Source organism: Streptomyces sp. NPDC025618 (assembly GCF_055558795.1).
This window is the reverse complement of the sequence record NZ_JBVHLW010000035.1, coordinates 1-53,555: the sequence shown is the minus strand read 5'-3', so window position 1 is coordinate 53,555 and position 53,555 is coordinate 1. Positions and strand designations below refer to the sequence as shown.

General features: G+C 71.9%; 58 protein-coding genes (1 of these 58 running past the window's edge). 17 read left to right on the top strand and 41 right to left on the bottom strand.

All coding sequences use genetic code 11. From position 1 onward, the window contains the following. The 9 genes from ACZ4A5_RS25040 to ACZ4A5_RS25000 form a co-directional block, all read right to left on the bottom strand. Nucleotides 1-391, bottom strand: partial view of a BlaI/MecI/CopY family transcriptional regulator gene (locus ACZ4A5_RS25040; protein WP_467588418.1) — the 5' portion only. 5 nt of this gene lie to the left of the window's left edge; only the first 391 of its 396 coding nucleotides appear in the window; the start codon lies at nt 389-391; its stop codon lies beyond the left edge, outside the window. Nucleotides 392-557: 166 nt separating this feature from the next. After that, nucleotides 558-722, bottom strand: coding sequence for a hypothetical protein (locus ACZ4A5_RS25035; RefSeq protein ID WP_467588415.1), 165 nt, complete (start codon nt 720-722; stop codon nt 558-560). Between the two features lie 67 nt (nt 723-789). After that, nucleotides 790-1,536, bottom strand: a complete 747-nt coding sequence (locus ACZ4A5_RS25030) for a hypothetical protein (RefSeq protein WP_467588412.1) — start codon at nt 1,534-1,536, stop codon at nt 790-792. 144 nt (nt 1,537-1,680) lie between these two features. After that, nucleotides 1,681-2,349 (bottom strand): hypothetical protein, encoded by a 669-nt coding sequence (locus ACZ4A5_RS25025; RefSeq protein ID WP_467588409.1) that lies wholly within the window; start codon nt 2,347-2,349, stop codon nt 1,681-1,683. 114 nt (nt 2,350-2,463) lie between these two features. Next, nucleotides 2,464-3,261, bottom strand: a complete 798-nt coding sequence (locus ACZ4A5_RS25020) for a type III pantothenate kinase (RefSeq protein ID WP_467588404.1) — start codon at nt 3,259-3,261, stop codon at nt 2,464-2,466. Next, complete coding sequence (nadC, locus tag ACZ4A5_RS25015; RefSeq protein ID WP_467588401.1) at nt 3,261-4,271, bottom strand: carboxylating nicotinate-nucleotide diphosphorylase; 1,011 nt, start codon at nt 4,269-4,271, stop codon at nt 3,261-3,263. The genes ACZ4A5_RS25020 and nadC overlap by 1 nt, the downstream gene beginning before the upstream one ends. After that, nucleotides 4,268-5,992: an L-aspartate oxidase gene (locus tag ACZ4A5_RS25010; RefSeq protein WP_467588398.1), complete on the bottom strand. Its 1,725-nt coding sequence runs from the start codon at nt 5,990-5,992 to the stop codon at nt 4,268-4,270. The genes nadC and ACZ4A5_RS25010 overlap by 4 nt, the downstream gene beginning before the upstream one ends. Beyond that, nucleotides 5,989-6,864, bottom strand: coding sequence for a pantoate--beta-alanine ligase (panC, locus tag ACZ4A5_RS25005; RefSeq protein ID WP_467588395.1), 876 nt, complete (start codon nt 6,862-6,864; stop codon nt 5,989-5,991). The genes ACZ4A5_RS25010 and panC overlap by 4 nt, the downstream gene beginning before the upstream one ends. Continuing rightward, nucleotides 6,861-7,781: a Rossmann-like and DUF2520 domain-containing protein gene (locus tag ACZ4A5_RS25000; protein WP_467588392.1), complete on the bottom strand. Its 921-nt coding sequence runs from the start codon at nt 7,779-7,781 to the stop codon at nt 6,861-6,863. The genes panC and ACZ4A5_RS25000 overlap by 4 nt, the downstream gene beginning before the upstream one ends. Nucleotides 7,782-8,128: 347 nt before the next feature. Between ACZ4A5_RS25000 and ACZ4A5_RS24995 the strand changes: the two genes are divergently transcribed. After that, complete coding sequence (locus tag ACZ4A5_RS24995; protein ID WP_467588390.1) at nt 8,129-9,316, top strand: threonine aldolase family protein; 1,188 nt, start codon at nt 8,129-8,131, stop codon at nt 9,314-9,316. Here ACZ4A5_RS24995 and ACZ4A5_RS24990 read toward each other — a convergent pair. Beyond that, nucleotides 9,227-9,619: a hypothetical protein gene (locus tag ACZ4A5_RS24990; protein ID WP_467588388.1), complete on the bottom strand. Its 393-nt coding sequence runs from the start codon at nt 9,617-9,619 to the stop codon at nt 9,227-9,229. The genes ACZ4A5_RS24995 and ACZ4A5_RS24990 overlap by 90 nt on opposite strands. 98 nt (nt 9,620-9,717) lie before the next feature. On the opposite strand from ACZ4A5_RS24990, the gene ACZ4A5_RS24985 reads away from it, so the two are divergent. Next, nucleotides 9,718-10,803 carry a DUF5937 family protein gene (locus ACZ4A5_RS24985; protein WP_467588385.1) on the top strand — a complete coding sequence of 362 codons (1,086 nt, stop codon included), beginning with the start codon at nt 9,718-9,720 and terminating at the stop codon, nt 10,801-10,803. 85 nt (nt 10,804-10,888) lie between these two features. Here the strand turns inward: ACZ4A5_RS24985 and ACZ4A5_RS24980 are convergent, their stop codons facing one another. After that, complete coding sequence (locus ACZ4A5_RS24980) at nt 10,889-11,497, bottom strand: short chain dehydrogenase (protein ID WP_467588382.1); 609 nt, start codon at nt 11,495-11,497, stop codon at nt 10,889-10,891. Nucleotides 11,498-11,603: 106 nt separating this feature from the next. On the opposite strand from ACZ4A5_RS24980, the gene ACZ4A5_RS24975 reads away from it, so the two are divergent. Beyond that, on the top strand, nt 11,604-12,458 hold the full coding sequence (locus tag ACZ4A5_RS24975) for a LysR family transcriptional regulator (protein ID WP_467588378.1): 855 nt from the start codon (nt 11,604-11,606) through the stop codon (nt 12,456-12,458). 15 nt (nt 12,459-12,473) lie between these two features. Here the strand turns inward: ACZ4A5_RS24975 and ACZ4A5_RS24970 are convergent, their stop codons facing one another. Both ACZ4A5_RS24970 and ACZ4A5_RS24965 read right to left on the bottom strand, forming a co-directional pair. After that, complete coding sequence (locus ACZ4A5_RS24970; RefSeq protein WP_467588373.1) at nt 12,474-13,151, bottom strand: response regulator; 678 nt, start codon at nt 13,149-13,151, stop codon at nt 12,474-12,476. 124 nt (nt 13,152-13,275) lie between these two features. Beyond that, a complete protein-coding gene (locus tag ACZ4A5_RS24965; protein WP_467588436.1) occupies nt 13,276-14,481 on the bottom strand; it encodes a sensor histidine kinase in 1,206 nt (401 codons plus the stop codon). A gap of 121 nt (nt 14,482-14,602) precedes the next feature. On the opposite strand from ACZ4A5_RS24965, the gene ACZ4A5_RS24960 reads away from it, so the two are divergent. Further along, nucleotides 14,603-15,619, top strand: a complete 1,017-nt coding sequence (locus ACZ4A5_RS24960; RefSeq protein WP_467588369.1) for an SAM-dependent methyltransferase — start codon at nt 14,603-14,605, stop codon at nt 15,617-15,619. A 12-nt stretch (nt 15,620-15,631) separates the two neighbouring features. Further along, a complete protein-coding gene (locus ACZ4A5_RS24955; protein ID WP_361535195.1) occupies nt 15,632-16,783 on the top strand; it encodes an NADH-quinone oxidoreductase subunit D in 1,152 nt (383 codons plus the stop codon). Nucleotides 16,784-16,859: 76 nt separating this feature from the next. Here ACZ4A5_RS24955 and ACZ4A5_RS24950 read toward each other — a convergent pair whose 3' ends face one another. The 4 genes from ACZ4A5_RS24950 to ACZ4A5_RS24935 all read right to left on the bottom strand — a co-directional run bounded on the left by ACZ4A5_RS24950 (nt 16,860) and on the right by ACZ4A5_RS24935 (nt 20,690). Then, nucleotides 16,860-17,951 carry a hypothetical protein gene (locus tag ACZ4A5_RS24950; protein WP_467588364.1) on the bottom strand — a complete coding sequence of 364 codons (1,092 nt, stop codon included), beginning with the start codon at nt 17,949-17,951 and terminating at the stop codon, nt 16,860-16,862. A gap of 174 nt (nt 17,952-18,125) precedes the next feature. Beyond that, on the bottom strand, nt 18,126-19,115 hold the full coding sequence (locus ACZ4A5_RS24945; protein ID WP_467588361.1) for an ABC transporter substrate-binding protein: 990 nt from the start codon (nt 19,113-19,115) through the stop codon (nt 18,126-18,128). 100 nt (nt 19,116-19,215) lie between these two features. Next, on the bottom strand, nt 19,216-19,962 hold the full coding sequence (locus tag ACZ4A5_RS24940) for an ABC transporter permease (protein WP_467588358.1): 747 nt from the start codon (nt 19,960-19,962) through the stop codon (nt 19,216-19,218). Beyond that, entirely contained in the window at nt 19,962-20,690 is a 729-nt protein-coding gene (locus ACZ4A5_RS24935) for an ABC transporter permease (protein ID WP_467588353.1), read from the bottom strand. The genes ACZ4A5_RS24940 and ACZ4A5_RS24935 overlap by 1 nt, the downstream gene beginning before the upstream one ends. A gap of 128 nt (nt 20,691-20,818) precedes the next feature. On the opposite strand from ACZ4A5_RS24935, the gene ACZ4A5_RS24930 reads away from it, so the two are divergent. Beyond that, complete coding sequence (locus ACZ4A5_RS24930) at nt 20,819-21,991, top strand: ABC transporter ATP-binding protein (protein WP_467588350.1); 1,173 nt, start codon at nt 20,819-20,821, stop codon at nt 21,989-21,991. A gap of 180 nt (nt 21,992-22,171) precedes the next feature. On the opposite strand, the gene ACZ4A5_RS24925 is transcribed toward ACZ4A5_RS24930, so the two are convergent. The 6 genes from ACZ4A5_RS24925 to ACZ4A5_RS24900 all read right to left on the bottom strand — a co-directional run bounded on the left by ACZ4A5_RS24925 (nt 22,172) and on the right by ACZ4A5_RS24900 (nt 27,453). Then, nucleotides 22,172-22,666: a DUF3180 domain-containing protein gene (locus ACZ4A5_RS24925; protein ID WP_398873062.1), complete on the bottom strand. Its 495-nt coding sequence runs from the start codon at nt 22,664-22,666 to the stop codon at nt 22,172-22,174. Between the two features lie 83 nt (nt 22,667-22,749). Then, nucleotides 22,750-23,343, bottom strand: coding sequence for a 2-amino-4-hydroxy-6-hydroxymethyldihydropteridine diphosphokinase (folK, locus tag ACZ4A5_RS24920; protein WP_467588347.1), 594 nt, complete (start codon nt 23,341-23,343; stop codon nt 22,750-22,752). After that, nucleotides 23,340-23,699, bottom strand: a complete 360-nt coding sequence (gene folB / locus ACZ4A5_RS24915) for a dihydroneopterin aldolase (protein ID WP_301893438.1) — start codon at nt 23,697-23,699, stop codon at nt 23,340-23,342. The genes folK and folB overlap by 4 nt, the downstream gene beginning before the upstream one ends. 327 nt (nt 23,700-24,026) lie before the next feature. Continuing rightward, a complete protein-coding gene (locus ACZ4A5_RS24910; protein WP_467588344.1) occupies nt 24,027-24,518 on the bottom strand; it encodes a nuclear transport factor 2 family protein in 492 nt (163 codons plus the stop codon). Further along, nucleotides 24,515-25,444, bottom strand: coding sequence for a dihydropteroate synthase (folP, locus tag ACZ4A5_RS24905; RefSeq protein WP_467588341.1), 930 nt, complete (start codon nt 25,442-25,444; stop codon nt 24,515-24,517). The genes ACZ4A5_RS24910 and folP overlap by 4 nt, the downstream gene beginning before the upstream one ends. 158 nt (nt 25,445-25,602) lie before the next feature. Beyond that, a complete protein-coding gene (locus tag ACZ4A5_RS24900) occupies nt 25,603-27,453 on the bottom strand; it encodes a phosphatidylglycerol lysyltransferase domain-containing protein (protein ID WP_467588339.1) in 1,851 nt (616 codons plus the stop codon). A 168-nt stretch (nt 27,454-27,621) separates the two neighbouring features. On the opposite strand from ACZ4A5_RS24900, the gene ACZ4A5_RS24895 reads away from it, so the two are divergent. Further along, entirely contained in the window at nt 27,622-28,731 is a 1,110-nt protein-coding gene (locus tag ACZ4A5_RS24895; protein ID WP_467588334.1) for an alpha/beta hydrolase, read from the top strand. Nucleotides 28,732-28,812: 81 nt separating this feature from the next. Here ACZ4A5_RS24895 and folE read toward each other — a convergent pair whose 3' ends face one another. The 6 genes from folE to dacB form a co-directional block, all read right to left on the bottom strand. Next, nucleotides 28,813-29,421, bottom strand: a complete 609-nt coding sequence (folE, locus tag ACZ4A5_RS24890) for a GTP cyclohydrolase I FolE (protein WP_467588329.1) — start codon at nt 29,419-29,421, stop codon at nt 28,813-28,815. A 143-nt stretch (nt 29,422-29,564) separates the two neighbouring features. Further along, complete coding sequence (ftsH, locus tag ACZ4A5_RS24885) at nt 29,565-31,559, bottom strand: ATP-dependent zinc metalloprotease FtsH (protein WP_398873077.1); 1,995 nt, start codon at nt 31,557-31,559, stop codon at nt 29,565-29,567. Nucleotides 31,560-31,805: 246 nt separating this feature from the next. After that, the gene (gene hpt, locus ACZ4A5_RS24880) at nt 31,806-32,345 is read right to left on the bottom strand and encodes a hypoxanthine phosphoribosyltransferase (protein ID WP_398873197.1); all 540 of its coding nucleotides are present in this window, start codon (nt 32,343-32,345) and stop codon (nt 31,806-31,808) included. 104 nt (nt 32,346-32,449) lie between these two features. After that, nucleotides 32,450-33,472 carry a tRNA lysidine(34) synthetase TilS gene (gene tilS, locus ACZ4A5_RS24875; protein ID WP_467588325.1) on the bottom strand — a complete coding sequence of 341 codons (1,023 nt, stop codon included), beginning with the start codon at nt 33,470-33,472 and terminating at the stop codon, nt 32,450-32,452. 187 nt (nt 33,473-33,659) lie between these two features. Further along, a complete protein-coding gene (locus ACZ4A5_RS24870; protein WP_467588321.1) occupies nt 33,660-34,796 on the bottom strand; it encodes a zinc-dependent metalloprotease in 1,137 nt (378 codons plus the stop codon). Nucleotides 34,797-35,272: 476 nt separating this feature from the next. After that, the gene (gene dacB / locus ACZ4A5_RS24865) at nt 35,273-36,709 is read right to left on the bottom strand and encodes a D-alanyl-D-alanine carboxypeptidase/D-alanyl-D-alanine endopeptidase (RefSeq protein ID WP_467588316.1); all 1,437 of its coding nucleotides are present in this window, start codon (nt 36,707-36,709) and stop codon (nt 35,273-35,275) included. Between the two features lie 144 nt (nt 36,710-36,853). Between dacB and ACZ4A5_RS24860 the strand changes: the two genes are divergently transcribed. Then, entirely contained in the window at nt 36,854-37,351 is a 498-nt protein-coding gene (locus ACZ4A5_RS24860) for an inorganic diphosphatase (protein ID WP_045933001.1), read from the top strand. A gap of 161 nt (nt 37,352-37,512) precedes the next feature. Here the strand turns inward: ACZ4A5_RS24860 and ACZ4A5_RS24855 are convergent, their stop codons facing one another. After that, entirely contained in the window at nt 37,513-39,186 is a 1,674-nt protein-coding gene (locus tag ACZ4A5_RS24855) for a threonine/serine exporter family protein (protein ID WP_467588313.1), read from the bottom strand. Nucleotides 39,187-39,296: 110 nt separating this feature from the next. Continuing rightward, nucleotides 39,297-40,037 carry a DedA family protein gene (locus tag ACZ4A5_RS24850; protein WP_467588310.1) on the bottom strand — a complete coding sequence of 247 codons (741 nt, stop codon included), beginning with the start codon at nt 40,035-40,037 and terminating at the stop codon, nt 39,297-39,299. A 216-nt stretch (nt 40,038-40,253) separates the two neighbouring features. On the opposite strand from ACZ4A5_RS24850, the gene ACZ4A5_RS24845 reads away from it, so the two are divergent. Both ACZ4A5_RS24845 and ACZ4A5_RS24840 read left to right on the top strand, forming a co-directional pair. Continuing rightward, complete coding sequence (locus tag ACZ4A5_RS24845) at nt 40,254-40,619, top strand: YbjQ family protein (protein WP_398873089.1); 366 nt, start codon at nt 40,254-40,256, stop codon at nt 40,617-40,619. 103 nt (nt 40,620-40,722) lie between these two features. Continuing rightward, complete coding sequence (locus ACZ4A5_RS24840) at nt 40,723-42,135, top strand: glutamate decarboxylase (RefSeq protein WP_467588307.1); 1,413 nt, start codon at nt 40,723-40,725, stop codon at nt 42,133-42,135. Nucleotides 42,136-42,157: 22 nt separating this feature from the next. Here ACZ4A5_RS24840 and ACZ4A5_RS24835 read toward each other — a convergent pair whose 3' ends face one another. From ACZ4A5_RS24835 to ACZ4A5_RS24820, 4 genes are all read right to left on the bottom strand, one after another. Further along, the gene (locus ACZ4A5_RS24835; RefSeq protein WP_467588304.1) at nt 42,158-42,751 is read right to left on the bottom strand and encodes a PadR family transcriptional regulator; all 594 of its coding nucleotides are present in this window, start codon (nt 42,749-42,751) and stop codon (nt 42,158-42,160) included. A 282-nt stretch (nt 42,752-43,033) separates the two neighbouring features. After that, nucleotides 43,034-43,567, bottom strand: a complete 534-nt coding sequence (locus tag ACZ4A5_RS24830) for a DinB family protein (protein ID WP_467588300.1) — start codon at nt 43,565-43,567, stop codon at nt 43,034-43,036. A gap of 79 nt (nt 43,568-43,646) precedes the next feature. Further along, entirely contained in the window at nt 43,647-45,104 is a 1,458-nt protein-coding gene (locus tag ACZ4A5_RS24825; protein ID WP_467588297.1) for an aldehyde dehydrogenase family protein, read from the bottom strand. An 87-nt stretch (nt 45,105-45,191) separates the two neighbouring features. Then, nucleotides 45,192-46,055 carry a helix-turn-helix domain-containing protein gene (locus ACZ4A5_RS24820; RefSeq protein ID WP_467588294.1) on the bottom strand — a complete coding sequence of 288 codons (864 nt, stop codon included), beginning with the start codon at nt 46,053-46,055 and terminating at the stop codon, nt 45,192-45,194. A gap of 311 nt (nt 46,056-46,366) precedes the next feature. On the opposite strand from ACZ4A5_RS24820, the gene ACZ4A5_RS24815 reads away from it, so the two are divergent. Then, nucleotides 46,367-46,861 carry an ATP-binding protein gene (locus ACZ4A5_RS24815; protein WP_467588291.1) on the top strand — a complete coding sequence of 165 codons (495 nt, stop codon included), beginning with the start codon at nt 46,367-46,369 and terminating at the stop codon, nt 46,859-46,861. A 19-nt stretch (nt 46,862-46,880) separates the two neighbouring features. On the opposite strand, the gene ACZ4A5_RS24810 is transcribed toward ACZ4A5_RS24815, so the two are convergent. From ACZ4A5_RS24810 to rpmG, 5 genes are all read right to left on the bottom strand, one after another. Continuing rightward, a complete protein-coding gene (locus tag ACZ4A5_RS24810) occupies nt 46,881-47,120 on the bottom strand; it encodes a DUF397 domain-containing protein (RefSeq protein ID WP_467588288.1) in 240 nt (79 codons plus the stop codon). A 130-nt stretch (nt 47,121-47,250) separates the two neighbouring features. Then, the gene (gene rpsR, locus ACZ4A5_RS24805) at nt 47,251-47,493 is read right to left on the bottom strand and encodes a 30S ribosomal protein S18 (RefSeq protein ID WP_467588432.1); all 243 of its coding nucleotides are present in this window, start codon (nt 47,491-47,493) and stop codon (nt 47,251-47,253) included. Nucleotides 47,494-47,550: 57 nt separating this feature from the next. Then, a complete protein-coding gene (locus tag ACZ4A5_RS24800; RefSeq protein WP_467588286.1) occupies nt 47,551-48,720 on the bottom strand; it encodes a GTP-binding protein in 1,170 nt (389 codons plus the stop codon). Next, the gene (locus ACZ4A5_RS24795; protein ID WP_467588283.1) at nt 48,717-48,974 is read right to left on the bottom strand and encodes a type B 50S ribosomal protein L31; all 258 of its coding nucleotides are present in this window, start codon (nt 48,972-48,974) and stop codon (nt 48,717-48,719) included. Before ACZ4A5_RS24795 ends, ACZ4A5_RS24800 begins: the two co-directional genes overlap by 4 nt. A gap of 5 nt (nt 48,975-48,979) precedes the next feature. Next, nucleotides 48,980-49,144: a 50S ribosomal protein L33 gene (gene rpmG / locus ACZ4A5_RS24790; RefSeq protein WP_398873109.1), complete on the bottom strand. Its 165-nt coding sequence runs from the start codon at nt 49,142-49,144 to the stop codon at nt 48,980-48,982. A 74-nt stretch (nt 49,145-49,218) separates the two neighbouring features. Here rpmG and rpmB point away from each other — a divergent pair, with 74 nt between their 5' ends. From rpmB to ACZ4A5_RS24760, 6 genes are all read left to right on the top strand, one after another. Next, on the top strand, nt 49,219-49,455 hold the full coding sequence (gene rpmB / locus ACZ4A5_RS24785) for a 50S ribosomal protein L28 (protein ID WP_361528859.1): 237 nt from the start codon (nt 49,219-49,221) through the stop codon (nt 49,453-49,455). Beyond that, the gene (rpsN, locus tag ACZ4A5_RS24780; RefSeq protein WP_467588280.1) at nt 49,455-49,760 is read left to right on the top strand and encodes a 30S ribosomal protein S14; all 306 of its coding nucleotides are present in this window, start codon (nt 49,455-49,457) and stop codon (nt 49,758-49,760) included. The genes rpmB and rpsN overlap by 1 nt, the downstream gene beginning before the upstream one ends. A 487-nt stretch (nt 49,761-50,247) precedes the next feature. Then, a complete protein-coding gene (locus ACZ4A5_RS24775) occupies nt 50,248-50,391 on the top strand; it encodes a lasso RiPP family leader peptide-containing protein (RefSeq protein ID WP_467588277.1) in 144 nt (47 codons plus the stop codon). A gap of 6 nt (nt 50,392-50,397) precedes the next feature. Then, on the top strand, nt 50,398-52,239 hold the full coding sequence (locus ACZ4A5_RS24770; RefSeq protein ID WP_467588274.1) for an asparagine synthase-related protein: 1,842 nt from the start codon (nt 50,398-50,400) through the stop codon (nt 52,237-52,239). Beyond that, nucleotides 52,236-52,496: a lasso peptide biosynthesis PqqD family chaperone gene (locus tag ACZ4A5_RS24765; RefSeq protein WP_467588271.1), complete on the top strand. Its 261-nt coding sequence runs from the start codon at nt 52,236-52,238 to the stop codon at nt 52,494-52,496. Before ACZ4A5_RS24770 ends, ACZ4A5_RS24765 begins: the two co-directional genes overlap by 4 nt. Continuing rightward, nucleotides 52,493-52,945: a lasso peptide biosynthesis B2 protein gene (locus ACZ4A5_RS24760; protein ID WP_467588268.1), complete on the top strand. Its 453-nt coding sequence runs from the start codon at nt 52,493-52,495 to the stop codon at nt 52,943-52,945. The genes ACZ4A5_RS24765 and ACZ4A5_RS24760 overlap by 4 nt, the downstream gene beginning before the upstream one ends. Here the strand turns inward: ACZ4A5_RS24760 and ACZ4A5_RS24755 are convergent. Next, nucleotides 52,942-53,262, bottom strand: coding sequence for a UBP-type zinc finger domain-containing protein (locus ACZ4A5_RS24755; RefSeq protein ID WP_467588265.1), 321 nt, complete (start codon nt 53,260-53,262; stop codon nt 52,942-52,944). The two genes, ACZ4A5_RS24760 and ACZ4A5_RS24755, sit on opposite strands and share 4 nt — an antisense overlap. Between the last annotated feature and the right edge of the window lie 293 nt (nt 53,263-53,555).

Here is a 53,555-nt window from a genome sequence, read left to right as displayed (position 1 = left end):
GCTCGGGAGCCCCCGTGCCGTCGGCGGGCCCGTCGAGTTGCACGATGTGGATGGCGTCGCGGAGTGCTTCGCGTTGTTCGGCCGACATCATCCCGAAGAAGGCGACGAGTGCGGCCGCCGGGTTGTCACTGACGGACCACGCTTCGTTCATCAGTGCGGCCGAGTAGGCGGCCCGGTTGGAGACCGCCTCATATCGATAGGCGCGGCCTTCGGCTTCCCGCCGGACCCAGCCCTTCTGATACAGGTTGTCCATTACGGTCATGACCGTTGTGTAGGCGATCGACCGTTCCTGCTGAAGGTCTTCCAGCACTTCTCGAACGGTGACCGGTCGGTTCCAGTCCCACACGCGCGTCATCACGGCGTCTTCCAGATCACCCAGGCGTCGAACCACACGCGAATAATAGTGGGAGATGTCTAGAATGCCGGTTTATCAGGGCAAGAAAAAGGGCGTACGACCGAGAAATGCAGTCTCGGACCGTACGCCCTCGTGGGCGAGATGCGCCCAAACGGCAGACCGGCTCCTCGGGGGAAGTCGGGAGCGCCGTCGGGGTGCCGCTCTAGGACGCCTGCTCGGCACTCCCGGCGCGGGCCATGGCGGCGTCGACGATGGCGTCTTCCTTCGCCTTGTTCTCGCCACCCTGACTCTTGACGATCGTCACGATCAGCGCGATGAATGCGACCGCCATCACCACGGGCGGGACCAGCGCGGCGACATAGTCCATGGCCGTCGGCTCCTTCTGGTTCTGGATTCTGCGATTGGCTGAACGACCCGTCCAGATTACGCGCGCGTCAGGCGGGCCGGGCCCGGGGGTCGGAAACCTCCGCCCCCGACGGCGGGGCGGGCTTGCGGCGCGGGGGAAAGACCTCGCCCGGGGTGGGAATGGGGCGGTCGGGCTTCGGGGCCTTCGGGGCGGGCGCCGCGGGGACGGGCTTCTGCTCCGGTTTCGGCGCGGGCTTCGGGTCGGGCCGGGCCTCCGGCGCGGCGGGCCCCGCCGCGATCGCCGTCCCGCCCGCCGCCCGGCCGCCCGCGAGGGCGAGCAGGCGAGCGCGGGGCGGCTCCGGCCGTGACATGGGCACCGCGCCGGTGACCGCGCGGCCGGCCAGCCTCGCCCGCACGCCGAGCTCGGCGAGGTGCTCGCAGCGGTGCAGCAGCGCGCGGCGGCGGTCGGCCTCGGCACCCCCGGACGGCCCCGCGCAGAGCTTGCGCAGCGCCGAGAGGTCCTCGGCGTCGGGCTGGTAGCCCGCCGAGAGGGCGTTCTGGAGCCGTTCGGTGTATCCGGCGGCGGTCCCGGGCAGTGCGGCGCGGTAGCGGATGAGGTCGGCGAGGAGGAAGGCGCGCAGCCGGCCGCCTTCGTGAGCCGCCTCGTCGACGGCCTCCGCGAGCCGGAGGCACTCCCGCACCTCGTCGTCACGCTCGGGGCCGGGGCTCCTGTGCACGGACTGGGGGTCGAGGGCGATGGCGAGGGCTCGGCGCAGCACGCGCAGTTCGTCCGCGCTGAACGCCATGCCGCCGCGTGTTCCATAGGGCGTGGGCATGGGCTGACTTTAAGTGCTAAGCGGACAAAATTGTATGATCTGTGCGCTTTGGGCGTGGCACGGGCATTTTATGCCGTTATGTATGAACCGGTGCCGGGCCGTAGGCGCCCGACGGGCCGGGCCTGAAGCATTCTTGAGGGTGCGTCAGCGTTGGCGCCGACGGGAGACACCCACCGCTATCGCTCCCGCCGACAGGGCCGTGCCCGACGTGGTGGCGATGAGGAGGGTGCCGTTGGTGCCCGGGTCCTCCGGGCGGACCGGGGCGGGGGCAGGGTCCAGGATCTCGACGAGGATCGGGGCCGAGTCGTTGGCCGGGTCCGGGTCGGGCGCCGGCCCCCCGTCATGGTCGAGGACCTGGACCCGGCCCTCCGCGCCCGCGACCTTCCTGTCGATGCGCACCTGGAAGCTCAGCGTCCGCAGATCGCCCGCGGGGAAGTCCTCGCCGATCGCGCAGACGTACGCGGCCGGGCCGGCGGGCGCCGCCTTCGCCACGCACGGCTGCCTGCCGCCGCCCTGCGGCGGGCGTGCCGCGGTGATGGTGGTCCCGGCGGGCGGGATCACCTCGTACGTACCCGTGCCGTGGCCGCCCTGGGCCGGAGCGGGGCCGGGGCCGCCGTTCCTGACGCCCAGTTCGACCTGGACGGTCTGGCCGACGCGGCCCACGACGGGATGGGCGACGGCTTGGTAGTCGGCGCGCGGCCGCTCTTCGGCGCATGCCGGAACGACGGCCGGGCCCAGTCCGGCCGCCGCCACCGCGGCGGCGGCCGCGAGCCGTCCCACTGTCCGCTTCCTGCGCATACGCTCCACGCCCATCTTGTGCATGATGATGTCCCGCAGCTGACAGGACAGTTGGAGCGGTCCCCCGGTTGCGCCCGCGGAAGCATTCCCTACGGACGCGCCGCGGCCCTGACCGTACCGGGCCGGGCGCTAGGCGCGGGCGACATTGCGTTCGTAGACCAGGCGCAGGCCGATGAGCGTGAGCCAGGGCTCGTGCTCGTCGATGACCGTCGCCTCACCGAGCACCAGCGGCGAGAGGCCGCCGGTGGCGATGACGGTGACATCCTCCGGGTCGTCGGCCAGCTCCCGGGCCATCCGGGCGACGACGCCGTCGACCTGGCCCGCGAAGCCGTAGAGGATGCCGGACTGCATGGCCTCGACCGTGTTCTTGCCGATGACGCTGCGCGGGCGGGCCAGCTCGATCTTGCGGAGCTGGGCGCCCTTGACGCCCAGCGCCTCCACGGAGATCTCGATCCCGGGGGCGATCACCCCGCCCGCGTACTCCCCGCGCGCGCTGACCGCGTCGAAGGTGGTCGCGGTGCCGAAGTCGACGACGACGCACGGGCCGCCGTACAGCTCGACGGCCGCCACGGCGTTGACGATGCGGTCGGCGCCGACCTCCTTGGGGTTGTCCATCAGGATCGGCACGCCGGTCTTGACGCCCGGCTCGACCAGGACCGCGGGCACATCGCCGTAATAGCGGCGGGTGACCTCGCGGAGCTCGTGCAGGACGGCGGGGACCGTGGAACAGATCGCGATGCCGTCGATGCCGTCACCCAGCTCCTCGCCCAGCAGCGGGTGCATGCCCATCAGGCCCTGGAGCAGGACGGCCAGTTCGTCGGCGGTGCGGCGGGCGTCGGTCGAGACCCGCCAGTGCTCGACGATGTCCTCGCCGTCGAACAGGCCGAGGACGGTGTGGGTGTTGCCGACATCGATGGTGAGCAGCATCAGGCGGTCTCCTCCCGGAGGTCCAGGCCGATGTCGAGGATCGGGGAGGAGTGGGTGAGCGCGCCGACCGCGAGATAGTCGACACCGGTCTCGGCGTACGCGCGGGCGTTGACGAGCGTGAGGCGGCCGGAGGACTCCAGCATGGCGCGGCCCGCGACGAGTTCGACCGCCTCGCGGGTCTGCTCGACGGTGAAGTTGTCGAGCAGGATCAGGTCGGCGCCCTCGGCGAGGACCGGCGGGATCTGGTCGAGCCTGTCGACCTCGACCTCGATCGGCACCTCGGGGAAGCGCTCGCGGACGGCCCGGAAGGCGGCCGCGACGCCACCGGCGGCGACCACGTGGTTGTCCTTGATGAGCGCGGCGTCGGACAGCGCCATGCGGTGGTTGACGCCGTCGCCGCAGCGCACCGCGTACTTCTCCAGGGCGCGCAGGCCGACCGTGGTCTTGCGGGTGTCGCGGACGGCGGCCTTGGTGCCCTTGAGGATGTCGGCCCACTCGCGGGTGACGGTGGCGATGCCGGACAGGCGGCACAGGAGATTGAGCGCGCTGCGCTCGGCGGTGAGCAGGTCGCGGGTGCGGGTGCGCACGGTCAGCAGCTTCTGGCCGGCCGACACCCGGTCGCCGTCCTCGACGTGCCGCTCGACCTCGAACTCGTCGGTGCAGACGACCGAGAGGATCGCCTCGGCGATGCGCAGACCGGCGACGGTGCCGTCCTCGCGGGCGGTGAAGTCACCGGTGGCGACGGCGTCCTCGGGGATGGTCGCGACCGTCGTGATGTCCTCGCCGCCGTCGAGGTCCTCCTCGATGGCGAGGTGGGCGATGTCCTCGACCTGGAGCGGGTCGAGGCCGGCGCCCGCGAGCAGCTCGGCGAGCGCGGGGTCGAGGCCGCACTCCATGGCGTCCGCCTCGAACGTCTCGCCGCAGCCACAGCCGTCGCCGCAGTCTCCTGCCACGGCTTCCTCCTCGGACAGACCGATCTGGCGCAGGGGAAGGTCGTCGGTGGTGCTCACGGTGTCTCCTTGGGAACGGCGGGAGTGACGGGCGGGACTGCTGCGGTGGACACCGCGGGGAAGGCCGCGGAGTCCGTGCGGGAGACCGCAAGCGTACGGTCGGGGCGCATGGTGACCAGGAGGTGGCGGCGCCAGGTGGCATCGGCGCGGTCGGGGAAATCCTCGCGCCAGTGGCAGCCGCGGGTCTCCTCGCGGCGCAGGGCGGCGGCGACCAGGACGCGGGCGACGAGCAGGAGGTTGGTGGCCTCCCAGCTCTCGGTGCCGGGCTCGGCGGTCTTCCCGTCCGTCTCCAGCGCGGTGACGGCCTCGGCGAGCAGCCGGTCCAGATCGGCCGCGGCGCGCTCCAGGCTCTCGGCGGAACGCAGCACTCCGGCGCCCGCGGTCATGATGCGCTGGATCGCGAAGCGGGCCTCGGGGGCGAGGAGGGGCGTGGCCGGCCGGTCGGCCGTGACGGGCTCGCCGGGGGCGGCGGTGGCGTCCGAAGTGATGTCCGCGGCGATGCGCTCGGCGAAGACCAGGCCCTCCAGGAGGGAGTTGGAGGCGAGGCGGTTGGCGCCGTGGACACCCGTGCAGGCGACCTCGCCGCAGGCGTAGAGCCCCGGCACCGTCGTACGGCCGCGCAGGTCGGTGCGGACGCCGCCGGAGGCGTAGTGCGCGGCGGGCGCGACCGGGATCGGCTCGGTCACCGGGTCGATGCCGTGGGCGCGGCAGGCGGCGAGGATGGTGGGGAAGCGGTGCGCCCACATCTTCGCGCCGAAGTGCCGGGCGTCGAGGTACATGTGCGCGGCGCCGAGCTCCTGCATGCGGCGCGTGATGCCCTTGGCGACGATGTCGCGCGGGGCCAGCTCGGCCAGCTCGTGGGCGCCGACCATGAAGCGGTGGCCGTCGGCGTCGACGAGATACGCGCCCTCGCCGCGGACCGCCTCGGACACCAGGGGCTGCTGCCCTTCCGCGTCGGGGCCGAGCCACAGGACGGTCGGGTGGAACTGGACGAACTCCAGGTCGGAGACCTCCGCCCCGGCGCGCAGGGCGAGGGCGACGCCGTCGCCGGTGGAGACGGCGGGGTTGGTGGTCGCGGAGAAGACCTGGCCCATGCCGCCGGTGGCCAGCACGACCGCCTTGGCGCGCACCGCGCCGACGCCGTCGTGACAGCCCTCGCCCATGACGTGCAGGGTGACCCCGGCGGCGCGGCCGTCGGCATCCTTCAGGAGGTCGAGGACGAGGGCGTTCTCCACGGTCTTGATACCGGCGGCGCGGACGGCCTCGACCAGGGCGCGGGAGATCTCGGCGCCGGTGGCGTCACCGCCGGCGTGCGCGATGCGGCTGCGGTGGTGGCCGCCCTCACGGGTCAGCAGGATCTCGCCGGTGGTGCCGTCGGTGTCGAAGAGGGCGCCGGTGGCGATGAGGCGGCGCACCGCGTCGGGGCCCTCGCCGACCAGCGTGCGGACGGCCTCCTCGGAGCACAGTCCGGCGCCGGCGACGAGGGTGTCGTCGAGGTGCTGCTCGGGGGTGTCGCCGTCACCGAGCGCGGCGGCGATACCGCCCTGCGCCCAGCGGGTGGAGCCGTCGTCGAGGCGTGCCTTGGTGACGACGGTGACATCGGCCCCGGCGGCGGCGCAGCGCAGCGCGACGGTGAGCCCCGCGACGCCGGATCCGACGACGACCACATCGGCGTCGACGGACCAGCCGGGCAGGGGTGCGTGCAGCCGTATGCCGGTCATCGCTGTGCTCCGGTTCCCGTGAAGGTCAGGGTGATGTTGTCGATGAGGCGGGTGGTGCCCACCTTGGCTGCGACGGCCAGGACGGCTTCGCCGCTGTGGCCGTCGGTGACCTCGGTGAAGTCCGCGGGGTCGACGAGCGCCAGATAGTCGAGGACGACCGGCGGCTGTTCACGGGCCGCTTCGTCGAGGACGGCGCGGGCGGCGTCACGGACGGCGTCGGGGCCCTGGGGCGCGGCCGCCCCGGCGGTCAGCAGGGCGCGGGATATCTCCAGGGCGGAGGCCCGGTCGGCCGCGGAGAGATAGCGGTTGCGGCTGGAGAGGGCGAGGTTGTCGTCCTCGCGGACGGTGGGGACGCCGACGATCTCCACGGGGAAGTTGAGGTCGCGGACCATGCGGCGGATGAGCGCGAGCTGCTGGGCGTCCTTCTGTCCGTAGAGCGCGACGTCGGGCTGGGTGAGGTGGAGGAGCTTGGCGACGACGGTGAGCATGCCGTCGAAGTGGCCGGGGCGGAAGGCGCCTTCGAGGCGCTCGCCCATGGGCCCCGCCGTGATCCGCACCTGGGGCTCACCGCCGGGGTAGACCTCCTCGACAGCCGGGGCGAAGACGGCGTCGGCACCGGCCTCCTCGGCGAGGACGAGGTCGGCGTCGAGGGTGCGCGGATAACGGTCGAGATCTTCACCCGCGCCGAACTGAAGGGGGTTGACGAAGACGGTGACGACGACCTGGCCGCCGGGCCCCACGAGCTCTCGGGCGGTGCGGACCAGGGTGGCGTGGCCCTCGTGGAGGGCGCCCATCGTCATCACGACGGCCCGTCGGCCCTCGTGGGGCAGGCCGTGCAGCTCCTTGGCCGTGCGGGTGAGCCGGGTGGTCATTCGTTGCCTCCGTCCGCGAGGACGCCGAGCAGGTCCTCCGCCAGTTCCGGCTTGAGCAGGCCGTGCGCGAGGGCGCGGTCGGCGGTGGTGCGGGCCATGGCCAGATATCCGGCGACGGCCTGGGGCGCGTGGGTGCGCAGCTCCGCGATGTGGGCGGCGACGGTGCCCGCGTCACCGCGGGCCACCGGGCCGGTGAGGGCGGCGTCGCCGCTGCGCAGGACGTTGTCGAGCGCGGCGCCGAGCAGGGGGCCGAGCATGCGGTCGGGGGCGGCGACGCCCGCGGTGCGCAGCAGATCCATGGCCTGGGCGACCAGGGTGACCAGGTGGTTCGAGCCCATGGCGAGGGCCGCGTGGTAGAGGGGGCGGGCGCTCTCCGCTATCCACTCGGGCTCACCGCCCATCTCGATGACCAGGGCCTCCGCGGCGAGCCGCAGCTCGTCGGGCGCGGTCACGCCGAAGGAGCAGCCCGCGAGGCGCTCCACGTCCACCTGGGTGCCGGTGAAGGTCATGGCGGGGTGCAGGGCGAGCGGCAGGGCCCCGGCCCGGCGCGCCGGGTCGAGGACGGCCGTGCCGTGGCGGCCCGAGGTGTGCACGATGAGCTGGCCGGGACGGATGGCGCCGGTCTCGGCGAGCCCGGCGATCAGCCCGGGGAGGGCGTCGTCGGGCACGGTGAGCAGCACCAGCTCCGCCCGCGCGAGCACCTCGGTGGGCGGGACGAGGGGCACCCCGGGGAGCAGCTCGGCGGCTCGGCGCACGGAGGCGTCCGAGACACCGGAGGCGGCGACCGGGCGGTGCCCGGCGAGCCGCAGCGCGGCGGCCAGCGAGGGGCCGACACGGCCCGCGCCGACGACGCCGACGGTGAGCCGGGCGGGCCGGTCCTGTGGGCTCGGGTGCTGCGGGATGGATTGTGCGTTCACGCGGCGATGGCCTTCCGTTCCAGTCCTGGGGTCCCCCATGCCGCAGGCCAGGGGCGGGTACCGGACGATTCCTTCGTCATGCTACGCGAGTGTGGGCGGCCTCTTCCGGGCGTCCCCAGCCCTGTGGACAACCAGCCTGTGGATAACTCGGGCGGTGCTCCGGGAGTGGGTCATCATCGGGTCATGACCCGGGGCACGGCTCGGGTCACAGCTCGGGGCAGGGCTCGGACTACGGCTCGGGTCAGGGCCCCGGCACGGCTAGGGACACCGCCCGGTGATCGCTCAGCTCATGGCACAGGCCACGGCTCGGGCTCATGACCGGCGACGGGACCGAGGAGGGGAGCGGGATGACGACGCGAGAAGAGCCTGAGGAGAGACCAGCCCGCGGGGAGGCCGTGGACCGGGCGCGCAGGGTCGCGGCCGTGCGGGGAGCCGAGCGGGTCCTCTCGTCGGGCCCCCCGCTGCTGACGGTCGCCGAGCGGCTGGCGGCGCTGGCCGCGGAGGCCCCCGCCGGGTGCGGCCTGGACGGGCCGGTGGATATGTACGGCGACGGGATCGTCGGCGAGCTGGAGCGCAGGGTCGCGGAGCTGCTGGGGACGGAGGCGGCGGCGTTCTTCCCGACCGGCACGATGGCGCAGCAGGTGGCCCTGCGCTGCTGGGCCGGGCGCACCGGCAGCCCGGTCGTGGCGCTGCACCCGATGTCCCACCTGGAGACGTCCGAGCGCGCGGCGTACGCACAGGTCAGCGGCCTGCGCGCGGTCCGTCTCGGGGGCGGCCCCCGGCCGCCGACGGCCGTGGAGGTCCGTGATCTCGACGAACCCTTCGGGACGCTGGTGCTCGAACTGCCGTTGCGGGAGGCGGGCTTCCTCCTGCCGACGTGGGAGGAGCTCACGGCCGTGGTGGAGGCGGCTCGCGAGCGGGACGCGGTGGTCCACTTCGACGGCGCGCGGCTGTGGGAGTGCGCGAGCCACTTCGGGGTGGGCCTGGCCGAGGTGGCGGCCCTGGCGGACTCGGTCTACGTGTCCTTCTACAAATCGCTCGGCGGCATATCGGGGGCCGCGCTGGCGGGGCCGGCCGAGTTGGTGGAGGAGGCGAAGGCGTGGCGGCACCGGTACGGCGGAGAGATCTTCCAGCAGTGGCCCGCCGCGCTCGCGGCGCTGACCGGGCTGGAGCGTGAGCTGCCCCGGCTCCCGTCGTACGTGGCACACGCCGCGGTCGTGGCGGCGGCGCTGGAGAAGGGATTCCGGGCGGCGGGGGTGCCGTGGTTCCGGGTCGGCCCCCGGGTGCCGCACACCCACCAGTTCCGGGTGTGGCTGCCGTATCCGGCCGGGGTGCTGGACGAGGCCGGGGTGTCGATGGCGGAGGAGACGCGCACGAGCGTGTTCCGCGGCTGGTCGCCCTCCGACGTGCCCGGTCTGTCGTTCACCGAGGTCACCGTCGCCTCGTCAGCACTGAGCTGGACGCCCGAGGCGGTCGTCGAGGCGGTCGGTGCCTTCCTGGCCCGGGTTCCGGCAGGCACCGGAGACGCAGGGTGAGGCGGGCTCGGCGGTGCGGACCTCCGCCGCGGGACGGGCGGTGACGCGGGAGGCCGGCTGCGCAGAAGTGCGCGATCCCGGGCGGAGGGAGGCGCGGAAGGAGGGGAGGCGCAGGAAGGAGAGCAGGGAGTTCCAGCGGGCGCGGCGGGCCGCGGCGCGCTCGTCGACGACGGCCCGGAAGTCCCTCCAGGTGCGGAATTCACGGAGGGCCTGGAGCTGGCCGTCGCCCGGGGCGGGCGGGGCGGGCTCCTGATGCTGAGCAGTGCGGTAGAGGTCGAGCATGTGCTGCTGAGTGGCGTTCATGACACCACCCTGCGCCGGTTGCGAAGCGACTGGCGCGTCGATTGACGAGGACCGTCAATCGACGGTCCGACCTGCGAAAAGAGAGGCACGATGAGCACATGAGCGTGGACATCGACATCACCGGACTGCCGCTCGAGCGCATCCAGTTCTGCCCGTCGCCCCTGGCCGAGCTGGGCGCGATGCTGCACGCGCTGGCCGAGCCCGGTCACCACCCGGGGCTGCACGCCTGGGCCACCACGACCGCCTCCTCGCTCAAGCCCGACCTCGCGGACCGGCTGACCGAGGCGGACTTCCTGTGGCGCTCCACGCGTTCGGACATCCTGCTCCCCGCCGTCCCCCGGGCCACGCTCGCCGAGGAGCTCGACGACCTCGACCGGATGGACGACGAGACGTTCACCTCCGCGGCCTTCGAGGTCACCTGCACCACCGGCTACGAGAAGGGCTGGCCCTCGCCGCTGGTGGACTCCGGGCAGCGGGCACGGGTCCTTGAGCTCTCGGCGGCCCGCGGACCGCGGCAGGCGGCCTTCGCACAGCGGATGCTGGAGACCCCCGATGTGCTGCGCGCCTGGCTGCGGCGCCTCTTCGAGGACTGCGAGCAGGCGTTCTTCGGTGACAACTGGCAGCGGGTCCGGGTGCAGCTCGCCACCGACGCCCGGCACAAGGCGGACCTCCTCCGGCACAAGGGCCTCGGGGAAGCCCTCACCGCGGTCTCCCCCGCTGTCTCGCTCAGCGAGGACGGGTCGCGCATCGTCGTCGACAAGCTGGCGAGCGGGCGGACGACCGCCGCGTACGGGCAGGGGGTGACGTTCCTGCCGACCGCCTTCGGCTGGCCGCACCTCTTCGCCATCCACCGGGCCGGCTGGCAGCCGGTCATCCAGTACCCGGTGACCGCCACCGAGCTTCCCCAGCCCACGGCCCCGCACCTGGTGCAGCAGCGGCTGGAGGCCCTCGCCCACCCGGTCCGGATGCGGCTGTGCCGCACCCTCTCGCGCGGCCCCCACACCACGGGCGAGCTGGCCGCCGCGTACGACCTGACGCCGCCCGAGGTGTCGCGGCACATAGCCGTGATGAAGAAGGCGGGTCTGCTGAGCACGCGGCGGCGCGGCAGGTACGTCCTGCATCAGCTGGACCTGACGACGGTGGCGCGCTTGGGGAGCGACTTCCTGGAGACGGTGCTCCGGTGACGGCGGGGCGGCCTCCGGAGAGATCGCCCGGACCCGCACCCGGCCGGAGCCCACGCCTCGCGAGAACCGCGCCCCGCCGGAGTACCTAGACCACCTCGTAGACCTGCCCCGTCTGGCGGCCCTCGACCGAGCGGACGTACGCGTTCGCGACGCGGCTGAGCGGTACGGACTCCATGCCGGGGAAGAACGCTCCGTACGCGTCGAGGGACTCGGTGACCACGGTCGGGCTGACGGCGTTGATCCGCTGCGGCGGGAGCTCTATCGCGGCCGCGCGGACGAACGCCTCGACCGCGCCGTTCGCCGCGGAGGCTGCCGCCCCCGCGAGGATCGGCTCGTGGGTCAGGACGCCGCTGATCAGGGTGAAGGACCCGGTCGCGGACAGATGCCGGGAGCCCTGCCGGACGAGCTCGATCTGGCTCAGCGCCTTGCCCCGGAAGGAGGCGGCGAAGTCGTCGGCGGTCAGCTCGCCCAGCGGCTTGAAGACGGCGTCGCCCGCCGCGCACACGACCGCGTCCAGCCCGCTCCCGCCCGCCACCCGCTCGTAGAGCCGGCCGACGGCCCCGGGGTCGGTGATGTCGCAGATCACGTCGCCGCCCGTGCGGCCGACGGTGATCACGTCATGGCCGCGCCCTGCCAGTGCCGTGCGGACCGCGCCGCCCAGGGTGCCGGAGGCTCCGACGAGGAGAATCTTCATGCTGACCGTCCAGGAATTCGCGAGAAGCAACAGGAACGACTCCGACGCTAATCAGCCCTTCCCTCACCCGGAAATGCCTTCTGCGCAGCGACTATGCTCCGCACGCATGGATGTGGAACTGCGTCACCTCAAGGCCCTGGTCGCCATCGCCGACGAAGGCACCGTCACCGCGGCGGCGGCGCGTCTGCACCTGACCCAGCCCGCCCTGTCCCGCACGCTCGCCCAGCTCGAACAGCGCGTGGGGGTCCGGCTCGTGGACCGCTCGTCCCGCCGCCTGGCCCTCACACCGTCCGGCCGGACCCTGCTGGAGCACGGCCGGGCGATCCTCGCCCACATGGACGCCGCGCTCGCCGACGCGGCGGCCGTCTCCCGTCCGCTGCGGCTGGGGTACAACTGCGCCGTCCTCGGTGAGCTCACCGTGCCGCTGCTGCGTTCCTGGCACCGGGACCATCCGCACATCCCGCTGGAGCTGCGCCGGATGGACAACCGCACGGCCGGGCTCGCCACCCGCGAGGTCGACGTGGCGATCCTGCGGGTCCTGCCCACGGACCCCCGCATCCACGCCGAGGCGCTCTATCTGGAGGAGCGCGTCGCCGCGCTGCCCGACGACCACCCGCTCGCGGGCGAAGCCGCCGTCACCCTGGCCGAGCTCCGCGTCGACACGCTCGTGGTCTGCCCGGAGACCGGCACCGCGGGTGCCGAGCTCTGGCCGGCCGCGCTGCGTCCGCGCCGTACGACGGAGGTGCGCAATGTCGACGAATGGCTGACCGCCGTCGCCGCGGGGCAGGCGGTCGGCCTCGCGGCGGCGGGCACGCGGGAGAGCCACGCGCACCCCGGGGTGCGCTACGTCCCCGTCACCGACGCCCCGGCGGCCACTGTCTATCTCGCCCGGCCCGCCCAGCCGACGCATCCGGGGACGGACGACTTCCGCCAGGCGGTGCGGACCGTGGTGTCCACGTGACCGGCTCCCGGAGCCCTACTGCGCCGCTCCCCCGCCCGCCCGCACGAGCCCGCTCTCGTACGCGAGCACCACGACCTGGACCCGGTCGCGCAGCCCCAGCTTGGTGAGGATCCGGCCCACATGGGTCTTCACGGTGGCCTCGGAGAGCACCAGCCGTCCCGCGATCTCGCCGTTGGACAGCCCCTGCGCCACCAGCAGCATCACCTCGCGCTCCCGCTCGGTGAGCCTGCTCAGCTCGGCGCTCGTGGGTTCGTTGCCCGTGCTGGGCAGCATGGGGGTGAAACGGTCCAGCAGTCTGCGGGTCGTACTGGGCGCGACCACCGCGTCCCCGCTGTGCACGGCCCGGATGGCGCCCAGCAGTTCGGCCGGGGGCACGTCCTTGAGCATGAAGCCGCTCGCGCCGACCTTCAGCGCGGAGAAGGCGTATTCGTCCAGGTCGAAGGTGGTCAGGATGAGCACCTTCGGCGGGTTCTCCTGCGCGCAGATGCGGCGGGTCGCCTCCACGCCGTCCAGGCGCGGCATGCGCACGTCCATCAGGACGACGTCCACCTCGGTCCCGGCCAGCACCTCCAGGGCCTCCGCGCCGTCCCCGGCCTCGGCGACGACGTCCATGTCGGGCTGGGCCGCCAGCACCATGCGGAAGCCGGTGCGCAGGAGCACCTGGTCGTCGACGAGCATCACGCGGATCGACATGCGTGGTCCCTTTCCTAGGTGTTCATCAAGTCTGCCAGCGCTGACGGTTTTCGATCAGTCTTGATCAGCATGTGATCGCCGGGCGTCCCGCGAACGGCACGTCCCACGAACGGCACCCGGCGGATCAGCGGCCGCCGGGCTTGATCGGCAGCAGCACGCTGATCCGGAAGCCGCCGCCCGGCCGCGGCCCGGCGTCCAGGGTGCCGCCGACCATCCCGACCCGCTCACGCATGCCGATCAGGCCGTGCCCCATGCCATCGGCACCCCCCGCCTCGTACAGCTCCTGCTGCGCGCCCCGGCCGTCGTCCTCGACCAGCAGGCCGAGCCCGTCGTCGAAGTAGGTCAAGCGCACGCTCGCGCCCGCGTCCGGACCGCCGTGCTTGCGGGTGTTGGTGAGCGCTTCCTGCACGATGCGGTACGCGGTCAGCTCCACACCGCTCGGCAGCGGCCGCGGCGCGCCCTCGACCTGGAACTCCACCGGCAGCCCCGCGCCGCGCACCTGCTCCACGAGGTCGCCGATCTGCTCCACGTCGGGCTGCGGTACGTACTCGCCGCCCCCACCGCCCTCCTCCGTGCGCAGTACACCCAGCAGCCGGCGCATCTCGGCGAGCGCCTGGCGCCCGGTGCCCGAGATGGTCTCCAGGGCCTGCTTGGCCTGCTCGGGCGAGGCGTCCAGGACATAGGCTGCGCCGTCGGCCTGAACCACCATCACCGAGACGTTGTGCGCGACGACGTCGTGCAGCTCCCGCGCGATCCGCGCCCGCTCCGCGACCACCGCCATCCGCGACTGCTGCTCGCGCTCCTTCTCCAGCCGCGTGGCCCGCTCCTCCAGCTGCGCCCAGTACGCCCGGCGGGTGCGCATCGAGTCGCCGAGCACCCAGGCCAGGACGAACGGAACGGTGATGAAGACCGTCCCTATGACGCTGGTGGTCATCGTCTGGTCGGGGTCGGCCCAGCGCAGGTTGGCGAGCGTCGGCGCGATCAGGCCGCCGATCAGCGCGTAGCGGGACGCCCAGCGGGTGTTGCCGGACGCCACCGTGTAGATGATCACGAGCAGCGCGAAGTCGGCGAGGTTCTGCCCGGTGTCGAAGGCGAGCTGGGCCAGCCCGACCGCCGTCGCCAGCAGCAGCATCTTCTCCGGCCAGCGCCTGCGCAGCGCGATCACCGCGCACAGCGCGACCGCGACGACCCCCTTGACCAGGCCCGACGCGTGGCCGGCCCCGGTCGACCCCTCGGCGATGGTGATCAGACTGAGGCCGAGCAGCAGGACGGCCCAGAAGCTGTCCACACCCGTCGGGTGCCTGCGGAGAAAGTCGTAGAGGCGCTGCACGTCACCCAGCGTAGGCATGTCGCGTACGTGCCGGGGTCAACCGGACGATCGATCCGACGACGCCCCGCCTACTCCCCAAGGTGGAGGCGGTGTGCTGCCCAAGGGCGCATAGCGTGTGCGTATGGCAAGCGGAACAACAACGTGGCGGGCCGCCACCGAGGCCGCCCTCTACGGCCCGAACGGCTTCTACCTGCGCCCCGAGGGTCCCGCCGGGCACTTCCGTACGTCGGTGCACGCCTCCCCGCTCTTCGCCGGGGCGGTGGCGGAACTGCTGCGACGCGTCGACGAGGCGCTGGGGCACCCGGCCGAGCTGGCGTTCACGGACGTCGGCGCGGGCCGGGGCGAACTGCTCACCGCGGTGCTCGCGCACACCGCGCCCGAGCTGGGCGCGCGACTGCGTCCGTACGCCGTAGAGCGCGCCGAGCGCCCCCCGGGGATCGACGCGCGCATCACCTGGCTGAGTGAGCTCCCCGAAGGCGTGGACGGACTGCTTTTCGCCAACGAATGGCTCGACAACGTGCCGGTCGACGTCGCCGAGACGGACGCGGAGGGCATCGCGCGCCAGGTGCTCGTCCAGGAGGACGGCGAGGAGCTCCTCGGCGAGCCGGTGACCGGCGCCGACGCCGACTGGCTGGCCCGCTGGTGGCCGCTCGACGGCGCGCCGCCCGGCAGCCGGGCGGAGATCGGCCTGCCGCGCGACGCCGCCTGGGCGCGAGCGGTGGGCAGCCTGCGCTCCGGGCTGGCGGTCGCCGTGGACTACGCGCACCGGCGCGCCGCCCGGCCGCCGTTCGGGACGCTGACCGGCTTCCGGGAGGGGCGTGAGGTGCGGCCGGTGCCGGACGGTTCGTGCGACATCACCGCGCACGTCGCCCTGGACGCGTGCGCGGGTCCGGGCAGTTCGCTGCTGACCCAGCGCGAGGCCCTGCGCGCCCTCGGCGTCGACGGCGGCCGTCCCCCGCTGTCGCTCGCGTCGTCCGACCCGGCCGGTTACGTACGGGCGCTGGGCGCGGCCGGCGAGGCGGCCGAACTGCTGGCACCGGCGGGGCTGGGCGGCTTCGGCTGGCTGACGCAGCCGGTCGGCGACGCCTGCGCGGGGCTGCCGGCGGCCGCCGGAGGCCACCCGGACGGGGAAGGCTGACAAACTACTCCCATGGCCCCTACCACTGAGACGACTGTCGGCATCGGCGGCGCGGCGGAGAGCACCGACATGGTGCTCAACATCGGGCCGCAGCACCCGTCCACCCATGGCGTGCTGCGGCTGCGGCTCGTCCTGGACGGGGAGCGGATCCAGCACGCCGAGCCGGTCGTCGGCTATATGCACCGGGGCGCGGAGAAGCTGTTCGAGGCGCGCGACTACCGGCAGATCATCATGCTCGCCAACCGCCACGACTGGCTGTCGGCCTTCTCCAACGAGCTCGGGGTCGTGCTCGCGGTGGAGCGGATGCTGGGCATGGAGGTCCCCGAGCGCGCCGTGTGGACGCGCACGCTGCTCGCCGAGCTGAACCGGGTGCTCAACCACCTGATGTTCCTCGGCTCGTACCCCCTCGAACTGGGCGGGATCACGCCCGTCTTCCACGCCTTCCACGAGCGCGAGCAGCTCCAGACGGTGATGGAGGAGGTCTCCGGCGGCCGGATGCACTACATGTTCAACCGCGTCGGCGGCCTCAAGGAGGACCTGCCCGCGGGCTGGCTCGCCCGCGCCCGGCACGCGGTGGCCGACGTCCGCTCACGGATGGACGTCTACGACCGGCTCGTGCTCGGCAACGAGATCTTCCGCGGCCGCACGCGCGGCGTCGGCGTGCTCTCCCGCGAGGCGGTGCACGCGTACGGCGTCAGCGGGCCGATCGCCCGCGCCTCCGGTGTGGACTTCGACCTGCGCCGCGACGAGCCGTATCTCGCGTACGGCGAGCTGCGGGACACCCTGAAGGTGGTCACGCGCGAGGACGGCGACTGCCTGGCCCGCTTCGAGTGCCTGCTGGAGCAGACGCACAACTCGCTCGAGCTGGCGGAGGCGTGCCTGGACCGGATCGCGCAGCTGGCGCCCGGTCCGATCAACCAGCGGCTGCCGAAGGTCCTCAAGGCACCGGAGGGCGCGACGTACGCCTGGACGGAGAACCCGCTCGGCCTCAACGGCTACTACCTGGTCTCCAAGGGCGAGAAGACGCCGTACCGGCTCAAGCTGCGGTCGGCGTCGTTCAACAACATCCAGGCGCTGACCGAGCTGCTGCCGGGCACGCTTGTGGCCGACATGGTGGCGATTCTCGGTTCGCTGTTCTTCGTCGTCGGCGACATCGACAAGTAATCGGCAAGTAGGAGCGCGAAAACGCGTGACCCCCGGTGGCAGGTCCACCGGGGGTCACGCGTTTTCGCAACGACCGTCAAGAGATGGCGCTGCGCAGCTGCACGACATCTATCTGCTCGGTCTCGTCGTGCGCGGTCAGGTCGATGACGTCCCCTTTGGAGTCGTCGCCCTGCTGCTCCGCGGCCTCGGCCTCGGCGAGCACCTCCTCGCCGACGACGTCCGCGAGGTCCGTCTCCTCGACGGGCCGCGCGGCGGAGGGCGTCCGCTGGGTGCCGAAGAAGTCGAAGCCGCCCTGGGTGCGCGACGCGGGGCGCCGGGCGGGGTGCTGCTGCGGCACGACGGCGGAGGCGGGGCGGGGCGCGGGGGGCGTGCTCTTCGCGACGGGGGCCTCGTCGGTCTCGTCGACGGCGCGGTCCCCGGCTTCCTCCGCGGCCTTCGGAACCTCAGGAGCCTCGGGAGCCTCTGCGGCCTTCGGGGCCTCGGGAGCCTTCGCGGCCTTAAGGTCCTGGGGAGCGGTGGTCTCCGTCTCCTCGGCGGCCTGCGCGCCCGTACGCCGCTTGGCGGCCCTCGCCGCGTCCGCGGCGCTCAGGGTCTCGCCGGTGACCGGCAGTCCGCTCGGAGGCACGACGTCCGTCAGCGCCGGAGTCGCGTCCTGGCCGGGCTCCGTGGCGGCTTCCGCGTCCCGCTGGATCGCCGCGTTCCGCTCCAGGTCGCGCAGTGCCTCGGCGGCCTTGCGGTACGCGGACGCGGCGACGGCGGCCCCGTCGGCGCCGACCGAGGCCGCAGCGGACTCCAGCGCCTTCGCGCCGCGGGGCGCGGTGCCCTGGGCCTGGCGGCGGCCCTCCAGCGCGCTGGCGCGCCCGGTCTCGGCCGCGGCGTAGCGGCGCAGCAGGTCGGCGTGTTCGCTCCGGAGACGGGCGAGCTCGGCGCGTTTGCCGCGCAGCTTGGTCTCCGCCTTGGCGCGGCCGGCGCGGGCTTCCTCCAGCTCCGTCTCCAGCTCGGCGATGCGCTCGTCGGTCTTCCACTCATCGCGCACCCGGGCGGCGTTGAGCTGGGCGACCCGCTTCCCGGCGGCGTGGTCCCAACGGCGCATCAGCACGGCACCGACCACCGCGGCGGCGGCAGCGGCCGCGGCGAGGCCCCGGATGACGACCGTTTCACCTACCACCCAAGCACCGGCGGCAGCGGCGACCGATGTCGCTGCGACCGCCGACGGGGGAAGAAGCCTGTGCAGGGGCGGTGAATGGCGATGGCGTCCTCGTGGCATGGCCTGAAACTTACCGTGCGTCGCCTCGGGAGTGTGACTCCACCACCAAACTCTTCCCTTGATCTTACTTCTCTCCTACTGCTTCTCCTTCGTCAGCAAGCCCTTGTCCTTGAGGTACCGCGCGGCCACATCCGCGGGCTTGAGCCGCTGCGCGTCGACCTTCTTGTTGAGTTCGGTGAGATCGGCCGTGGTCAGCACCCTGTTGAGCTTGCCGAGAGCGTCGGCGATCTTCTGCGAACCGGCCTTCTTCGCATTCACGACGGGCAACACGTTGTCGGAGTTCTGGAGCTTCTTGTCGTCCTCCAGCAGAACGAGACCGAACTGTTCGAGTGTGGCGTCCGTGGTGGTGGTCAGCACCATCTGGTCCTTGCCGGACTTGACCGCCTGCTTGGCCTGCGTACTGCCGACCTCCAGCGGGTCGATGCCGGTGACGTCGATGCCGTACGTCTTCTCCAGACCGGGCTGGCAGAAGGGCCGCTGGGGGCATTCGTCGCCCGCCGCGAGCTTGACCTTCTCCTTTGCCGCGCCGAGGTCGGAAAGCGTCTTGAGCTGGTGTTTCGCGGCGAACTCCGCGGTCACCGCGAAGGCGTTCTGGTCGACGGCACGGCCGGGATCCAGCACCTTGAGGCCGCGCGGCTCGGCGAGTTTACGGAGCGCCTTCACCGTGGTGCCGGCATCGGCAGAGGCGACCGTCGGAGCGTCCTTGCCGTTCTGCTTCTTGTTGAGGAATTCGGCGAGCGTCGCGGCATACTCCGGGACGATGTCGATCTTGCCGTTCTCCAGCTCCGGTTCATAGAGCTCACGGGCGTCGACGGTCTTGATCGACGTCGAATAGCCGGCGTCCTTCAGCAGGCCCGCGTATATCTCGGCGAGCACCTTGGACTCGGTGAAGGACGCCGATCCGATGACCAGCGAACCCTCGCCGGGCCGCGCGGACGCGTCACCGCCGCCGGACTTCTCCAGGCTGTCCCCACCGCAGGCGGCGAGGCCCGCCGTCAGGGTGGCGACGCCCGCCATCGCCAGCAGCGCGCGCGTGGTCCGCGCTCGACGCGGGGTCCTGCTCATGGGGAACTCCATCCATTCGGTCGGGCGCCCGGCGCACCCGGACGCCCCTTGATCAGTCGTCAGTCTCCGCGGCCGCGCGTGGACGGACGGAGCGCGGGTGTCACACAGCGCCGCCCACCGGGACGGCGTCGGCGGGCGCCACCGGCCCCTCGCCGCCCGGCGCCCGGCCCGCCGTGCGCTTCACACGCCGGCGCACCGGGTCCAGCAGCCGCTCCAGGACCACCAGCACCCCCTCGACCAGCAGCGCGAGCACGGCCACCAGCACCGCCCCGGACACCACTTGCGCGGTGTCGGTGAGCCGGAAGCCCGCCGTGATGATCCGGCCGAGGCCACCGCCGCCCGGCAGCGCCGCGAGCGTGGTCGTGGCCACCACCTGCACCGCGGCGGTCCGCACCCCGGTCGCTATCAGCGGGAAGGCCAGCGGCAGCTCCACCCGGCCGATCAGCTGACGGCCGGTCATGCCCATGCCCCGCGCGGCCTCGACCACGTCCCGGTCGACCTCGCGCATCCCGACGTACGCGTTGGTGAGCAGCGGCGGGATCGCGAAGAGCACCAGCGCGATGACGGTCGGCCATGAACCATGCGTACCCAGTGGGCTGAGCAGCAACAGCACCAGCACCGCGAACGTCGGCACGGCGCGCCCCGCGTTGGAGATGTTCACCGCGAGGGCGCCGCCGCGGCCCACGTGGCCGAGCAGCACGGCGACGGGCAGCGCGATGGCGCACGAGATCGCCAGGCAGGCGAACGTCAGGAACAGGTGCTCGCCCAGCCGGTGCCATACGCCGTCGGTGCCGGACCAGTGCGAGCCGGTCGTCAGCCACGTCCAGGTGCGGTCGATGACACCCATCACACAGCCCCCTCGGCGCTCAGCCGCTTGCGCGCGCCCCCGCCGCGGCGCTTCGCCTTCCCGCCCGCCCGCGTCCACGGCGTCAGCAGCCGCTGCACGAGCAGCAGCAGGACGTCCGCCACGATCGCGAGCGCCACGCACAGCACCGAGGCGGTGAGCACCTGTGCCTTGAAGTAGCTGTGCATGCCCTCGTAGATGAGGTTGCCCAGGCCGCCGTAGCCGATGATGGCGCCGACCGTGGTGAGCGAGACGGTGGAGACCGTGGCGATCCGCAGGCCCGCCATCAGGGCGGGCAGCGCCAGCGGGAGCTCCACCGCGAAGAGCAGGCGCAGCGGGCCGTAGCCCATGCCGCGCGCCGCCTCGCGGGCCTCCTCGGGCACCGAGGCGAGCCCCGCGAGGATGTTCCGCACGAGCACCGTCAGCGAATAGAGCACCAGCCCGGTGACCACGACCGACACCGACAGCCCGAAGACGGGCACCAGCAGCGAGAACATGGCCAGCGAGGGCACCGTGTAGAGCACGGTGGTCAGGCCGAGGACCGGGCCCGCCGCCGCCCGCCATCTGCGGGCCAGCAAAGCCAGCGGAAAGGCGACGAGCACGCCGATGGCGACCGAAGCCAGTGTGATCCCGATGTGCTGGAGCGTGGCGTCCGTCAGCTCGTGGCCACGGGTCCGCAGATACTCGCCGCAGATCCAGTCGTTGGAGACCAGGCAGTTCTGCCCCGCCATACGCTCTCACCTCCCCCTGGGCCTTGACCGTCGGTTACTGGCGACCCTAACCCCGGGCACTGACATTCGAGTCCGGCGCCACACAACGGCAACAATGTCGGGAGCGAGTACGGCCAGAATGGGGAACCATGATCCGCTTCGAGCATGTCACCAAGCGCTACGCCGATGGCACCACCGCCGTGGACGACCTGTCCTTCGAGGTGGCGGAGGGCGAGCTGGTCACGCTCGTCGGACCGTCCGGCTGCGGCAAGACCACCACGATGAAGATGGTCAACCGGCTGATCGAGCCGACCGGCGGCCGGATCCTCCTCGACGGGGAGGACATCGCGAAGGCCGACCCCGTCGAACTGCGCCGCCGGATCGGCTACGTCATCCAGCAGGTCGGCCTCTTCCCGCACAAGACCGTGCTCGACAACACCGCGACGGTCCCGCATCTGCTCGGCTGGCAGCGCAAGAAGGCCCGCGCCCGCGCCGCCGAACTGCTCGACCTCGTCGGGCTCGACCCGTCCGTCTACGGCGACCGCTATCCCGAGCAGCTCTCCGGCGGGCAGCGCCAGCGCGTCGGCGTGGCCCGCGCGCTGGCCGCCGACCCGCCTGTGCTGCTGATGGACGAGCCGTTCGGCGCGGTCGACCCGGTGGTCCGCGAGCACCTGCAGAGCGAGTTCCTGCGGCTCCAGTCGCAGGTGCGCAAGACGGTCCTCTTCGTCACCCATGACATGGAGGAAGCCGTCCGGCTCGGCGACCGCATCGCGGTCTACGGCAACGGGCGCATCGAACAGTTCGATCCGCCGGCGGCCGTGCTCGGCGCGCCCGCCACGCCGTACGTGGCCGACTTCGTCGGCGCCGACCGGGGGCTGAAGCGGCTGTCCGTCACCCCCATCGAGTCCGGCGACCTCGAACAGCCGCCGGTCGTCCACCTCGACGACCCGGTGGGCGAGGCCGCGGCCCGGCTGGCGGCCGAGGGAGCGCGCTGGGCGGTGGTCCTGGATCACGCGGACGGGCTGCACGGCTGGGTCTCGGCGGAGGCGCTGGCCGGCGCGGCCGACGGCGGCAAGGTCCGCGGCCACTCCCGGCGCATGGACGCGTGGCTGCCGGTGGGGGCGTCGCTCAAACAGGCGTTCAGCACGATGCTCCAGCACGACGCGGGCTGGATCGCCGTCCTCGACGGCGAGCAGGCGGACCGCTTCCTGGGCGTCCTGACGCCGGCCCGCCTGCACGAGGCCCTGCGGCGGTCCACGGCGGCCGACGCGACGGGCGCGGCACGCGCGGACGTGTCGGTGGAGACCGTCGCCGACGCGTAGCGGTCCGCCCGGCCAGCCGGAATACGGCAGCACGCCGTTCGGACAGCCGGAAGGACGCGGCCGGGACGGATCCGGGCACGCCCTCCGGACAGCTGAAAGGGGTGCTCCGGGCGGACCCGGGCACCCCTTCGCGCACTCCGCCGACGCGAACGACACGGACGACGCGGGCATACGGACGGCTCAGGCGCGCGCCGCGCCCTTGCCGCCCTCCTCGTCGTCGTCCTCCGGCAGCTTGCAGACCCGCTCCAGGAAGAACGCCGCCACTATGACGCAGACGGCGGCGAGCACCGACGCTCCGGCGTAGATCGTCTGGTCCCGGCGGGCCGGGTTGTTCTCCAGCCCGGCCAGCAGCAGGAACGCGCCCACACCGCCGTACATGCCTCCGACCAGCGCCGCCACCAGCGCGCTCGCCTGGCCGAAGACCACCGCGCGGGCGGCCACCAGGGGGTCGACGCCCTTCGCGCCGGGGCGCCGCTCGCGCTGCGCCCGCAGCCGGCCGCGCAGCGAGAACGCCGTCGCGGCCAGCACGACGGCGATGACCGCCAGCACGATGGGGGCGGCCACGGGCACGCTCGGCAGTGTGCCGAAGGCGTCCCACAGCCGGGCGCCCGCCCAGGACACCACCCCGGCCACGACGAACAGCCCGGCCAGCACTCTGACCCGCAGTTGCTTCACCGGTCAGCTCCTCCGTGAGCAGATCGCGGAGCGGACCGCTCCGCGCCCTCGCTCCTCATCTCGTACGTTTCCCGGCCGACCGCCTACTCGGGCAGCCGGAGTTCCAGGTCGACCCGGGGGGCGACCCCTTCGAGCCCGACCTGGGCCAGCAGCTCGACGACCGCGCCGCGCCCCGGGACCACGGCCTCCGGGTCCACGTCGTGCCACGGCGCCAGCACGAAGGCGCGCTCGTGGACGCGCGGGTGCGGCAGCGTGAGGACGGGATCGTCGGAGAGGACGTCCTGATAACTGACGATGTCGACATCGAGCGTCCGGGGGCCCCAGCGCTCGTCCCGCACCCGCTCGAAGGCTTCCTCGATCGCGTGCCCGCGCTCCAGCAGGGAGCCCGGCGGGAGGGTGGTCTTCACCAGGACGACAGCGTTGAAATACGCGGGCTGGGTGCCCGGCTCGACGCCCCACGGCTCCGTCTCGTAGACCGGGGAGACCGCTTTGACCCGCAGGCCAGGCGTGTCCTCCAGCGCGTCGATCGCGCCCTGGAGGGTCTCCAGGCGGTTGCCGAGGTTGCTGCCCAACGAGATCACGGCCCGCTTGGGGTTGCTCAAGGTCACGTCGGCGGCGTCCACCTGCTCCACCACGGAGGCGGGCACCGGCTGCACGGTCGGGTCGCTGCTGCTCATACACGGCTCCGCGTAATAGTGATCGTCACATCGTCAAAAGGCACGGTGATGGGGGCGTCGGGCTTGTGCACCACGACCTCCACCTCCCGCACCGCTTCGTGCTTCAGACACACCTGGGCGATCCGCTCGGCGAGGGTCTCGATCAGATCGACGGGTTCGCCCTGGACGACGTCGACGACCTCCTCCGCCACCACGCCGTAGTGCACGGTCTTCGCGAGGTCATCGGTGGCCGCGGCGGGCCGGGTGTCCAGGCTCAGCACCAGGTCCACGATGAAGGTCTGGCCCTCCTCGCGTTCCCGGGGAAAAACCCCGTGGTGCCCGCGGGCCTTCAGGCCGCGCAGCGCGACACGATCCACACGAATCACTCCTGCTGGTCGTCGGTATGGCGAGTGCGTGCCGGCACCGCCGGCACATCGCCCGTCCCCCCGTCGGCCGGGGTACCCACTTCGAATCTACCTGCGAGCACCGACAGCGCTCGCACCCGGACGCCCTGCTGTGCTGCCGATATGCGACGACATGTACGGATGTTTACGGATGCCAAAGAACGTTACGGACAGGGAATCGCGGGGCCGCCGACCGGTCCCGCGGCGCTTACCCCCGGCTCCGTGCCTCACCCCTACCCGACCGCCTGGAACCCCGAACGAGTGGCTCGGCGCACTCCCGTGCTGACGCCCGGCCGGCCGTCACGCCCCTTCCGGGCCGTTCGTGCCCTCCCTGTCCTCCGGGCCTTCCTCGTCCTCGTCCTCACGCCCCGCGAGCACGGGCGAGCCGTGGTGGGACCACACCTTCCACTCCTCACCCACCCGGCGGAAGGTGTTGGTCGCCACGACCAGCTGGCCCACCAGCGGCCCCAGCTCGCCCTCCGACTCGGACGGGCCGCCGCTGAGGATGTTCTCCGTGCAGGTCACCAGCGCCGTGTCACCGGCCACCGCGACCTCGACGTCCGTCAGGAAGAACTGGATGTAGTCGGTGCTCGCCATGATCAGCGCATACGAACGGAGCACCTCGCTCCGCCCGCGCAGCACCGGCCAGCCCGGGTGCACGCAGGACACCTCGGTCCCGGGGTCGTCCAGCCACAGCTGCCCCATGGCCACCGTGTCACCGCGCTCGACCGCCTCGTACAGCGCGGTGTTCGCCAGCTCGACCCGCTCGCTGTCCGTACGGGCCGTGCTCACTCGGCCCCCTCGGCGCCCGGGGCGCCCGCCGCCTCTGCCACCATCGCCACCCCTGCCGTCTCCGCCGCCAGGTCCACGGCGCGCACCACCCGCACCGCGTCGGCGCTGGCCCGTACCTCGTGCACTCGCACCGCCCACGCGCCCTCGCGCGCGGCGATCGTCGACACCGCGGCCGTCGCGGCGTCCCGCTCCCGCGCCGGGGGCGGGCTGGCGCCCTCGGCACCGGCCAGCACGCGGCCGAGGAAGCGCTTCCGGGAGGCGGCCACCAGCATCGGCAGCCCCAGCTCCCGGCGGAGCCTGGCCAGCTGGGCGACCAGGGCCAGATCGTGGTCCGCGGTCTTCGCGAAGCCCAGGCCGGGGTCGACGACCAGCCGCTCCGGGTCCACCCCCGCGGCGACCACGGCGTCCAGCCGCTGCCGCAGCTCGCCGATGACCTCACCGACCACGTCGCCGTAGACCGCCCGGCTGTTCATGTCCTCGCTGAAACCGCGCCAGTGCATCACCACGAACGGCACCCCGGCGGTGGCCACCACCGGCACCATCGCCGGATCCGCCAGGCCGCCGCTCACGTCGTTGACCAGCACCGCGCCCGCCTCGACGGCCGCCTCCGCGACCGAGGCGCGCATGGTGTCCACGGACACCACCACCCCTTCGGACGCCAGCCCGCGGACCACGGGGACCACCCGGCGCAGCTCCTCGCGCTCGTCCACCCGGGCCGCGCCCGGACGGGTCGACTCACCGCCCACGTCGACCAGGTCGGCCCCCTGGGCCGCCAGGTCCAGGCCCCGCTTGACCGCCCCCTCGGTGTCGAACCAACGGCCGCCGTCGGAGAACGAATCGGGCGTGACGTTGACCACGCCCATCACCGCACAGCGGTCCCACTCCGGCAGACCGACCGGCCCGAATCGACCACGCAACGCACTCATGCCACCAGCCTAGGGCGTGCGGTGAAGGGCGCGCCGCCTGCCCGCTCGCCGCGCTGGGCGTCGCCGCCGCCGGGCGCGGCACCGCCGCCGCGAACGGGCGGGGCCCCGCCCGGCAGCTCTTCGCCGCCGGACGGGGCCCCGGGCCCTGACCGCGAAAGTCACGCGGCGCGCGTGACCTCCGCGGCCGAGACCTTCTCGTCGTCCATGAACTCCTTGGGCTCCGCCGGGCGGCGGCGCAGCAGGCGCGGCAGCTCCAGGAAGCCCTCCGCCTGCATCATCGCGAAGCCGATGCGGGGCAGGTCGCGGTTGTTCGGGAAGACGATGAAGCGGGGCTCCCAGCGGGGCCGGAACTTCTCGTTGAACTTGTACAGCGACTCGATCTGGAACCAGCGCGAGAGGAAGACCAGCACCGCTCGCTGGACACGCACGACCGGGCCGGCGCCGAGCTTCCCGCCGCGCTCCAGGGCGGAGCGGAAGAACGCGAAGTTCAGCGACAGGCGCTTGATCTTCAGGTCGGGCGCGGCCTGGAGGAAGGCGACGATGAGGAGCTCGTTCATGCCGGGGTCGGCGCTGCGGTCGCGGCGCATCAGCTCCAGCGACTGGCCGTCCGGGCCCCAGGGCACGAAGTGCTGCATGGCCTTGAGGTCGCCGAAGGGGCTGGGGGCCTCGCCCTCCTCGGGGGCCTTGTGGGCCGTGGCGATGACGGCGTCGAGGTCCTTGGGGTCGCCGATGCGGCCCAGGGCCATCGAGAAGCCGCGCTCGTCCTCGGTGTCGCGCCATGCCTCGGCGGCCTGCTGGACGGCGGTCAGCTCCTCGGGGCTGAGCTCGCCGACGCGGCGCACCTTGGTCTCGTAGCCATTGCGCTCGATGCGCTTGACCATCTGGCGGACGTTGCGCATGGCGCGCCCGGTGAGGGAGAAGTCGGCGACGTCGACGATGGCCTCGTCGCCCATCTCCAGCGCGTCCAGACCGGTCTCGCGGGTCCAGACCTCGCCACCGGTCTCGCTGCAGCCGGCGACGGCCGGGGTCCAGGAGTGGCGCTTGGCCAGCTCCATGAACTTCTCGATCGCGCCCGGCCACGCCTCGACGTCACCGATCGGGTCACCGCTGGCGAGCATCACACCGGAGACGACGCGGTAGGAGACGGCGGCCTTGCCCGACGGGGAGAAGACGACGCTCTTGTCGCGGCGCAGCGCGAAGTGGCCGAGCGAGTCGCGCGCGCCGTGCTTGGCGAGCAGCTCGCGCAGGCGGTCCTCGTCCTCCTCGGTGAGGACCGCGGCCGGGTAGGCCGGGCGGAAGGCGAGGTAGGCGGTGGAGGCGACGGTCAGCAGGCCGAGGGCGCCGAGGGAGTAGCCGACGGTGTAGTCGACGCCGTGGGTGTAGCGGATCGAGCCCTCGAAGCCGAAGAGGCCCCAGATCACGTGCTCGATCTGCTCGAGGACGGACGGGTCCCCGACCATCCGCCGGTACTGCGAGCCGACGATGATCCACCCGAGGGTGAAGCTGACGCCGCCCATGATGATGAAGTTCGCGACCGCCTTCCAGCGGCTGCGCGGGTCGGGCAGCGCCGTGAAGGAGGGCTTGTGCCAGACCAGGTAGGCGAAGAGCGCCAGCGAGCAGATCGTGCCGATGATCGAGTGGCGGTAGATCAGCTGGGCGGCCGCACCGATCGGCAGGACGACGACGGCGGCCATCCAGGCCCGCTGCTTGGCGCGGATGAGGCCGTGGGCCAGCATCAGCATCAGGATGCCGACGACGATGGAACCGGCCGCCGCGAGCTGGGTCACCGTGCCGGGCAGGACCTCGGCCCAGGTGTGGAACTTGCTCCAGCGGACCCTCGGGACGACGCCGGCCACGATGTTGAGCAGGCCGATGATGATGCCGACCCATCCCACCACGGTCGGCACGTTCTCGGGGCGCGGCCCCTTGGCGATACGCGCAAGCCTCGACAGTCGCTTGGCCCCCTCGGGAACCCCATCGGACTTTTTGCCATCTACCCTGACAGACATCTCTTCCCGTCGTCCTGTCGAGTGGTCCTGCGCCTTCTGGCGGCAGCGCCCGGACAATGTGCGCCCTGTAGGACGACGGTTTCGGGGTTGAGGTTCCGCCGGGGGCCGAGCCCGGAAAGAAGTAACCATTCCGCGGCCCGCGGCGGGCCGCTCGGCAGAAAGCACCTCATGGGTCTCACCAGCATGGCGGTTCTGCTGCTTGCCATAGCGGCGGCGGTAGTGCTCTTCGCGTTGACCATTTGGCTCTGGCCCCGCCTGGGCAAGAAGAGCGTCGGATCGGTCCTGGGCCGGTTCGGCATGATGCTCGCCACCCAGCTGACGCTGTTCGCCGCGATCGGCCTCTGGGCGAACCAGTCCTTCGGCTTCTTCGCCTCCTGGGCGGACCTCTTCGGCCTGGAGAAGGGCCAGGGCGTGGTCGTGGACCACAGCGCCGGCAGCAAGCCGGTCGAGGTCGTCGGCATCCAGCAGGTGAAGGGCCACGGCACGGTGCCCTCGATCGCGGGCAAGGTCGAGAAGGTCAACATCAAAGGGCCCGAGTCCAAGATCGTGAGCCCGGCGTACGTCTACCTCCCGCCGGAGTACTTTCAGCCGCAGTACGCCCACAAGACCTTTCCCGCCTCGGTCGTCCTGACCGGCTTCCCCGGCACCGCCGAAGCCCTGATCAAGGGCCTGCACTACCCGCAGGAGGCGCAGAAGCTCGCCAAGGCGAAGAAGATGCAGCCCACCATCCTGGTGATGATGCGCCCGACGGTCGCCCCGCCCCGTGACACCGAGTGCATAGACATACCCGGCGGCCCGCAGACCGAGACCTTCTTCACCAAGGACCTGCGCAAAGGGCTCTCCGAGCAGTACCGCATCGGCACCAAGGCCGCCAACTGGGGCATGATCGGCGACTCCACCGGCGGCTACTGCGCGCTGAAGTTCGCCATGCGTCACCCCGACGCCTACGGCGCCGCCGCCGCCCTCTCCGGCTACTACAAGGCCGCCCAGGACGCCACGACCGGTTCCCTCTTCGGCGGCAGCAAGAAGCTGGAGAAGGAGAACGACCTGATGTGGCGCCTGAAGAACAAGCCGCTGCCGCCCGTCTCCCTCCTGGTGACCAGCAGCAAGCAGGGTGAGCACAACTACGAGGACACCCTGAAGTTCATCGACGCGGCGAAGCAGCACCCCACCCGCGTCTCCTCGATGATCCTGGACACCGGTGGCCACAACTTCAACACCTGGCGCCGTGAGATCCCCGGCACCCTCCAGTGGATGGGCAGCCGCCTCAGCGCCTGAGACCCGCCGCACACCGCGAAGCCGCCCGTCACGACCTCGGTCGTGGCGGGCGGCTTCGGTTTCGCGGGCCGCGTTCCCGCGTCAGCGGGAGGACATGATCAGGCTCATGGCCTCGGCGCGGGTCGCGGGGTCGCGCAGCTGGCCGCGTACGGCCGAGGTCAGCGTCTTCGCGCCGGGCTTGCGGATGCCCCGCATCGACATGCACATGTGCTCGCACTCGACGACCACGATCACACCGCGCGGCTCCAGGATCTCCATCAGCGAGTCCGCGATCTGCGTGGTGAGCCGCTCCTGGACCTGCGGGCGGCGGGCGTAGACGTCCACCAGGCGGGCCAGCTTCGACAGCCCCGTGATCTTGCCGCTGGTGGCGGGGATGTAGCCGACGTGCGCCACACCGTGGAAGGGCACCAGGTGGTGCTCACAGGTGCTGTAGACCTCGATGTCGCGGACGAGCACCATCTCGTCGTGCCCTATGTCGAAGGTCGTGGTCAGCACCGACTCCGGCTGCTGCCACAACCCCGCGAATATCTCCTTGTACGCACGAGCGACCCGCGCCGGCGTCTCGCGGAGCCCCTCGCGGTCGGGATCCTCGCCCACCGCGATCAGCAGCTCACGGACGGCGTTCTCGGCCCGCTTCTCGTCGAATGCGCCGATGGAGCTCTCGGCGTCCAGCGTCACCGGGTCGGTCATGGAGTTGCCTCGTTCTCTCATGCGTACGTACGGGCCGACGGCGGCCACGATGCGGAAAGCCGCGTCCCCCAGGCTAATAACCTGGGGGACGCGGCATCCATTCCGGGCCTGGTGAGGAGCCCGGGCTCAGCTGTTCTTGCCGGTCAGAGCTCCGGGCGGGTGTCGTCCGGGAGGTCGGCCTGCTCCACGGGCTGGCCGCCGTTGCTCGGCGCGAGCTCCTTGGGGGAGAGCACCGGCGGGCGGGTGGAGGGCGTACGGCGCGAGGAGCCGGTCCACGCCGGGCGGGCCGGGCGCTTCACGATGTGCTTGAAGACCTCGGCGATCTCCTCCTTGTTCAGCGTCTCCTTCTCCAGGAGGGCCAGAACCAGGTTGTCGAGGACGTCGCGGTTCTCGACGAGGATCTCCCACGCCTCGTTGTGCGCGGTCTCGATGAGCTTCTTGACCTCTTCGTCGACCAGGGCCGCGACCTCTTCCGAGTAGTCGCGCTGGTGCGACATCTCGCGGCCCAGGAACGGCTCGCTGTTGTCCGAGCCGAACTTGATCGCACCGAGCCGCTCGGTCATGCCGTACTGCGTGACCATCGCGCGGGCCGTGGCCGTGGCCTTCTCGATGTCGTTGGCCGCACCGGTGGTCGGGTCGTGGAAGACGAGCTCCTCGGCCGCGCGGCCGCCCAGCATGTACGCCAGCTGGTCGAGCATCTCGTTGCGCGTGGTGGAGTACTTGTCCTCGTCGGGCAGGACCATGGTGTAGCCGAGCGCGCGGCCGCGGGACAGGATCGTGATCTTGTGCACCGGGTCGGAGTTCGGGGACGCCGCCGCGACCAGGGCGTGACCGCCCTCGTGGTAGGCGGTGATCTTCTTCTCCTTGTCGCTCATGATCCGGGTCCGCTTCTGCGGTCCGGCCACGACACGGTCGATCGCCTCGTCCAGCATGTGGTTGTCGATCAGCTTCTTGTCGCTGCGGGCCGTCAGCAGGGCGGCCTCGTTGAGCACGTTGGAGAGATCGGCACCGGTGAAGCCGGGGGTGCGGCGGGCGACGGCCGAGAGGTCGACGTCCGGGGCGACCGGCTTGCCCTTCTGGTGAACCTTGAGAATCTCCAGACGGCCCTGCATGTCCGGGCGGTCGACGGCGATCTGCCGGTCGAAGCGGCCCGGGCGCAGCAGCGCCGGGTCGAGGATGTCCGGGCGGTTCGTGGCGGCGATCAGGATGACGCCGCCCTTCACGTCGAAGCCGTCCATCTCGACCAGCAGCTGGTTGAGGGTCTGCTCGCGCTCGTCGTGACCGCCGCCGAGGCCCGCGCCACGGTGCCGGCCGACGGCGTCGATCTCGTCGACGAAGACGATGGCCGGGGCGTTGGCCTTGGCCTGCTCGAAGAGGTCACGGACACGCGAGGCGCCGACACCCACGAACATCTCGACGAAGTCGGAGCCCGAGATCGAGTAGAAGGGCACGCCCGCCTCGCCGGCGACGGCGCGCGCGAGCAGGGTCTTGCCCGTGCCGGGCGGGCCGTAGAGCAGGACGCCCTTGGGGATCTTGGCTCCCACGGCCTGGAACTTCGCCGGCTCCTGGAGGAACTCCTTGATCTCGTGGAGCTCCTCGACCGCCTCGTCCGACCCGGCCACATCGGCGAAGGTCGTCTTCGGGGTGTCCTTGGTGATCAGCTTGGCCTTGGACTTCCCGAAGTTCATCACTCGGGAGCCGCCGCCCTGCATCTGATTCATCAGGAAGAGGAAGACCACGACGATCAGGACGAACGGCAGCAGCGAGAGCAGCACCCCGATGAAGGGGTTCTGCTTCGACGTCGAGATGTTGTAGCCGTCGGAGATCTGCTTGGAGTCGGCCTTGGCCTGCAAGGTCTTGGCGAGGTCGACGCCCTGGTCGCCGATGTAGTTCGCCTGGATCTTGCCGCTGCCCTTGACCTTCTGGCCGTCCTTGAGCTCGACCTTGATCTTGTTCTCGTCGCCGGTGGTCAGCTCGGCCGATTTCACCAGGTCCTTGTTGATCGCGTTGACGACCTGGCTGGTGTCCACCGACTTGTAGCCGCCGGACGAGCCGACGACCTGCATCAACACGACCACGGCGAGGACGGCCAGCACGATCCACATGACCGGCCCACGGAAGTAGCGCTTCACGTCCATCCATACGGGGCGCGAGCGCCCCGTCCCTCCTGCCACAGTGAGGCACGGCCGCCCCTGTCAGGGGGTGCGTGCGTACGGTGTTCTGCTCGACCTTGAAAAAGATTGAAAAGACTGACCTTCGGACGGTACCCCAGCATTGTCACCCGACGCCGCCGCAGGCGGTCAAACAACCCGCCTTCCCATGCTCCAACGGCGGGAACCGCCAGTCGGTTCCCGCGCGTGGAGAGTCCCGTCCGGGCCGGGGCCCTAGCCGCCGTAGACGTGCGGCGCGAGCGTGCCCACGAAAGGCAGATTGCGGTACTTCTCGGCGAAGTCGAGGCCGTAACCGACGACGAACTCGTTCGGGATGTCGAAGCCGACCCACTTCACGTCGATGGCGACCTTGGCCGCCTCCGGCTTGCGCAGGAGAGTGACGACATTGAGGGAGGCGGGCTCCCGCGAGCCGAGGTTCGACAGCAGCCAGGACAGCGTCAGGCCGGAGTCGATGATGTCCTCGACGATCAGGACGTCCTTGCCCTTGATGTCGGTGTCGAGGTCCTTGAGGATCCGGACCACGCCGGAGGACTGGGTGCCCGCGCCGTACGAGGACACGGCCATCCAGTCCATCGTGAGGGGGGTGGACAGCGCGCGCGCCAGGTCCGCCATCACCATCACGGCGCCCTTGAGGACACCGACGATGAGCAGGTCCCTGCCCGCGTACTCCGCGTCGATCTTCGCCGCCAGCTCCGCCAGCTTCGCGTCGATCTCTTCCTTGGTGATGAGCACCGACTTGAGGTCGGTGCCCATGTCCTTGTCGTCCACCCGCGCCACTCTCGTTCGTTGAAGGCTCGTCCGGCTCTGTCTCATCCGGCCTGTTCGAGGCGAGCCGTGCTCGTTCGCACTCGTTCGAATCAGCCCTGCCGAAGGACCAGTCTGCCACCCTGCCTGCGGACCGCGACGCGCCCGGGCAGATTGATGGCCCCCTGGCCGCGCCAGCCGGTGATCAGCCGGTCGACTTCCTCGATGTGCCGGGCGAAGAGCGAACCGGCCGGTGCGCCCGCCGAGATGACCGCGCGGCGCAGCACCCGGCGGCGGACGGCGGGGGGCAGGGCGAACAGCTTCGCGGCCTCCAGCGCGCCGCTGTCGTCCCGCACGGAGGGCTCGACGGCGGCGGCCCAGCCGTCGAGCGCGTCGGCGTCGTCCCGTGAGAGCTGGGCGGTGCGGGCGAGGGCCTCGACCACGCCCTTGCCGAGCGCCTTCTCCAGGACGGGCAGTGCTTCGTGGCGGACCCGGGAGCGGGTGTAGGCCGGGTCGGCGTTGTGCGGGTCGTCCCAGACGGGGAGCGACTGGACCATGCACGCCTTGCGGGCCGTCTGGCGGTCCAGGCCGAGGAAGGGCCTGCGGTAGCGGCCGCCGATGCCGGAGGCGACGGCCATGCCGGAGAGCGAGCGGATGCCGGAGCCGCGGGCGAGCCCGAGGAGCACGGTCTCCGCCTGGTCGTCGCGGGTGTGGCCGAGCAGGATCGCGGCGGCTCCGTGCCGCTCGGCGACGGCGTCCAGGGCGGCGTAGCGGGCATCGCGGGCGGCGGCCTCCGGGCCGCCTTCCCTGCCGACGGACACGGTGACGGCCTCGACGGGGTCGAGGCCGAGGGCGGTCATCCTGCTGACGACCTCGGCGGCGCGGATGTCGGAGCCGTGCTGGAGGCCGTGGTCGACGGTGACTCCTCCGGCCCTGATGCCGAGCTTGGGCGCCTCGAAGGCCAGTGCGGAGGCCAGGGCCATGGAGTCGGCGCCACCGGAGCAGGCGACCAGGACGAGCGGGGGCCGGCCCGGGGAGGTGGGGGTTACGGATGCGGGTGTGGTGGGGGTGAGGACGTCGTGAAGTACGCGGCGGACCGCCAGGCGTATCGCGGCGACCGCGGGATGTGGACCCATGTCCGTGTGTCCAATCGTTCCATATGGAGATGGTCGGAGCTGCGCGAGCTTCGAGCCTCAGTCACGCTGTGTGCGTCGATGGTGACAGAAGCGAGCCATTACCCGAGCATCGCACGCCCACCCCTGGCCCACGGTCCCTCGGACGGGTGATTACGGAAGCGTTCTACCCGGAGGTGGAGCGTCCGCTTCAGGATTCCGTCTTTCCGTGCACCCGCGCGACCCAGTCCGCCGGTTTGGCGATCTCCGCCTTGGTCGGGAGGGTGTTCGGGGACGTCCAGACCCGGTTGAAACCGTCCATACCGACTTGGTCGACGACCGCTCGTACAAACCGCTCGCCATCACGGTACTGCCGCAGCTTGGCGTCCAGTCCCAGCAGCTTGCGCAGCGCCGCGTCCAGGCGCCCCGCGCCGGTCGCGCGGCGCTGCTGGAACTTCTCCCGGATCTCCGTCACCGACGGCACGACGGAGGGGCCCACGCCGTCCATCACGTAGTCCGCGTGGCCCTCCAGCAAGGACATCACCGCCGTCAGCCGGCCGAGGATCTCGCGCTGCGTGGGAGTCTGGACCAGATCGACGATGCTGCGCCCGCCCTCGCCCTCCTCGTCCTGCGGCGGCCTGCCGCCCGCAAGCGACTGCGCCGCTTCCCGCACCCGCTCCAGCAGCGTCGCCGGGTCGACCTCCGTCTCGCCCAGGAACGCCTGGATCTCGCCCTCGATATGGTCGCGCAGCCACGGCACCGCCGTGAACTGCGTGCGGTGCGTCTCCTCGTGGAGGCACACCCACAGCCGGAAGTCGTGCGGATCCACGTCCAGCTCGCGCTCCACGTGGACGATGTTCGGCGCCACCAGCAGCAGCCGTCCGCCCGCTGCCGCGCCCGGCAGGTCGCGGGTGGCGGGCGCGAACGTCTCGTACTGCCCGAGCACCCTGGACGCCAGGAACGACAGGAGCATGCCCAGCTCCACCCCGGTCACCTTGCCGCCGACCGCCCCGAGCACCGCGCCGCCCGGGACGTTGGCCCGGCGGTCCGACATCTTCTCCAGCAGCGGGCCGAGCAGGGCGCGGAAGCCGGCGACGTTCGCCTTGATCCAGCCCGCCCGGTCCACGATGAGCACCGGGGTGTCGTGCTCCTCGCCCTCGGACGCCGGCGGCGTCATCCGGGTGAACGCCCGGACGTGCTCCTCCGACGTCTTCGCGTGCCGCCTCAGCTCCGCGACGACCTCGCGGGCCGCGTCCCGGCCGATCTCCGGGCCCGGCCGCACGAGCCTCGTCGCGGTCGCGACCGCGAGCTTCCAGTCGACCATCTCCGCACCACCGATGCTCGTCATGGCTTCACCGTACGTGCTGCGCACGGCTGGCGGTTAGGGGTTCCCTGCGGTGGGGTTCCCATGCGGCTGCGGCTGCGGCGGGCTTTGTTCTGCTGCCGCCCCTTGATGTACGGCTCCGCGGTGCGGGGCTCGCGCCCGGGCTCTCGGCCGCGGGTGGGTGGCCGCCTGCGGCGCTTTTTCCCCTGCCCGCCCCTTCCCGAGCTGGGGGCCGAGCTGGGGGCGAACCCCAGGCCCCCGGCCGCGGGTTTCGTTGCCGCCTGCGGCGGGAGCTCCCCGGTTCCCGCTGGGATGTGCCCCCCACGGGCCGGATGTGCGGACCGCAGCCCCCCCATCCCCGCGGCCCGCAGGTTACGAGTCCACGGTCCGTGAGAGCCGGCCTCCGGCCGCCTTCGGTCGCCGGGGCGAGGGCACGGCCCCTCACGCGGCGGAGCCGCGCATCGGACGCAGCCGGAAGGGGTGGGCCCGGGGAAAAGCGATCAGCCGCCGCAGCCGCAGCCCGCCACCGCCGTCGCCATGCGGTCCAGGACCCGCTGCGCCGCGTCGGCGTCACTCGTGCCGGAGGCCATGAAAGCGAACGTCAGGAGGCGGCCGTCCGCCGAGACCGCCGTACCGGCGAGGGTGTTCACGCCGGTGAGCGTGCCCGTCTTCGCGCGGACCGCCCCGCGGCCCGCCTCCTCGTCCGCGTACCGGCCGCTCAGCGTGCCGGTGAAGCCGGCGACCGGCAGGCCCGTCAGGACCGGGCGCAGTTCGGGGTGGGCGGGGTCGGCGGCGCGTACGAGCAGCTGGGCGAGGAAGGCCGCCGAGGCCTGGTCCGCGCGATCGAGGCCGCTGCCGTCGGCGATGCGGGCGCCCGACAGACCGAGCTTGTCGAGGCGCTCGGTCACCGCCTTCGCCGCGCCCTCGAAGCTCGCGGGCTGCCCGGAGGCGAGGGCGGTCTGCCGGGCGAGGGCCTCGGCGATGTCGTTGTCGCTGTTGGTGAGGGCGCGTTCGACCAGCGCGCCCAGCGGCGGGGAGGAGACCGCGGCGACACGTTCCGCTTTCGCCCCGGCCGTGCCCTGGGCCACCTCGCCGTCGACCTTCACGCCCTGCTCGCCGAGCAGCTCCGCGAACTTCCGGGCCGCGTCGCCGGCCGGGTCGGCGGTCCGGCCGGCGGGCCCGTGGTCGGAGTCGTCGAGGCGGCCCTCGTCGGTCATCAGGGCGCTGACGGGCGCGATGTTCTCGTTCGGGCCGATGACGTGCAGGGGCGGCCCGGAGTAGAGCGAGGCGTCGTACGTGACCTTCGTGTGCTCCGTACCGCGCTCCTTCAGCTTGCGCGCGGTGGCCTCCGCGAGGGCCTGGAGGCTCGCGGGCTGCTGCGGTCCCGCCTTGGCCGGACGCGCGGTGAGCGTGGGGTCGCCACCACCCACGAGCACGATGCCGTCGCCACCCGTCACGACCGTGGTGTCGATCCGGTGGTCCGGCCCGAGCGCGGCGAGCGCCGCCGCCGCGGTGGCCGGTTTGATCGTCGACGCGGGGGTGTAAGCGGTGTCGGGCGCGGAGCCGTAGAGCTGCCTGCCGGTGGCGGCGTCGTACACCGCCACCGACCGGTCCGAGCCGAGCGCGGCGTCCTTCAGCAGTGGTTCGAGCACGGCGGCGAGGCCGTCCCGGGTCGGTTCCTGCGCGGTGGCCCGGCCGCCGAGGGCCGTGAGGACGGGCGGCGCGGTGGGCTCCCGCGGCCCGGCGTGGCGGCCGTCGGCGCGCGCCGCGCCCGCGGCGGCGCGGGCGCGCTCGGCCTTGCGCTGGCCGGACTCCCAGGGCCCGGCGGCCCCCGCCGCGCCCGCCGCCGCGACCAGGCCCGCCAGGGCCGACACCGCGACGAACCGTACGGTCCTGCGCCGCTCCAGCGGGGTGCTCCGCCACCACTCACGCACCACGGACCAGCCCCTTTCGCCACCACACACCTGCGTGAGAGACACTTAATCACTGCGCCTTGCCGCGAGCATGGCACCCGCTGTAGCCACCCGCCCGGGGGGACACAGCATCATCGGACGTATGTGTTGATCATGGAGGAGCCACCCGTGGAGTTCGACGTCACCATCGAGATCCCGAAGGGTTCGCGGAACAAGTACGAGGTGGACCACGAGACCGGTCGCATCCGTCTGGACCGCCGACTCTTCACCTCGACCAGCTACCCGGCCGACTACGGCTTCGTCGAGAACACCCTCGGTGAGGACGGCGACCCGCTGGACGCGCTCGTCATCCTCGACGAGCCGACCTTCCCGGGCTGCCTCATCAAGTGCCGCGCCATCGGCATGTTCCGCATGACGGACGAGGCCGGCGGCGACGACAAGCTCCTGTGCGTCCCGGCGAACGACCCTCGCGTCGAGCACCTGCGCGACATCCACCACGTGTCGGAGTTCGACCGCCTGGAGATCCAGCACTTCTTCGAGGTCTACAAGGACCTGGAGCCGGGCAAGTCCGTCGAGGGCGCCGACTGGGTCGGCCGCGCCGAGGCCGAGGCCGAGATCGAGGCGTCCTACAAGCGCCTGGAGGCCGCGGGCGGCTCGCACCACTGAGTGGTGCCGACGTTCGACTGACGTACGCGCGGTTCCCGAGTGCCCCGGAGGGCACGGGGGCCGCGCGTACGTCGTTCCGGAAGCCTTTCCGGAGGCTGCTCCGGAAAGGCTTCGCGGAAGACTTCCCGGCAGTCTTTGCGGAAGCCGCCCCGGAGGCCGCTCTAGAAGCCGCGGGTCCGCTTCGCCGCCCGGCGGGACGCCGCCGCTCCCGGGACCTTGATGAACAGCCGGGCCATCTCCGAGCCCAGGTTCACCCCGATGGCGATGGCCAGCGCCAGCGCCGCCGCCTTGGTCAGGCTGGAGATGCCGGTGCTCATCTCGTTCTTCGCGAAGTTCAGCAGCGCGAAATACGTCGCGCTACCCGGCAGCAGCGGGCCGATCGCCGCCGTGACGTACGGCAGGGCCGACGCGTAGCGGTAGCGGGACAGCAGCTGGCCGAAGAGGCCGACGAGGCCGGCGGCGATGGCCGTGGCGGGCACCGGGTCGAGCTTGGCGGTGTCGGCGAGCGCCGCGTAGATCACCCAGGCCACCCCGCCGTTGAGGGTGGCCGCCAGCACGGTGTTGCGCTCCTGCTGGAGCAGCACCGCGAAGGAGAAGGCCAGCAGCATCGCGGCGATGATCTGGATCAGCGGCCGCTCCTGGTGTTGCAGCGCCGCCTCGGGGCTCAGCGTTCTGCCGCCGATGTGCACGCCTCCGTAGAGGACGACCAGGACTCCGCAGACGATGCCGACGATCAGATAGCCGACTTCCAGCAGCCGGGCCGCGGCGGTGATGTAGTAGCCCGTCAGGCCGTCCTGTACACCCGCCACGAGGGCCCGTCCGGGGATAAGGGCGAACAGGCCACCGGTGATGACCGCCGACGCCTGTACGTGCGCGTGGGTGGCGCTGAGGGTCACGCCCATCGCGGCGGGCGCCATGGCCGCGGCGACGAACTGATAGAACTCCGGCAGTCCGCGCCCGGACGCCAGCCACGCCAGCCGGTCGCCCAGCATCGCGCCCGCTGCCGCCGCCAGGAAGACCAGGGCCCCGCCGCCCACCAGCATGCTCGCCGCGCCGGCGAGCAGTCCGGAGGCGGCCGTGAGCGCCCAGCCCGGGTAGGGGTGGCGGTTGCGGCGGATCTCGGCGAGGCCGCGGTACGCCTCCTCCAGGGTCAGCCCGCGCGAGGTGATCTCGTGGACGAGCCGGAAGACGGCGGAGAGCCGGTTGTAGTCGGTGCCGCGGCGGCGCACGGTGCGGCTGGCCGTGATGGGGTCGTCTATCAGGGACGGCTGGTAGCTGACCGACAGGAGGGTGAAGGTGACGGTGGGCTCGCAGCGGCCGAGGCCGTAGGCGTGCGCGACACCGAACATCGCCGCTTCCACGTCCTCGGCGCCCTCACCGCCGGCGAGCAGCAGCTCGCCGATGCGCAGCGTCAGGTCGAGCACACGGGGTACGGGCGGGCCGGGCTCGTCGGCCTTCTCCGCGCGCTCGGGCACGGGCCGCTCGCCGACCGGCATGCGCAGCATCGTGCGCATCCGGTCCTGCCAGGGCGCCTCCTTGGTGAGGCTGACCCTGGGTATGCCGTGCGGCGGGGTGAAGGCGGGGTAGGGCGTGCCCTGGGTGGTGCTGGGGCTCACGGCTCCCGCGGGGAGGGTGAAGGCCGAGCCTTCGGGCTCGCTCTCCGGCTCTGCGGCCACACCCTCCGGAACAGCGAATTCCGACGTCGGGTGCTCGTCGTCGGGCGGGCCGGGGAGTGGTACGCCCGGCGGCGGGGTGAAAGCGCTGCGCGCCTCGTCGGACTGCGGCTTCCGGTCCTCGACCGGGTCCGCACCACCCCGCTGCCGATCAGCCACCACACGCTCCTCGTACGCCTCCTGCCGCTGCTACGGCCACCATGCCTGATGGGTGTTCCGGGTGCCCAGTGGGGGCCCCGGTATGCGTGCGGCGGCAGGAGAGGTGCGGGGCGTCAGCGCTTGGCGTGGCGGCCGCGCGGGGCCGGACGGCCGTCGAAGGGGGGCATGGGCGCGCCGGGGGCGCCGTGCGTGCCCGCGGGGCCGGGCAGGGGGGCGGGCGCCTTCTTCGCCTTGGAACGGGCGCGCAGCAGCTCGATGGCGACCGGGACGACCGAGACCAGCACGATGGCGACGAGGATCAGCTCGATGTGCTTGTTGACGAAGTCGACCTTGCCGAGGGCGGCGCCCAGCAGGGTGACCCCGGCGCCCCAGAGGCAGCCGCCGATGATGTTGAAGATCAGGAAGGAGCGGTAGTTCATCCGGCTCACGCCGGCGATGATCGGCGTGAACGTCCGGATGATGGGCACGAAACGCGCCAGGACCAGCGACTTCGGGCCGTATTTCTCGAAGAATTCGTGCGCCTTCTCCACGTTCTCCTGCTTGAAGAGACGGGAGTCGGGGCGCTTGAAGAGCGCGGGGCCGACCTTGCGGCCGAAGAGATAGCCCGCCTGGTCACCGAGGACGGCGGCGAGCACGACAAGCAGGGCGACCAGCCACAGGGGCTTGTCGATCTGATTCGTGGTGACGAGCAGGCCGGTGGTGAAGAGCAGCGAGTCACCCGGCAGGAAGAACCCGATCAGCAGGCCGGACTCCGCGAAGACGATGGCCAGGACGCCGATCAGACCGAAATGGTCGATCAGATAGTTCGCGTCGAGCCACTGCGGGCCGAGCGCGAGTGTGGTCGTGGGGGACACGGTGACAGGCTCCTGGGTCGAGGGCGCAGGCTCGTGCGAGGCCCGGGCACAGGCGGGGTGACGGGGAAGTGCGGCCCCAAAAGTACAACGTGACCGCCCGGCCCCCGGTTCCAGAGTGCCACGAAGCACACCGGCCCCCGGCCGGGCTCAACCGCGCCGCCCCGGCATGCGTCCGGGCCGTTGTACGGCAAAACTGCACACACGGAGGTGGATGCGATGGGCATCGAGGAGTACGGCGGCGGACAGTCCCAGACCGATGTGCTGGTGGTCACGACGAACGACGTGCCGGGCTACAAGGTCGACCGGGTCATCGGCGAGGTCTTCGGCCTCACCGTGCGCTCGCGGCACGTCGGCAGCCAGATCGGCGCCGGGCTGAAGTCCTTGATCGGCGGTGAGCTCAAGGGGCTGACCAAGACCCTCGTGGAGACCCGCAACCAGGCGATGGACCGCCTCGTGGAGCAGGCGCGGGCGCGCGGCGCGAACGCGGTCCTGATGTTCCGCTTCGACGTGACGGAAGCGGCGGACGTCGGCACGGAGGTCTGCGCGTACGGCACCGCGGTCGTCATCTCTCCCCACGCGTGACGCCGAAGCCCCCGTTTCCTGACGCGGGGCGGCGGTGCCCCCTCACCCTCGCGGGTGGCACCGCCCCAGCGTGGCGCGCTCGCGCCGGTGGTAGATCAACGCCATGGCACTGCACAAAGGCGCCGACAGGGCGGCGGGACGCGGCTACGCGGTCAACCCTTTCTACGGTGAGGCCGACCCCGTCGGCGGGATGGCGGCCGAGCCGCCGCGGGACGCGCTGCCCGAGGGGCCGATGACGCCGCACGCGGCGTACCAGTTCGTCCACGACGAGCTGATGCTGGACGGCAATTCCCGGCTCAACCTCGCCACCTTCGTCACCACCTGGATGGAGCCGCAGGCGGGGGTGCTGATGGCCGAGTGCCGCGACAAGAACATGATCGACAAGGACGAGTACCCCCGCACCGCCGAGCTGGAGAAGCGCTGCGTGCGGATGCTCGCCGACCTCTGGCACGCGCCCGACCCCGCCACCGCCGTCGGCTGCTCGACCACCGGGTCGAGCGAGGCGTGCATGCTCGCCGGGCTGGCCTTCAAGCGGCGCTGGGCGCTCGCGAACGCCGGGCGCTATCCCTCGGCCGGTGCCCGGCCCAATCTGGTGATGGGCACGAACGTGCAGGTCTGCTGGGAGAAGTTCTGCGCCTTCTGGGAGGTCGAGGCGCGCCAGGTGCCGATGGAGGGCGAGCGCTTCCACCTCGACCCCGAGGCGGCCGCCGCGCTCTGCGACGAGAACACCATCGGCGTCGTGGCCGTCCTGGGGTCGACGTTCGACGGGTCGTACGAGCCGGTGGCCGGCCTGTGCGCGGCGCTGGACGCGCTCCAGGAGCGCACGGGCCTCGACATCCCCGTGCATGTGGACGGCGCCTCCGGGGCGATGATCGCGCCCTTCCTGGACCCCGGTCTCGTGTGGGACTTCCGGCTGCCGCGCGTCGCTTCCGTGAACACCTCGGGGCACAAGTACGGGCTGGTCTATCCGGGCGTCGGGTGGGCGCTGTGGCGGGACGCTTCCGCGCTGCCGGAGGAGCTCGTCTTCCGGGTCAACTATCTGGGCGGCGACATGCCCACCTTCGCGCTGAACTTCTCCCGTCCGGGCGCGCAGGTGGCCGCGCAGTACTACACCTTCCTGCGTCTGGGGCGCGAGGGATACCGCGCCGTGCAGCAGAACGCGCGCGATGTCGCCTGTCGTCTCTCCGGGCACATCGAGGAGCTGGGCGACTTCCGCCTGCTGACGCGCGGGGACGAGCTGCCCGTGTTCGCTTTCACGACGGCCGAGGGCGTCACGCGATACGACGTCTTCGACGTGTCACGGCGCCTGCGGGAGCGCGGCTGGCTGGTGCCCGCCTACAGCTTCCCGCCGAACCGGGAGGACCTGTCGGTCCTGCGGGTCGTCTGCCGCAACGGCTTCTCGCACGACCTGGCCGACCTCTTCCTGGACGACCTGCGCTCGCTCCTGCCCGAACTGCGCAGCCAGCCCGGCCCCTTGGACCGCCCTGAGGCCGTCGCCACGGCGTTCCACCACTGACGGTGCCCGTCAGCCGTCCCCGTCAGCTTCCTGAGGGGTTGAGGCCCGCCCAGGGGTCGCCCTCGTCGGCCATCACATAGGCGCCGGCCTCCAGGCGCTCGATCAGGCCCAGGGCCCACTGTTCGCCGCTCTCTGCGGTGTGGACCCACATGCCCCTGATCTCGCCGATGTGCCCCCAGTCCTCGCCCTCCCCCGGCGTCCAGTGCAGGCGGATCTCCTCGCGCCAGGCGCGCAGCGACTCGACCCGCCGCTTCAGCAGGGAGATGGCCTCGGCGCGCGGCAGGTCGACCATGAAGCCGATGCCCGCAGTCACCATGTCGACCTTCTGACCGGGCGAGGACAGCGCTTCCCGCAGCAGCCGGAAATACTCCCGCTCGCCCTCCTCCGTCAGCTCGTACTCCGTACGGGGCGGACCGCCGGCCTCGCTCGGCGCGGTGTCGTGCGCGATCATCAGCCCTTGCGTGGCCATGGACTTGAGGGCGTGGTAGATCGACCCGGGCTTGGCGTTCGACCACTCGTGGGCGCCCCAGAACTCCAGGTCGCTGCGGACCTGATAGCCGTGGGCCCGTCCGTGCTGCCGGACCGCGCCCAGCGTCAGTAGCCGGATCGCCGACATGGGTTCCTCATTCCGGGGGCTGCGACTTGCTGTCGCCCAGCCTAGGTTGTGGGCCGGCCGGTTTGAGCGCGGGTCCGTTGCGGGGTGCGGGTCCACTGCGCCTGCGGCGGGCTCTGTTCCCCTACCCCGCCCCTTCCCGGCTGCATCTGATATGCGGCTCCGCCGCGTGGGGGGAGGCCCCGGGCCCCAGCGCCCTTCGGGCGCGCCCTCAAACTCCCCCAACGCGGCGAAGCCGTGTTGCGGGGTCTGGGGCGCAGCCCCAGTTTCAGGCCCGCACCCGAATCAGTCCCCCGCCTCACCCACAAGGTCAAGCGCCGACCGCCCGTCCAACGACTCGCGGATCACATCCGCATGCCCCGCGTGCCGGGCGAGCTCCTCCACCAGGTGCAGCAGCAGCCACCGCATCGACACGGAAGCACCCGGCGGGAACCACGGCGCCTCCGGCAAGGGGAACGTGTCCGAGAGGCTCGGTACGGAGTGGATGAAGCGCGCGGTCTCCTCCGCCACCCCCTCCCACCGGGCGAGCATGCCCGCCACGCTCTCGCCGTCGAGCAGCCGGAAGCTGTCCTCCCACGTCTCCGGGGAGCGCTGGCGCTCCGGCCGGCCCTGCGCCCGGCACACCCACCCTTCCTCGCACTCCACGACGTGCTTGAGGAGCCCGCCCAGCGACAGCTCACTCGCGCTGGGCTTGCGCGCCGCCTCTTCCTCGGTCAGGCCCAGGACGGACCGGCGCAGCGCGCCCCGCTGGGCCTCCACGAACGCCAGCAGCGTGGCGCGTTCGTCGGCCGGGTCCTTCTCGATCACCAGCGTCACCATGGGATCCACCCTCTCGTCGTCACCGATGGCCCTCACCGTAGAAGGCGATGCGGACAGCACGCGACCTACATCCCACGTGTCAGAAGGGGAACTTGCTGCGCCCGTGCTGGATCGAGATCCACTTGGTGGTCGTGAAGACGTCGACCATCGAGTCACCGTTCAGCCGCCCGACCCCCGAGTGCTTCTCGCCGCCGAAGGGCACGATCGCCTCGTCGTGGACCGTCCCGTCGTTGACGTGGATCATCCCGGTGTCGATGCGCTTGGCGACGCGTACGCCCCGCTCGATGTCCCGCGTGTGCACCGCGCCGCTCAGCCCGTACGGTGTGGCGTTCGCGATCCGGACAGCCTCTTCCTCGCCGTCGAAGGGGATGAGCAGGGCGACCGGACCGAAGATCTCCTGCGTGAGGATCGGCGAGTCGGCCGCGATCCCGGTGAGCACGGAGGGCGCGACGAGCGTGCCGTTCGTCGCGCCGCGTACGAGGGCGGTCGCGCCGTCCGCGACGGACTGGTCCAGCAGGGTGTTGACGGCATCGGCCTGACCGGCGTTGATCAGCGGGCCGATGTGGGTGGCCGGGTCGCCGGGGTCGCCGACCTTCAGGGACTTGACCTTGGCGACGAACTTCTCGGTGAACTCCGCCTCCACGGAGCGGTCCACGAGCACCCGGTTCGCCGCCATGCAGACCTGCCCCTGGTGGATGAAGCGGCTGAAGACGGCCGCGTCCACGGCGTAGTCCACGTCCGCGTCGTCGAGGACGATCAGGGCGCTGTTGCCGCCGAGCTCCAGGACGGTCCGCTTGAAGTGCGAGGCGGCGACGGTGGCGACGTGCCGGCCGACCTTGTCGGAGCCGGTGAAGGAGATCACGCGGGGCACCGGGTGCTCGATGAGCGCGTCCCCGATCTCCGCGATGTCGGTGACCACGACGTTGAGCACCCCGGCGGGCAGCCCGGCCTCCTCGAAGACCTTGGCCACCAGCCCGCCGCCGCATATCGGCGTGTTCTGGTGCGGCTTGAGGACGACGGCGTTGCCGAGGGCGATGGCGGGCGCGACGGACTTGATCGACAGCAGGAAGGGGAAGTTGAAGGGGCTGATCACCCCGACGACACCGACCGGCAGCCGGTAGAGGCGGTTCTCCTTGGTGTCGTCCGGCGACGGCAGGATGCGCCCCTCCGCGCGCAGCGCGAGGTGCAGCGCCTCGCGCAGGAACTCCCGCACCAGGTGCAGCTCGAAGGCCGCCTTCACAGCCGTCCCGCCGCACTCCGCGGTGATCGCGGCGGACAGCTCACTCTCCCGCTCGTCGATCACCCGCAGCGCCCGCTCGAAGACGAGCCGCCGGGTGTACGGGTTGGTGGCGCCCCACGCCTTCTGGGCGCGCTCGGCGGCGCGGTACGCCTGGTCGATCTCGTCCACACCGGCCACCGTGATGGAGGCGAGCTTCTCCCCGTCGTAGGGGTTGAAGTCGACGATGTCCCAGGAGCCGGTGCCGGCCCGCCACTCGCCGTCGATGTACTGGAAGGCCAACTCGTCGAAGTAGGACATGCGCCATCCCTGCCTGGAGATACGGGGGCGCTCACGGCGCCCGAACCGGAATGCAGACTCCTGATGGGACGTCATCGTACTGATGAGTCACACGAGTTGGAGCAGCCGCCGCAACAGGTCGCGGGTGAGGGCGGGCGAGAGGCTGTCCTCGTGCAGGCGCTCCATCACCCTGCCGTACTGCGCGACCTCGTCGGGCTTGTCCAGATACAGCGCGCTGGTCAGCTGCTCCAGATAGACGACGTCGGAGAGGTCGGACTCGGGGAAGCGCAGCATGGTGAAGGCGCCGCTCTCCCCCGCGTGCCCGCCGTGCGCGAACGGCATCACCTGGAGCGTCACATTGGCCTGTTCCGAGATGTCGATGAGGTGCTCCAGCTGACCGCGCATGACGGCCTCGCCGCCGTAGGGGCGGTGCAGCGCGGCCTCGTCCAGCACGGCGTGGAAGTGCGGTGCGCGCTCGGAGAACAGCAGCTTCTGGCGCTCCATGCGCAGCGAGACGCGGCGCTCGACCTCCGCTTCGCAGGCGGTCGGCTGGCCGCGGACGACGACGGCCTGGGCGTAGCCGGCGGTCTGGAGCAGGCCGTGCACGAACTGCACTTCGTAGATGTTGATGTGGGACGCGGCGCCCTCCAGCCCCACATAGGTCTGGAACCACCCCGGCAGCACATCGCCGTAGCTGTGCCACCAGCCGGCGACGTTCGCCTCGCGGGCCAGCCCCAGCAGCGCTTCGCGCTCCAGCTCGTCGGTGACGCCGTAGAGCGTGAGGAGGTCCTCGACGTCACGCGCCTTGAAGCTCACCCGGCCCAGCTCCATGCGGCTGATCTTCGACTCCGACGCCCGGATCGAGTAGCCGGCCGCCTCGCGGGTGATCCCGCGCGATTCCCGCAGCCTCCTGAGCTGTGAGCCCAGGAGAATGCGGCGCACCACAGAACCGCTCGACTCGCTCGTGGCCATCTTCGCGACTCCTCCTTTTCCGGTCCCTACCCGGTCGTGCCGCTTCCGCACCCTTCCGGGGCGACCCCCGCTACCCCCGGCGCCGAAGTCTGCCACTTCCGGGCTCCGTTGAGTGTGCATCCGATTACGGAGGCGGTGGCAGTCCGGACACCGTACGCAGGAGGGCGTAGGGAGAATTGCGGCCTTACCGGAGCGTGCGCCCCCAAACCCCCCACGTGCACGTGCATCTGCCCTTGCATCCGCCATCCACATTGGGAACCATGGGAACGCACACGTGCATGTCACGTCCACGATTGCCAGGAGTGCCTCGGATGGGTACCGAAGGATCGACTGTGCTCTCCCCCTTGTGGCGAGGGCTGCCACCGATCGCCCCATCGGCCGCCTCCAGCTCCGCCTCCTGTGTACTGCCACCCCGGTTCGAGGCGGTCAGGACGGCACGGCGGTTCACCCGGAGCACGCTCCAGCAGTGGGACCTCCCCGGGCTCTTCGACGATGTGGCGCTCGTGGTCTCGGAGTTGGTGACCAACTCCATGCGTTACGCACTTCCGGCCGAGCTCGTCGGCACGGAGTACGAGCCGCCCGTACGGCTGCACCTGATGCGATGGACTTCGCGTCTGGTGTGCGCGGTGCGGGACCCCAGCGAGGAGAGCCCCGTCGCGGGCGAGGCCGACGCGTCCGCGGAGTGCGGGCGCGGGCTCCTCCTGGTGGACTCCTTCAGCGACACCTGGGGCTGGCATCCGCTGGCCGGGACGCTGCGGGGGAAAGTGGTCTGGGCTCTGTTCAGACTGCCGCGGGATCGCGACTGAGCGCTGTCACGGGGGGCGCTCAGTCTGCGATCAAATCGTCGAATTCGCCGTCCTTGACGCCCAGCAGCATGGCCTCGATCTCCGCCGTCGTGTAGATGAGCGCCGGGCCGTCCGGATGACGGGAATTACGCATCGCGATCCCGCCGTCCGGCAGCTTCGCGAACTCCACGCACGACCCCTGCGAGTTGGAGTGCCGACTCTTGCGCCAGACGACTCCGTCGAGATCCGTGGCAGCCATGCCGTTGTACGCGTGAGGCACAGGACTCTCCCGGAGTATGCGCAGGGGGCACCCCGGCACGAACGGTGGGGATGACAACTACTCCGGATCATAACTCCGTTCATGTGCCTATGCATGGGCCGATGCACGTGCACTTTCGGTGGGGGATCCGCTACTTCCCGGTGCTCGAATACGGCAGGAGGGCCATCTCCCGGGCGTTTTTGATCGCCCGGGAGAGCTGTCGCTGCTGCTGGGCGGTGACCCGCGTCACCCGCCGGCTGCGGATCTTCCCACGGTCCGAAATGAACTTCCGCAGCAGATCGGTGTCTTTGTAGTCGATGTATGTGATGCCCGCTGTTTCCAGGGGATTGGGACGGGGTTTGAGGTTCTTGCGGTGATCGGGACGGCGGGGCACAGGCATTGCCTTTTCTGGTGGTCGACCGGCAGCCGGGAGGAGGGCACCGGCCGGTGATCAGGAAACGGGGTCGAGGAGTTCGTCGAATGCGGCGGACAGACAGCGCCAGGCGTCCGGGCCCGCCGCGAATTCGGCGTCGGTCAGCAGGCACGACTCCAGCAGCGAGGACAGCGCCTCCGCATCGAGGCCGGGCGAGGTGAAGGTGAGGTACTGCGCGCGGTCGCCGTGCTCGGGGTGCCAGTCCAGGGCGGCGGCGACGCGACGGGTCGCGGGCACCATCTCCCAGGCGGCGTCCGGCAGCGCGGCCAGCCACGGCCCGGCGTTCTCCACGCACAGGGCGCCTCCGGCCGCGTCCCAGGACAGCAGGGTGTCCGGCCGGTCCGCGAGCCAGAACCGCCCCCGGCTGCGCGCCGCGGCGCACGACAGGTCCTCCAGCGCCTCGTAGAGCCGTCCGGGGTGGAACGGCCGGTGCCGGTGCCATACGAGCGTACTGACGCCGTCCGCGTCGGCCGCCTGCGGCAGCAGCGCGCAGGCGGGGTGCTGCCGGGCGGCCGCGGCCTCCACGTCGAAGCCCTCGACCGCCGCGGCCGCCAACTCCGCGGATTCGACCGGAACACGACGGGCGGTGGGCACGAGCTGGTCGAGCAGCGCGAAATCGGCGGCGTCCGCGGGCGGCGTGTCCGGACCCCCGCTCCCCTCCACCACCGCCAGCACCGGCGCGTACTCCAGCTGCCGCGCGAAAGTGTCCGCGACGGTCCGCTGATCCGTCGCGGCGGCCGCGAGCCCCGCCTCGGCGAGGTCGTCGCCGCAGCCGAGCGCGGGCAGCGACAGGGCTGGATCGATCGCGGTGATCACGCCCGTCAGCCGGAAGTCCGAGCCGCCGTGGGCGGCGACCACCTCGGCCATCGCCTTGGGCTCGACGGAGTCCCACAGCTCCACGACGGCGAGCCGGCACAGGCCGCCGGCGGCGAGGCGTTCGAGCTCGGGCACCAGGTCCTCGCGCAGCGCGCAGCAGGCGCAGTCGTTGACGAGCGGAGCGTCGCCCTCGTCGAGGACGCCCGAGCCGTCCCGTACGGTACGGCGCACCGTTCCCGTGACGGCCGTCGCGAGGTCGTGATGGAGCGCGACGCTGCCCGGCACGGTGTTCAACAGCCGCTCGACGACGGCCACGCGCGCGTCCGAGTGCAGACCTCCGACGAGCGCGACGGGCAGCGGCCGACCGGTCACCGGCCGCCCTCCCGCTTGCCGTACCGGCGCTCGAAGCGCTCGACTCTCCCGGCCGTGTCCAGGACGCGGGCGGTGCCTGTGTAGAAGGGGTGGCTCGCCGAGGAGATCTCGACGTCGATGACGGGATAGGTGTTGCCGTCCTCCCATTCCACCGTCTTGTCGCTGGTGGCGGTCGACCGGGTGAGGAAGGCGTAGTTCGCGGCCCGGTCGCGGAAGACGACGGGGCCGTAGGGCGGGTGGATTCCGGGCTGCATCGGGGTCAGCGCTCCTCTCGGAAGGTGACGTGGCGGCCGACGACGGGGTCGTACTTCCGCAGTTCCATGCGGTCGGGGTCGCTACGGCGGTTCTTGCGGGTCACGTAGGTGTAGCCGGTTCCGGCGGTGGACCGGAGCTTGATCACGGGGCGTAGCTCGTTGCGGGCCATGGGGGCTACTATACAGAAATGGTTTCCATTTTCATTAGGCCCGTCGCGGCCGCCCGAGGACCGGAGGTCTGACCTTGTCCGCCCACTGCCAGCTCACCGGCCGCAAGCCCGGCTTCGGCAACTCCATCTCGCACTCCCACCGGCGCACCGCCCGCCGCTTCGACCCCAACATCCAGAGCAAGCGCTACTGGCTCCCCAGCGAGGGCCGTCATGTGCGGCTGCGGCTGAGCGCGAAGGGGATCCGGACGGTCGACAGCATCGGCATCGAGGCCGCGGTGGCCCGCATCCGCGCCCGGGGGGTGCGCGTCTGATGGCGAAGAAGAGCAAGATCGCGAGAAACGAACAGCGCCGGCTGACGGTGGCCCGCTACGCGGCCCGCCGGGCCATCCTGAAGGCGATCATCCGCGACCCGCGCTCCCCGGAGGCGGAACGCGTCGCGGCACAACGCGAGTTGTGCCGCCAGCCGCGCGACGCGAGCGCGACGCGCGTACGCAACCGCGACTCGGTGGACGGCCGCCCGCGCGGCTACGTGGGCGCGTTCGGACTCTCCCGCGTGAACGTACGCGCGCAAGCGCACGCGGGGTTCCTGCCGGGGGTCAGGAAGTCGAGCTGGTAGGGGGCGTTGGTGCGCCGGGTGGGTTTGTTCTGGCCCACCCGGCGCTTCGCTCGGGGCAGGCACTAAAGGACGTTGCCGACCCGTTTCAGCATCGCGGCGACGCACACCGCCCTGTCAGGAGTCGGCCAGGCCGTCCGCCTGGCGCGGCTTCGCCGCGATGAGTGAGCCCATGCCGTGCGTCGCGATGCCGGCTCGGCCGGGGCGGGCGGTTCATGGGCACCGAGGGCCTCCGGCTCCAGCTTCGACCGCTTCGCGGCGGGCGGGAGTGGGGCGCCGAGATCGAGGACACCCGGCTCGCCACCCGCGCCGAGCCGCTCAGCACAAAGGTGAAGGCGGCCAACTCGGGCGGCGGTCGGGGAAGGTGAGCGCGGGCGCGATGCGCCCCGCGCGCCCCCCGTGCGCCGGTTGTGCGCGCCAAGCCCCCCTTCACGGAGCGCTACCGTCAGATACTCTGAGTGACGACAGCGGTTTCGGGAGGGGACGCGAAATGACTGATCTCAAAGAGCTCACGGAGGTCTACGAGCCTCCGGCGCTCGTCGAAGTGGGCAACTTCAGTGACCTCACGCTCGGCTGGGTCGAGGGAGGCACGCTGGAGGAAGGCGGCGAGGGTCAGCTCTGGTACTGGGGGTAGCGGGCCATGCCGAGTGAGGAGTGGTTCGCCGTCCTGCCCGACGGCCCGGCGGCGCAGATCGCGGTGTGCGCGCTGCGGCCGCGCGCCGAGCGGATCGTCGCGCACGCTTCCGGGAGGCCCTGGCTGCTGGGCCGCTGGGCGGACGACCAGGTGACGATCGCCCGTACGCGCAGGGCCAGGGTCGCGGTGATCGGCCGCTGCGCGGTCACCGCCGCCGAGCTCACCGCGCTGATCGCCCGGGTGGACGACGTCGCGCAGGTGGAGCGGGTCGCCGAGCCGCTGGCGGGCAGCTTCCATCTGATCGCGTCGGCAGGCGGTCAGGTGCGGGTGCGCGGCAGCGCCTCGGGGGTTCGGCGGATCTTCCACGCCCTGCTCGGCGGGGCCACGGTCGCGTCCGGCCGGAGTGATGTGCTGGCCGCCGCGATCGACGCCGCGGTGGACGAAGAAGTGCTGGTGACAAGGCTGCTGGCCGCCGGGGCCGTGCACCCCGTGGAGGAGCGGAGCCCATGGCGAGGCGTCACCGCGGTGCCGCCCGACCACTGCCTGGTCGTCGAGTCCGACGGCCGGTCCGCCCTCCGCCGCTGGTGGACCACGCCCGAGCCGCTGCTGCCCCTGGCCGAGGGCGCCCAGGTGCTGCGCCAAGCACTGACGGCGGCAGTGGATTCCTGCACGGCGGGAGGGGGGACGGTCAGCGCGGATCTGTCCGGTGGCCTCGACTCCACCAGCCTCTGCTTCCTGGCGGCACACGGCCCGGCCCACCTGGTGACCACCCACCGGCAGGGCGCCGACCCGGTCAACAGCGACAGGGAATGGGCAGATCGGGCCCGCGCGGCCCTGCCGGAAGCGGAGCACCGGTCGGTGGGGCAGGCAGAGGATCCGCTGTGGTTCGCCGGCGCGCGCGGTCCGCACCCGGCACTGGAGGAGCCGGGCGCGTGGGTGCGCGACACGGCCCGGCTCGCCGGCCTCGCCCGGCGGATGCGCGAAGCGGGCTCCCGGCTGCACCTGGCCGGGCACGGCGGCGACGAGCTGTTCTCCGTCACCCCCCGCTATCTCCACGACCTGGTCCGCGCCCACCCCGCGAAGGTCCTCGCCCACATCCGCCGCCACTGCCTGCGCTTCCGGCAGCCGCTCTGGCCACTGCTGCGCGCCCTGGCCGAGCAGACCACATACGCGGACTGGCTCCACCAGGCCGTCGAGGAAATGGACGCGCTGCCGACCACACCCACCGCGCCGTCCATGACCTGGGGACCGCCACTGCGGATGCCTCCCTGGGCCACACCGGAAGCCGTCCGCGGCGCCCGGACGCTGCTCCACGAAGCCGCCGCCGCGGAACCCGAGCCTCTGGCGCCGCACCGCGCCCAGCACACCGCCGTGCAGTACGCGCGGACCGCCGGGGCGGCTGTCCGCCGCATCGACCAGGCCACCACCCGCTCCGGGCTCCCCCAGGCGGCGCCCTGCCTGGACGACCCGGTGATGAACGCGGCCCTGTCCGTACGCCTGCCCGACCGCGCCGGGCGCACCGCGTGCAAACCGCTGCTCACCGCCGCGATGCACGACATCGTCCCGGCACCCCTGCTGGCCCGCACCACGAAAGGCGACTACAGCACCGATTTCTACATAGCCCTCGCTCGGCACCGCGCCGAGCTGCTGGAGCTGTTCGACGGCTCGCTCCTGGCGGACAGGGGGCTCATCGACATATCCGTGCTGCGCGCGGCCCTGCTCGTCCCGCACCCCACGCCGCACATCGTCACGCACCTGTCCCAGACGCTCGCCTGTGAGACCTGGCTGCGCTCCCTGCCCCACCCCGCCCACCGGCCCACCTCCACCCCGACCGGGAGAGCACGATGACCGTCAGCCTGCGCGACACCATCAGCACCGCACCCGTCGACGACGGCATGATCCTGCTCGACGAGCGCACCGGCCGCTACTGGCAGCTCAACGCCACCGGCACGCTCGTCCTCAACGCACTCCTGCAGGGGGCCACCACAGCCGAGGCCGCCCGCGGCCTGAGAGAGCAGCACCCGAGCCTGCCGGCCGGGCAGGCCGAGCAGGACGTGTCGGCCCTGGTCACCTCGCTGCGCACCGCCCGCCTGGTGACGCCATGAGCGGGCCGATCGGCACCCGGTGGCCGGACCGGCGCGCGGGCGTACGGGCCGCCGTCGCCGGGGCACGGGTGCTCGCCGCCCTGCCACCGGAGCGCATCCGCCGCATGCTGAACCGCTTCGGGTCAGGCTCCGTCCCCGCCACCGCCGAGCAGGTGCTGGCCGCACGGGAGGCGGTGGTCAGGGCCAGCGCGCGGTGCGCCGTGGAGGCGGGGTGTCTGCAACGGTCGCTGGCCGTGGTCTTGTTGTGCCGGATGAGCGGCCTGGGGGTGGTGTGGCGCACGGGAGTCCGAAGCCGGCCGTTCCGCGCGCACGCGTGGGTGGAGGCCGGTGGATCCCCTGTGGGTGAGCCGTATCCGGCGGGGTACTTCACGCCGATCGTGACGGTACGGGTGGGGGCGGCGGGTCCACTCGCCGCGCCGCGGCCCAGGCAGCCGGAAACCCACCGCTAGCGCGGCACCAGCAGCAGCTCATCCGCGTAACACCAGGCCCAGTCCTCGCCCGGCTCGAAGGAGCGGGCGAGGTCGTGCCCGGATTCCGTGTGCGCGTGGGCGCTCGCGTGCTGGTTCGGGGAGCTGTCGCAGCAGCCGATGTGTCCGCAGGTCAGGCACTCTCTGAGGTGCAGCCAGGTGCTGCCTGTGCGTAGGCAGTCTTCGCAGCCGTCCGTTGTGCTGGGGGTTACTTCTCGGACTTCGTGGAGGTGGGTGCACTCGCGTTGGGTGGGGCGTCCTTCTACGTCGGCGGTGACGTGCCAGGTGGGTTGGGTCATGTTGTCCAACGTAGGGGTGGGGGCGGGTTGTCGCCTGCGGCGGGCTTTTCCCCAGCCGCCCCCTACCCGAACCGGGGCGCGTGCCCCAGGGCCCCCGGCTGCGGGTCCGTGGCGCCTGCGGCGGGCTTTTCCCCTACCCGCCCCTTCCCGGCTGCGTCTGATGTGCGGCTCCGCCGCGTGGGGGGCAGGCCCCCAGACCCCCGCAACACGCTTCGCGCGTTGTCCTCAAACTCCCCCAGCTACCTCCCCCAGACTCCGTCCGGGGGTGCCCCCAGAGGTGCCCCCAACGGGCT

Bases quoted from the DNA above. Each gene is read 5' to 3' on its own strand.
- ACZ4A5_RS25035 (WP_467588415.1), bottom strand. From the start codon at position 722: ATGGACTATGTCGCCGCGCTGGTCCCGCCCGTGGTGATGGCGGTCGCA.
- ACZ4A5_RS25030 (WP_467588412.1), bottom strand. From the start codon at position 1,536: ATGCCCACGCCCTATGGAACACGCGGCGGCATGGCGTTCAGCGCGGAC.
- ACZ4A5_RS25025 (WP_467588409.1), bottom strand. From the start codon at position 2,349: ATGGGCGTGGAGCGTATGCGCAGGAAGCGGACAGTGGGACGGCTCGCG.
- ACZ4A5_RS25020 (WP_467588404.1), bottom strand. From the start codon at position 3,261: ATGCTGCTCACCATCGATGTCGGCAACACCCACACCGTCCTCGGCCTG.
- ACZ4A5_RS25010 (WP_467588398.1), bottom strand. From the start codon at position 5,992: ATGACCGGCATACGGCTGCACGCACCCCTGCCCGGCTGGTCCGTCGAC.
- panC (WP_467588395.1), bottom strand. From the start codon at position 6,864: ATGACCACCCGGCTCACCCGCACGGCCAAGGAGCTGCACGGCCTGCCC.
- ACZ4A5_RS24995 (WP_467588390.1), top strand. From the start codon at position 8,129: ATGACGACGCGAGAAGAGCCTGAGGAGAGACCAGCCCGCGGGGAGGCC.
- ACZ4A5_RS24990 (WP_467588388.1), bottom strand. From the start codon at position 9,619: ATGAACGCCACTCAGCAGCACATGCTCGACCTCTACCGCACTGCTCAG.
- ACZ4A5_RS24985 (WP_467588385.1), top strand. From the start codon at position 9,718: ATGAGCGTGGACATCGACATCACCGGACTGCCGCTCGAGCGCATCCAG.
- ACZ4A5_RS24980 (WP_467588382.1), bottom strand. From the start codon at position 11,497: ATGAAGATTCTCCTCGTCGGAGCCTCCGGCACCCTGGGCGGCGCGGTC.
- ACZ4A5_RS24975 (WP_467588378.1), top strand. From the start codon at position 11,604: ATGGATGTGGAACTGCGTCACCTCAAGGCCCTGGTCGCCATCGCCGAC.
- ACZ4A5_RS24970 (WP_467588373.1), bottom strand. From the start codon at position 13,151: ATGTCGATCCGCGTGATGCTCGTCGACGACCAGGTGCTCCTGCGCACC.
- ACZ4A5_RS24960 (WP_467588369.1), top strand. From the start codon at position 14,603: ATGGCAAGCGGAACAACAACGTGGCGGGCCGCCACCGAGGCCGCCCTC.
- ACZ4A5_RS24955 (WP_361535195.1), top strand. From the start codon at position 15,632: ATGGCCCCTACCACTGAGACGACTGTCGGCATCGGCGGCGCGGCGGAG.
- ACZ4A5_RS24945 (WP_467588361.1), bottom strand. From the start codon at position 19,115: ATGAGCAGGACCCCGCGTCGAGCGCGGACCACGCGCGCGCTGCTGGCG.
- ACZ4A5_RS24940 (WP_467588358.1), bottom strand. From the start codon at position 19,962: ATGGGTGTCATCGACCGCACCTGGACGTGGCTGACGACCGGCTCGCAC.
- ACZ4A5_RS24935 (WP_467588353.1), bottom strand. From the start codon at position 20,690: ATGGCGGGGCAGAACTGCCTGGTCTCCAACGACTGGATCTGCGGCGAG.
- ACZ4A5_RS24930 (WP_467588350.1), top strand. From the start codon at position 20,819: ATGATCCGCTTCGAGCATGTCACCAAGCGCTACGCCGATGGCACCACC.
- folK (WP_467588347.1), bottom strand. From the start codon at position 23,343: ATGAGCAGCAGCGACCCGACCGTGCAGCCGGTGCCCGCCTCCGTGGTG.
- folP (WP_467588341.1), bottom strand. From the start codon at position 25,444: ATGAGTGCGTTGCGTGGTCGATTCGGGCCGGTCGGTCTGCCGGAGTGG.
- ACZ4A5_RS24900 (WP_467588339.1), bottom strand. From the start codon at position 27,453: ATGTCTGTCAGGGTAGATGGCAAAAAGTCCGATGGGGTTCCCGAGGGG.
- ACZ4A5_RS24895 (WP_467588334.1), top strand. From the start codon at position 27,622: ATGGGTCTCACCAGCATGGCGGTTCTGCTGCTTGCCATAGCGGCGGCG.
- folE (WP_467588329.1), bottom strand. From the start codon at position 29,421: ATGACCGACCCGGTGACGCTGGACGCCGAGAGCTCCATCGGCGCATTC.
- ftsH (WP_398873077.1), bottom strand. From the start codon at position 31,559: ATGGACGTGAAGCGCTACTTCCGTGGGCCGGTCATGTGGATCGTGCTG.
- hpt (WP_398873197.1), bottom strand. From the start codon at position 32,345: ATGGGCACCGACCTCAAGTCGGTGCTCATCACCAAGGAAGAGATCGAC.
- tilS (WP_467588325.1), bottom strand. From the start codon at position 33,472: ATGGGTCCACATCCCGCGGTCGCCGCGATACGCCTGGCGGTCCGCCGC.
- ACZ4A5_RS24870 (WP_467588321.1), bottom strand. From the start codon at position 34,796: ATGACGAGCATCGGTGGTGCGGAGATGGTCGACTGGAAGCTCGCGGTC.
- ACZ4A5_RS24845 (WP_398873089.1), top strand. From the start codon at position 40,254: ATGGGCATCGAGGAGTACGGCGGCGGACAGTCCCAGACCGATGTGCTG.
- ACZ4A5_RS24840 (WP_467588307.1), top strand. From the start codon at position 40,723: ATGGCACTGCACAAAGGCGCCGACAGGGCGGCGGGACGCGGCTACGCG.
- ACZ4A5_RS24835 (WP_467588304.1), bottom strand. From the start codon at position 42,751: ATGTCGGCGATCCGGCTACTGACGCTGGGCGCGGTCCGGCAGCACGGA.
- ACZ4A5_RS24830 (WP_467588300.1), bottom strand. From the start codon at position 43,567: ATGGTGACGCTGGTGATCGAGAAGGACCCGGCCGACGAACGCGCCACG.
- ACZ4A5_RS24825 (WP_467588297.1), bottom strand. From the start codon at position 45,104: ATGTCCTACTTCGACGAGTTGGCCTTCCAGTACATCGACGGCGAGTGG.
- ACZ4A5_RS24820 (WP_467588294.1), bottom strand. From the start codon at position 46,055: ATGGCCACGAGCGAGTCGAGCGGTTCTGTGGTGCGCCGCATTCTCCTG.
- ACZ4A5_RS24815 (WP_467588291.1), top strand. From the start codon at position 46,367: ATGGGTACCGAAGGATCGACTGTGCTCTCCCCCTTGTGGCGAGGGCTG.
- ACZ4A5_RS24795 (WP_467588283.1), bottom strand. From the start codon at position 48,974: ATGCAGCCCGGAATCCACCCGCCCTACGGCCCCGTCGTCTTCCGCGAC.
- rpmG (WP_398873109.1), bottom strand. From the start codon at position 49,144: ATGGCCCGCAACGAGCTACGCCCCGTGATCAAGCTCCGGTCCACCGCC.
- rpsN (WP_467588280.1), top strand. From the start codon at position 49,455: ATGGCGAAGAAGAGCAAGATCGCGAGAAACGAACAGCGCCGGCTGACG.
- ACZ4A5_RS24775 (WP_467588277.1), top strand. From the start codon at position 50,248: ATGACTGATCTCAAAGAGCTCACGGAGGTCTACGAGCCTCCGGCGCTC.
- ACZ4A5_RS24770 (WP_467588274.1), top strand. From the start codon at position 50,398: ATGCCGAGTGAGGAGTGGTTCGCCGTCCTGCCCGACGGCCCGGCGGCG.
- ACZ4A5_RS24765 (WP_467588271.1), top strand. From the start codon at position 52,236: ATGACCGTCAGCCTGCGCGACACCATCAGCACCGCACCCGTCGACGAC.
- ACZ4A5_RS24760 (WP_467588268.1), top strand. From the start codon at position 52,493: ATGAGCGGGCCGATCGGCACCCGGTGGCCGGACCGGCGCGCGGGCGTA.
- ACZ4A5_RS24755 (WP_467588265.1), bottom strand. From the start codon at position 53,262: ATGACCCAACCCACCTGGCACGTCACCGCCGACGTAGAAGGACGCCCC.